Origin of the sequence: Kribbella sp. NPDC051620, from assembly GCF_044453825.1 — a bacterium.
Classification (GTDB): domain Bacteria; phylum Actinomycetota; class Actinomycetes; order Propionibacteriales; family Kribbellaceae; genus Kribbella.
Window position 1 is genome coordinate 729,827 of record NZ_JBITDB010000004.1, and the last position, 57,671, is coordinate 787,497.

The 57,671-nt window shown below is 67.7% G+C and carries 43 protein-coding genes and 1 tRNA gene (2 of these 44 running past the window's edge); 30 read left to right on the top strand and 14 right to left on the bottom strand.

Annotated elements, in window-relative coordinates; all coding sequences use genetic code 11:
- Nucleotides 1-61 carry the 5' portion of an HAAS signaling domain-containing protein gene (locus tag ACIA12_RS22605; RefSeq protein ID WP_396369010.1) on the bottom strand. It extends 1,208 nt beyond the left edge of the window, so 61 of the gene's 1,269 nt are visible here — the first part of the coding sequence; its start codon is at nucleotides 59-61; its stop codon lies off the left edge, out of view.
- The gene (locus tag ACIA12_RS22610; RefSeq protein WP_343967149.1) at nucleotides 58-387 is read right to left on the bottom strand and encodes a PadR family transcriptional regulator; all 330 of its coding nucleotides are present in this window, start codon (nucleotides 385-387) and stop codon (nucleotides 58-60) included. The genes ACIA12_RS22605 and ACIA12_RS22610 overlap by 4 nt, the downstream gene beginning before the upstream one ends.
- Before the next feature lie 181 nt (nucleotides 388-568).
- Between ACIA12_RS22610 and ACIA12_RS22615 the strand changes: the two genes are divergently transcribed.
- Nucleotides 569-1,504, top strand: a complete 936-nt coding sequence (locus tag ACIA12_RS22615) for a helix-turn-helix domain-containing protein (RefSeq protein ID WP_396369011.1) — start codon at nucleotides 569-571, stop codon at nucleotides 1,502-1,504.
- 156 nt (nucleotides 1,505-1,660) lie between these two features.
- Here the strand turns inward: ACIA12_RS22615 and ACIA12_RS22620 are convergent, their stop codons facing one another.
- Together ACIA12_RS22620 and ACIA12_RS22625 are read right to left on the bottom strand one after the other, a co-directional pair.
- Nucleotides 1,661-3,973: a glycosyl hydrolase family 95 catalytic domain-containing protein gene (locus ACIA12_RS22620; RefSeq protein WP_396369012.1), complete on the bottom strand. Its 2,313-nt coding sequence runs from the start codon at nucleotides 3,971-3,973 to the stop codon at nucleotides 1,661-1,663.
- Between the two features lie 44 nt (nucleotides 3,974-4,017).
- Nucleotides 4,018-6,030, bottom strand: coding sequence for a Xaa-Pro dipeptidyl-peptidase (locus ACIA12_RS22625; RefSeq protein WP_396369013.1), 2,013 nt, complete (start codon nucleotides 6,028-6,030; stop codon nucleotides 4,018-4,020).
- A 147-nt stretch (nucleotides 6,031-6,177) separates the two neighbouring features.
- Here ACIA12_RS22625 and ACIA12_RS22630 point away from each other — a divergent pair, with 147 nt between their 5' ends.
- Entirely contained in the window at nucleotides 6,178-7,191 is a 1,014-nt protein-coding gene (locus ACIA12_RS22630; RefSeq protein ID WP_396369014.1) for a LacI family DNA-binding transcriptional regulator, read from the top strand.
- Between the two features lie 29 nt (nucleotides 7,192-7,220).
- Complete coding sequence (locus ACIA12_RS22635) at nucleotides 7,221-8,135, top strand: 1,4-dihydroxy-2-naphthoyl-CoA synthase (protein ID WP_396369015.1); 915 nt, start codon at nucleotides 7,221-7,223, stop codon at nucleotides 8,133-8,135.
- Nucleotides 8,136-8,157: 22 nt separating this feature from the next.
- Here the strand turns inward: ACIA12_RS22635 and ACIA12_RS22640 are convergent, their stop codons facing one another.
- Nucleotides 8,158-9,138, bottom strand: a complete 981-nt coding sequence (locus ACIA12_RS22640; RefSeq protein ID WP_396369016.1) for a ricin-type beta-trefoil lectin domain protein — start codon at nucleotides 9,136-9,138, stop codon at nucleotides 8,158-8,160.
- Between the two features lie 259 nt (nucleotides 9,139-9,397).
- Between ACIA12_RS22640 and ACIA12_RS22645 the strand changes: the two genes are divergently transcribed.
- From ACIA12_RS22645 to ACIA12_RS22670, 6 genes are all read left to right on the top strand, one after another.
- Nucleotides 9,398-9,907: a sigma-70 family RNA polymerase sigma factor gene (locus ACIA12_RS22645; RefSeq protein WP_396369017.1), complete on the top strand. Its 510-nt coding sequence runs from the start codon at nucleotides 9,398-9,400 to the stop codon at nucleotides 9,905-9,907.
- Complete coding sequence (locus tag ACIA12_RS22650) at nucleotides 9,904-10,989, top strand: hypothetical protein (RefSeq protein WP_396369018.1); 1,086 nt, start codon at nucleotides 9,904-9,906, stop codon at nucleotides 10,987-10,989. Before ACIA12_RS22645 ends, ACIA12_RS22650 begins: the two co-directional genes overlap by 4 nt.
- A complete protein-coding gene (locus ACIA12_RS22655; protein ID WP_396369019.1) occupies nucleotides 10,980-15,473 on the top strand; it encodes an FtsK/SpoIIIE domain-containing protein in 4,494 nt (1,497 codons plus the stop codon). Before ACIA12_RS22650 ends, ACIA12_RS22655 begins: the two co-directional genes overlap by 10 nt.
- A 108-nt stretch (nucleotides 15,474-15,581) precedes the next feature.
- Nucleotides 15,582-16,319: a potassium channel family protein gene (locus ACIA12_RS22660; protein ID WP_396369020.1), complete on the top strand. Its 738-nt coding sequence runs from the start codon at nucleotides 15,582-15,584 to the stop codon at nucleotides 16,317-16,319.
- Nucleotides 16,320-16,422: 103 nt separating this feature from the next.
- Nucleotides 16,423-17,652 carry a helix-turn-helix domain-containing protein gene (locus ACIA12_RS22665; protein ID WP_396369021.1) on the top strand — a complete coding sequence of 410 codons (1,230 nt, stop codon included), beginning with the start codon at nucleotides 16,423-16,425 and terminating at the stop codon, nucleotides 17,650-17,652.
- Nucleotides 17,653-17,732: 80 nt separating this feature from the next.
- Nucleotides 17,733-18,362 (top strand): hypothetical protein, encoded by a 630-nt coding sequence (locus ACIA12_RS22670; protein WP_396369022.1) that lies wholly within the window; start codon nucleotides 17,733-17,735, stop codon nucleotides 18,360-18,362.
- A gap of 209 nt (nucleotides 18,363-18,571) precedes the next feature.
- Here the strand turns inward: ACIA12_RS22670 and ACIA12_RS22675 are convergent, their stop codons facing one another.
- Both ACIA12_RS22675 and ACIA12_RS22680 read right to left on the bottom strand, forming a co-directional pair.
- Entirely contained in the window at nucleotides 18,572-18,880 is a 309-nt protein-coding gene (locus tag ACIA12_RS22675; RefSeq protein WP_270134663.1) for a hypothetical protein, read from the bottom strand.
- Nucleotides 18,881-18,909: 29 nt separating this feature from the next.
- Nucleotides 18,910-19,824, bottom strand: a complete 915-nt coding sequence (locus tag ACIA12_RS22680) for a hypothetical protein (protein WP_396369023.1) — start codon at nucleotides 19,822-19,824, stop codon at nucleotides 18,910-18,912.
- A gap of 153 nt (nucleotides 19,825-19,977) precedes the next feature.
- Between ACIA12_RS22680 and ACIA12_RS22685 the strand changes: the two genes are divergently transcribed.
- From ACIA12_RS22685 to ACIA12_RS22695, 3 genes are read left to right on the top strand one after another with little or no spacing between them, the layout of a single operon-like run.
- Nucleotides 19,978-35,262 carry a hypothetical protein gene (locus ACIA12_RS22685; protein ID WP_396369024.1) on the top strand — a complete coding sequence of 5,095 codons (15,285 nt, stop codon included), beginning with the start codon at nucleotides 19,978-19,980 and terminating at the stop codon, nucleotides 35,260-35,262.
- A 25-nt stretch (nucleotides 35,263-35,287) separates the two neighbouring features.
- Nucleotides 35,288-37,825, top strand: a complete 2,538-nt coding sequence (locus tag ACIA12_RS22690; RefSeq protein WP_396369025.1) for a right-handed parallel beta-helix repeat-containing protein — start codon at nucleotides 35,288-35,290, stop codon at nucleotides 37,823-37,825.
- Between the two features lie 24 nt (nucleotides 37,826-37,849).
- A complete protein-coding gene (locus ACIA12_RS22695; protein WP_396369026.1) occupies nucleotides 37,850-38,674 on the top strand; it encodes an SGNH/GDSL hydrolase family protein in 825 nt (274 codons plus the stop codon).
- A gap of 26 nt (nucleotides 38,675-38,700) precedes the next feature.
- On the opposite strand, the gene upp is transcribed toward ACIA12_RS22695, so the two are convergent.
- The gene (gene upp / locus ACIA12_RS22700; RefSeq protein ID WP_363816110.1) at nucleotides 38,701-39,342 is read right to left on the bottom strand and encodes a uracil phosphoribosyltransferase; all 642 of its coding nucleotides are present in this window, start codon (nucleotides 39,340-39,342) and stop codon (nucleotides 38,701-38,703) included.
- Between the two features lie 132 nt (nucleotides 39,343-39,474).
- On the opposite strand from upp, the gene ACIA12_RS22705 reads away from it, so the two are divergent.
- From ACIA12_RS22705 to ACIA12_RS22725, 5 genes are all read left to right on the top strand, one after another.
- Nucleotides 39,475-39,645, top strand: coding sequence for a hypothetical protein (locus ACIA12_RS22705; RefSeq protein ID WP_396369027.1), 171 nt, complete (start codon nucleotides 39,475-39,477; stop codon nucleotides 39,643-39,645).
- Between the two features lie 70 nt (nucleotides 39,646-39,715).
- Nucleotides 39,716-40,228 (top strand): tRNA adenosine deaminase-associated protein, encoded by a 513-nt coding sequence (locus ACIA12_RS22710; RefSeq protein ID WP_396369028.1) that lies wholly within the window; start codon nucleotides 39,716-39,718, stop codon nucleotides 40,226-40,228.
- A 28-nt stretch (nucleotides 40,229-40,256) separates the two neighbouring features.
- On the top strand, nucleotides 40,257-40,691 hold the full coding sequence (tadA, locus tag ACIA12_RS22715; protein WP_396369029.1) for a tRNA adenosine(34) deaminase TadA: 435 nt from the start codon (nucleotides 40,257-40,259) through the stop codon (nucleotides 40,689-40,691).
- A 13-nt stretch (nucleotides 40,692-40,704) separates the two neighbouring features.
- Nucleotides 40,705-40,795 (top strand) — tRNA-Ser (locus tag ACIA12_RS22720).
- A 351-nt stretch (nucleotides 40,796-41,146) separates the two neighbouring features.
- Nucleotides 41,147-42,655 carry a potassium/proton antiporter gene (locus ACIA12_RS22725; protein ID WP_396369030.1) on the top strand — a complete coding sequence of 503 codons (1,509 nt, stop codon included), beginning with the start codon at nucleotides 41,147-41,149 and terminating at the stop codon, nucleotides 42,653-42,655.
- Between the two features lie 116 nt (nucleotides 42,656-42,771).
- On the opposite strand, the gene ACIA12_RS22730 is transcribed toward ACIA12_RS22725, so the two are convergent.
- On the bottom strand, nucleotides 42,772-43,332 hold the full coding sequence (locus ACIA12_RS22730) for a LytR C-terminal domain-containing protein (RefSeq protein ID WP_396369031.1): 561 nt from the start codon (nucleotides 43,330-43,332) through the stop codon (nucleotides 42,772-42,774).
- Between the two features lie 24 nt (nucleotides 43,333-43,356).
- On the bottom strand, nucleotides 43,357-43,650 hold the full coding sequence (locus ACIA12_RS22735; protein WP_020388608.1) for a type II toxin-antitoxin system VapB family antitoxin: 294 nt from the start codon (nucleotides 43,648-43,650) through the stop codon (nucleotides 43,357-43,359).
- 131 nt (nucleotides 43,651-43,781) lie between these two features.
- Here ACIA12_RS22735 and ACIA12_RS22740 point away from each other — a divergent pair, with 131 nt between their 5' ends.
- The 8 genes from ACIA12_RS22740 to ACIA12_RS22775 all read left to right on the top strand — a co-directional run bounded on the left by ACIA12_RS22740 (nucleotide 43,782) and on the right by ACIA12_RS22775 (nucleotide 51,315).
- Complete coding sequence (locus tag ACIA12_RS22740) at nucleotides 43,782-44,486, top strand: peptidoglycan-binding protein (protein WP_396369032.1); 705 nt, start codon at nucleotides 43,782-43,784, stop codon at nucleotides 44,484-44,486.
- Nucleotides 44,487-44,551: 65 nt separating this feature from the next.
- Complete coding sequence (locus tag ACIA12_RS22745; RefSeq protein WP_396369033.1) at nucleotides 44,552-46,093, top strand: helicase HerA-like domain-containing protein; 1,542 nt, start codon at nucleotides 44,552-44,554, stop codon at nucleotides 46,091-46,093.
- A 171-nt stretch (nucleotides 46,094-46,264) separates the two neighbouring features.
- The gene (locus ACIA12_RS22750; RefSeq protein ID WP_396369034.1) at nucleotides 46,265-47,608 is read left to right on the top strand and encodes a diguanylate cyclase; all 1,344 of its coding nucleotides are present in this window, start codon (nucleotides 46,265-46,267) and stop codon (nucleotides 47,606-47,608) included.
- Between the two features lie 355 nt (nucleotides 47,609-47,963).
- Entirely contained in the window at nucleotides 47,964-48,512 is a 549-nt protein-coding gene (locus tag ACIA12_RS22755; protein ID WP_396369035.1) for a SigE family RNA polymerase sigma factor, read from the top strand.
- Nucleotides 48,509-49,018: a hypothetical protein gene (locus tag ACIA12_RS22760; protein WP_396369036.1), complete on the top strand. Its 510-nt coding sequence runs from the start codon at nucleotides 48,509-48,511 to the stop codon at nucleotides 49,016-49,018. Before ACIA12_RS22755 ends, ACIA12_RS22760 begins: the two co-directional genes overlap by 4 nt.
- Nucleotides 49,019-49,102: 84 nt before the next feature.
- Nucleotides 49,103-49,558 carry a hypothetical protein gene (locus tag ACIA12_RS22765; RefSeq protein WP_396369037.1) on the top strand — a complete coding sequence of 152 codons (456 nt, stop codon included), beginning with the start codon at nucleotides 49,103-49,105 and terminating at the stop codon, nucleotides 49,556-49,558.
- Between the two features lie 222 nt (nucleotides 49,559-49,780).
- Nucleotides 49,781-50,299, top strand: a complete 519-nt coding sequence (locus ACIA12_RS22770; RefSeq protein WP_343967203.1) for a SigE family RNA polymerase sigma factor — start codon at nucleotides 49,781-49,783, stop codon at nucleotides 50,297-50,299.
- Nucleotides 50,296-51,315 carry a hypothetical protein gene (locus tag ACIA12_RS22775; RefSeq protein ID WP_396369038.1) on the top strand — a complete coding sequence of 340 codons (1,020 nt, stop codon included), beginning with the start codon at nucleotides 50,296-50,298 and terminating at the stop codon, nucleotides 51,313-51,315. The genes ACIA12_RS22770 and ACIA12_RS22775 overlap by 4 nt, the downstream gene beginning before the upstream one ends.
- A gap of 93 nt (nucleotides 51,316-51,408) precedes the next feature.
- On the opposite strand, the gene ACIA12_RS22780 is transcribed toward ACIA12_RS22775, so the two are convergent.
- Nucleotides 51,409-52,200, bottom strand: coding sequence for a helix-turn-helix domain-containing protein (locus tag ACIA12_RS22780; RefSeq protein WP_396369039.1), 792 nt, complete (start codon nucleotides 52,198-52,200; stop codon nucleotides 51,409-51,411).
- Between the two features lie 114 nt (nucleotides 52,201-52,314).
- Between ACIA12_RS22780 and ACIA12_RS22785 the strand changes: the two genes are divergently transcribed.
- Both ACIA12_RS22785 and ACIA12_RS22790 read left to right on the top strand, forming a co-directional pair.
- A complete protein-coding gene (locus ACIA12_RS22785) occupies nucleotides 52,315-52,680 on the top strand; it encodes a nuclear transport factor 2 family protein (protein ID WP_396369040.1) in 366 nt (121 codons plus the stop codon).
- 129 nt (nucleotides 52,681-52,809) lie between these two features.
- A complete protein-coding gene (locus tag ACIA12_RS22790) occupies nucleotides 52,810-54,198 on the top strand; it encodes an alpha/beta hydrolase (RefSeq protein ID WP_396369041.1) in 1,389 nt (462 codons plus the stop codon).
- On the opposite strand, the gene ACIA12_RS22795 is transcribed toward ACIA12_RS22790, so the two are convergent.
- Nucleotides 54,195-55,064 (bottom strand): aminoglycoside phosphotransferase family protein, encoded by an 870-nt coding sequence (locus ACIA12_RS22795; protein WP_396369042.1) that lies wholly within the window; start codon nucleotides 55,062-55,064, stop codon nucleotides 54,195-54,197. The two genes, ACIA12_RS22790 and ACIA12_RS22795, sit on opposite strands and share 4 nt — an antisense overlap.
- Nucleotides 55,065-55,150: 86 nt before the next feature.
- On the opposite strand from ACIA12_RS22795, the gene ACIA12_RS22800 reads away from it, so the two are divergent.
- From ACIA12_RS22800 to ACIA12_RS22810, 3 genes are all read left to right on the top strand, one after another.
- The gene (locus ACIA12_RS22800; protein WP_396369043.1) at nucleotides 55,151-55,933 is read left to right on the top strand and encodes a methyltransferase domain-containing protein; all 783 of its coding nucleotides are present in this window, start codon (nucleotides 55,151-55,153) and stop codon (nucleotides 55,931-55,933) included.
- A 346-nt stretch (nucleotides 55,934-56,279) separates the two neighbouring features.
- Nucleotides 56,280-56,414, top strand: a complete 135-nt coding sequence (locus ACIA12_RS22805; protein WP_396369044.1) for a hypothetical protein — start codon at nucleotides 56,280-56,282, stop codon at nucleotides 56,412-56,414.
- Nucleotides 56,407-57,165: a hypothetical protein gene (locus tag ACIA12_RS22810; RefSeq protein WP_396369045.1), complete on the top strand. Its 759-nt coding sequence runs from the start codon at nucleotides 56,407-56,409 to the stop codon at nucleotides 57,163-57,165. The genes ACIA12_RS22805 and ACIA12_RS22810 overlap by 8 nt, the downstream gene beginning before the upstream one ends.
- A 163-nt stretch (nucleotides 57,166-57,328) precedes the next feature.
- Here ACIA12_RS22810 and ACIA12_RS22815 read toward each other — a convergent pair whose 3' ends face one another.
- A complete protein-coding gene (locus tag ACIA12_RS22815) occupies nucleotides 57,329-57,643 on the bottom strand; it encodes a hypothetical protein (protein ID WP_396369046.1) in 315 nt (104 codons plus the stop codon).
- Nucleotides 57,640-57,671 carry the 3' end of a hypothetical protein gene (locus ACIA12_RS22820; protein ID WP_328332386.1) on the bottom strand. The gene runs 169 nt beyond the window's last position, so the window shows 32 of its 201 coding nt (coding positions 170-201); its start codon lies beyond the right edge, outside the window; the stop codon is at nucleotides 57,640-57,642. The genes ACIA12_RS22815 and ACIA12_RS22820 overlap by 4 nt, the downstream gene beginning before the upstream one ends.

Here is a 57,671-nt window from a genome sequence, read left to right on the forward strand (position 1 = left end):
TCAGCTCGGCCTTCACCTGGGCCAGGTAGGTCGCGACCGGTCCGGTCAGGGTGCTGTTCACGCAGCCGCCTCCTCGAGCAGCAACACCGACATCGTGTCGGCGAAGTGGTTCCACGTCTTGGTGGACTCGGCGAGCAGATCCAGGCCGGTCTTGTTCAGCCCGTAGTACTTGCGGTGCGGGCCCTCCTCGCTGGGCTGCACGTACGACGTCAACGCGCCGGCCGCGAACAACCGCCGCAACGTCCCGTACACCGACGCGTCCGCGACATCTTCGAGCCCGGCGGCGCGTAGCCGGCGCAGTACGTCGTAGCCGTACCCGTCCGCGTCCCGCAACACCGCCAGGACGGCCAGGTCGAGCACGCCCTTGAGCAGCTGACTCGGATCCATCGCCTCCACCACCTCCGCTTAGGTGCACCGCGAACCCGGACCCCTCAGACCGGCTTCGCGGTGCTCTGCCGACCACACTACTACACACCGCAGAGTACTCCGCAATCCTGTTTCACTGGCTGGGAGCAGTTGGGGGAAATCGATCAAGTCGGGTGGGTGGGTTTGCGGGCAGAGTGGAGCTATGAACTCAACGGATGTGTTCGCCGGCTTTGTCGCCGCGGTCGCCGACAGCCTTGATGAGGCTCGGACGACCGGGTGCGATCTGGCTCAGCGGGTGCATATGTCCCGCTCGCACTGCGACCGGGTGATCGCGGCGATCGCGGGTGAGTCGCCCTCGGCTTTCCGGCGGCGGCTGTTGCTGGAGCGGGCGGCGTACCGGCTGCTGGCGGGGGATACCGGCGTACTGGAGTTGGCGATCGAGTCGGGATACGGATCGCATGAGGCTTTCACCAGGGCGTTCGTCCGGGCGTTCGGGATGTCGCCGCGGGAGTGGCGGCGGGAGTCGTCGCGGCGGTTCTTCCTCGCTGCACCCAGTGGGGTTCATTTTCAGCCACCGGCAGGTTTGCGCCTGCCCGCACAGAAGGAGACGAGAGGGATGGATGTACTGGTACGGATGGTTGAGCACCACGTATGGCTCACCGGCGAGATGATCGAGCGCGGCGCGCGCCTGGACGCCGCAACCCTGGACAAGCCGATCGAGCTGTCCGTCGAGGGCATCGACGACGACGTGTCGATCCGGTACCTGCTGGATCGGCTGGTGTGGCAGGAGGAAATGTGGCTGGCGTCGGTCGAGGACCGGCCGTTCCAGGTGCCTGAGTGCGGCCGCGAGGTGACCACGCCGATCGCCGAGCTGCGCACCCGGCACGCCGACGCCGGCTCCCGCTTCGTCGCGCTGGTCAACCGGCTGAACGAGGAGGGCCGCTTCGACGACAGCTTCGTCGACACCACCTGCGAACCACCCCGCGTCTTCACCTACGGCGGAATGGTCGCCCACGTCCTGACCTTCGCCGCCCACCGCCGCTCCCTCCTCGTCGGCGCCTTCCACACCGCCGGCATCACCGACCTGGGCTTCGGCGACCCCATGCACTACATCGCCGACGGATCCCCAACCACCTGACCCAGTTCGACCCTCGAAGCTCGCCGCAAAGTAGTTGCCCAGGGCACCTTGTGCACCACCCAGTCGCTCCATCGCATGAAGACTGCCCACCCGGTGCACAAAGTCGCCAGGGAACGAGTTGGCGCGGAGGGGCGTGGGGCGGATGGTTGCGGCGGGCTAGGGGGTGGGGGCGGGGGTTAGTTCTACGGGGGCGGTGATCAGTAGCTCGACGAGGTCGTCGCCGTAGCGGACTCGGGTGGATTGGTTTGGGGTCAGGGGGGTGATTCGGGCCTTGGTCAGGCGGCCTTCGCGCCAGGCGAGGTCTACGGTGAAGCCGCCTCGGGCTCGGAGGCCGCGAACCTCGCCGGTGGGCCAGGCGGTGGGGAGGGCGGGGAGGAGTTCGATTTCGTCGGGGGTGGACTGGAGGAAGAGTTCGGCGAGGGCTCCGGTGGCTCCGGTGTTGCCGTCGGTGGCGTAGATGTTTTCGGTGACGCCGGCGATACCGGCTACCGAGTAGGAGAGCAGGTTGGCTTCGCTGGCGTCGGAGATCAGGGCCCGGTAGTGGGCGAGGGCCTGGTCGCCGTTGAGCAGCCGGGCGTAGTACGCCATCAGGTTGGCTTCGACCCACTCCGTCTGCTCCCAGCCGTCGGCGGACTGGCGGCGGTTGATCGTGGTTTCGCACGCCGCGGCCAACAAAGGGTGTTCGCGGGGAGAGATCTGGCGTTCGGGGTACAGAGCGATCAGGTGCGAAGTGTGGCGGTGGCTGGGGACGGCTTCGTCGAAGTCGGTGAGCCATTCCTGGAGCTGGCCGTGCTTGCCGATCTGGAACGGTGGCAGCTTCTTCCGGGCGGCCTCGAGATGGCTGCGGAAGGTCTCGTCGGTGTCGAGCAGGACGGATGCCTCGCTGCAGATCCGGAACAGCGCCTCGATCAGCACGGTGTCGCAGGTCGCCCCCATCGACAGGGAGCATTGCTCGCCGTCGGGCGTGAGGTACCAGTTCTCCGGCGAGTCGGACGGACCGCTCAGCAGCAGGCCGGTGGCGGGGTCTTCGGTCAAGTACGCAAGGAAGAACTCGGCCGCGTCACGTAGTACCGGATAGGCGCGAGTCTCCAGGAACGACAGATCTCGGTTGTACTCGAAGTGCTCCCACAGCTGCAACGAGATCCAGATCCCGCTCGTCACATGCATGCCCCAGCCAAGACCCCAGCCCGGCGCGGAGTACCCCCAGGCGTTGCTGACCGTGTGCGAAACCCACCCCGGTACGCCGTAAAGCTCCCGAGCCGTCCGTTGCCCACTGCTGCGAAGCCGCTCGATCCAGTCGAACAGGGGAAGCTGAGACTCGCCGAGCCCGGTGATCTCGGCCGCCCAATAGTTCTGCTGAGTGTTGATGTCGAGGTGGAAGTCGTTGGTCCACGGCCCACCCGAAGCCAGCCCGTCGTTCCATAACCCCTGCAGAGCAAGGGGAAGCGGCGAATCCGCACGCGACCCGGCGATGGTCAGGTACCGCCCGTACTGGAAGTACAGCGCGAGCAACTCGGGATCCTCGCCACCCTTCGCCAGCAACTCGCGCCGCTCGTCCGTCGGCAGTCCCCGGACAGCCTCCTCGGTCCGCCCGAGGTCGAGCGCGACCCGGCCGATCAACGGCGTGTAATCGTCGAGATGTGCCTGCTTGAGCGTCTCGTAGTCGGCGGTCTTCTGCACCAGACGCGAAGGCCGATCGGCGGGATCAGCGCCCAGCCAGTCGGTGCCGACAGCAACCAACACAGTGGCTGAGGTGGCGTTCCCCACGACCAGCTGGTTGTCGGAAGCAACAACAGAACCATCGGTTGTCACGCGGGCGCGAATGTCGACCAAGGCGCCGGTGGAACCGTTGCTGTGCAGGCTTTCGTGGGCTTGGCAGGTCAGTTGGAGGGTGTCGTCGGCGGCGACAGCAGTACCTTCGCTGAAGGAGATCGTGAAGTTCACCGGCGCGCTGTTGGTCAGCCGCACAACGATCACCGAGTCCGCGTGTGAGGCGAACACCTCCCGCTCGAAGACGATCCCGCCACGCTCGAACCGAGTCCGCACGATCGCATCGGTGAGATCCAGTGACCGTTCATAGGTAGTTGTTGCTCCGTCGACGGCGAACTCCACCAGGAGTTCCGGTAGCTGGACGTTGGTGCCGAATGCCGTCGGGCGGCCGAGCAGGTGCTCGCCGGCCAGGGCCTGCGCCGCGGCGTACTGACCTTCCAGCAGGAGTTGCCGGATAGTCGGCAGGTTCTCGAGTGCCGTCGGGCTCACGTCCGTCTCAACAGGTGCGCCGGACCAAGCGGTCGATTCGGAGAGCCGGATACGCTCCACCCGATCGCCGGAGAAGACCATCCCGCCCAGCCGCCCGTTCCCGATCGGCAGCGCCTCGAACCAGCGCTCCGCGGGCCGGCTGTACCAAAGCCGTCCACCATCAAAAGGCGACGTGGACGGCTGCGGCTGAACTACGGAGTACTCGAGCATGCCCCAACCCTAGGCGAATTAATTCACCCAGGTAAGTATGCAGCTCAGCGAGTGGGATCGTGCAGGTCCGGGCGCTCGCTCGGGGTGGTGATGGTGACCTTGACCGGGGCGGCCTTGGCGGCGGGCGGGTTGATCTTGCCGATGGTGATCGGCAGGTTCAGCTTGCTGCCGGCCAGGTCGATGTCGATCGTGGCGCCGGAGTCGTTCGGCGTGGTCCAGTCGTCGTCGCTCAAGGTCACCGCGAGGCCGAGGATCCTGCCCTTCGGGATCACCTCGTCCTGGGCCCGCAGCGGGACGGTGACGGTCGCCCACTTGCCGGGCGTGAGCGGGTTCGGGTTGCTCAGCGAGGCGCTGTGCGCCGCGTCGATCCAGCCCCGGCTGACGATGCCGTGGTCGCTCTGCTCGGTCAGCTTCTCGATCTCGAAGTAGCAGGAGTCGTCGTAGCTGACACTCGAGCCGTAACAGCTCGGCACCTTGGTGGTCTTGATACCCGCGTACCGCTCGGCCTCGCCGTACTCGACCAGGCGCGCGGTGACCGGCGTGGTGGCCGAGTCGGACTTGATCCGCAGCGTCACGGTCGGTGTGCCGCTGACCCGGATGGGGGCCGGCAGCGGCGCGGACAGGAACATCTGCCGGCCCGCGATCACCTCTGACGGGGTGGCGACGATGTCGTCCTCGGTCAGCGACGGCTCGTCCGTGATCGTCACCGAACCCTTGCCGAACGAACCGAGCTTGCCGGCCGCCAGCGGCACCGGCACGGTCTTGCGAGTGGCCGGCCAGGTGCTGTAGTTCTTCCACTGGTCCGGCGCGGTCTCGACGGTCGCGATCGGCTCGCGCATCACGTTGTTCTGCAGGTCCTGCAGCCAGTAGTCGAACCACTTGTGCAGCTCTTCGGTCCACGCCTGGCGACGGAAGTCGAACGGGTCGACGTGGTCTTCCAGGCCGAGCCAGATCTTGCGCTTCACGCCGTTCTTGCCGAGCGCGTCCCACCATTGCGCGAAGTGATTGGTCTGCACGTTGTAGTCGTTCAGGCCGTGCGTCATGAAGACCGAGGCCTTCACCTTCTTCGCATCCTTCACGTAGTCGCGCTCAGCCCAGAAGCTGGTGTAGTTCCCGGTCTCGTCCGCGTCCTGTTCGCCGAGGTCCGCCCGGACGGCATCGCAGGCCGGCGTCTGGTGGCCGACGTAGCCGCCCAGCCAGGGCATGTAGTCGATCGAGTACGGCACGCCGCCGGAGCGGGTGTAGTCGTACCAGGAGGAGATCGCCGAGATCGGCACGATCGTCTTCAGCCCCCGGACGCCGGTGGCGGCGACCCCGTTGGCCAGCGTCCCGTCGTACGACTTGCCGATCATCCCGACCGAGCCGGTGGTCCAGGTCGCGCTGACCGGATCGCCGTTGCCGGTGTGCGCGGTGTTGCGGCCGTTCAGCCAGTCGATCACCGCGACGACGGAATCGATCTCGTCCTTGCCGCCGACATCACCGCAACCGGTCGAGCGACTGGTGCCGACCACATCGACACCGACCACGGCATAACCGAGCGGCACGAAGTAGTTGTCGTAGTACAGCGGCATCTTCTGGATGTCGCCGTTCTCGTCGTAGGTCTTGGTCTCGCCCTCGTTGCCGCGTCCGCAGCAGGAGTAGTACGGCGAGGCGTCCATGATGACCGGGATCTTGCGGCCGGCCGCGGCCGGTTCGCGGGGCCGGACGATGTCGACCGCGATCACGTCGTCGGTGCCGTCGGAGTCGGTGTCCATCGTGGTGTCGACGTAGACCGACTCGCGGATCGCGTTGCCGTAGTCGTAGACCGGCTTGGTGCTGTGCGTGCGCGGGTCCACGTTCGGCGGTACCGACGAGGTCGCTGCTTGTTCAGTCACCGGCGGCGGGGCCACCTGGGCGCCCTGTGCCGAGTTCTGCTGCTCCGGGGTCTCGGAGGGGGCGAAGACTCCAGCCGGCCCGTCCAACGGCGGCGCGGCGGCCGCGGTACCCGTGACGGTACCCAGGCATACCAGCGCGGTGGACGAAGCCAGAAGGAGGACCCTGGCGCGGACGGTCGTCATGGCTTGGAAGGCTAGTCATTCGAGGGCCGCAAAGCCAGGTTCTGCGAACATTGCCCGGTAGATCTCCGCCACAGACGGTGATGGCGACGCCACTTCCGATAGTGTGACCGCCACCCAGGGGGAGATGTACGGAAGGTGGGTAAGGCGATGAACCTGCGAGCACCGGTGACTCTGCTCGATGTGGCGCAGCGGGCGGGTGTGTCCGTGGCGACCGCTTCCCGCGTCCTGAACGGCGGGGACCGGGTGCCACGCCCGGAGCTGCAGGAACGCGTCCGGGACGCGGCCGCGGCGCTCGGCTACACGCCGAACGCGCAGGCCCAGGCGCTGGCCAAATCGTCCACCAATCTGGTCGGCATCCTGGTCCACGACATCGAGGATCCGTACTTCGCGGCGATCGCGAACGGCGTGATGCGGGCCGCCGACGAACGAGGTCTGCTGGTGATGATGGCCAGCACGTTCCGTGACAGCGACCGTGAGATTGCTTACCTGTCTTCTCTGCGCGCCCAGCGTGCCCGGGCCGCCGTGATGATCGGTTCCCGCCGTACCGACGCCGAAGGGCTGGCCCGGACGGCGACCGAGGTCGAGACGTTCCTCAACTCGGGCGCGGGCCTGGCGCTGGTCAGCCAGTCGGGCATGCCGGCCCACACGATCGAGCCCGACAACCGGGCCGGCGCGGCCGAGCTGGCGCGGTCCCTGGTGGGTCTCGGGTTGCGCAAGTTCGGCGTACTGGCTGGTCCGGAAGGGCTGGCGACGGCGCGGGACCGGCGGGACGGGTTCATCGAAGGGCTGGCGGAGTCGGGGTTGGAGCCGGTCGCGGTACAGGCTGGTGAGTTCACTCGTGACGGTGGGCATGCGGCCGCGCTGGAAGTCCTTGCAGGCAAGGCGGATCTCGACTGTCTGTTCGCTGTCAACGATGTGATGGCGGTTGGCGCGATGTCGGCGCTGCGGGCGCAGGGCATCGACGTTCCGGGGCAGCTCGGGGTGGCCGGCTTCGACGACATCGCAACCCTGCGGGACGTCTGGCCGGGGCTGACCACCGTGCGGCTGCCGTTGGAGCAGATGGGTCGCCGGGCGCTGGAGCTCGCGGTCGAGGGCGGCGAGCCGAAGACCGAGACCTTCAAGGCCGAGGTCGTACTGCGGGAGAGCACCCGGCAGCGCTGAGCGTTGCCGGGGCTGAATATGCTCGCGGGGTGACTGATCCCGCGCAGGTCTCCGAGATCTTCGACCCGTCGGCCTGGAAGCAGGTGGACGGGTTCGAGCTGACCGACATCACGTACCACCGGGCGGTGGATGCCGGTGTGGTGCGGATCGCGTTCAACCGGCCCGAGGTACGCAACGCGTTCCGGCCGCAGACGGTCGACGAGCTCTATCGGGTGCTCGACCACGCGCGGATGTCGTCCGACGTCGGGTGTGTGCTGATCACCGGCAACGGGCCGTCGCCGAAGGATGGCGGCTGGGCGTTCTGCTCCGGTGGCGATCAGCGGATCCGGGGCAAGGACGGCTACAAGTACGCCGAGGGCACGACCGCCGACACGATCGACCCGGCCAAGGCCGGGCGGCTGCACATCCTCGAGGTGCAGCGGCTGATCCGCTTCATGTCGAAGGTCGTCATCTGCGTCGTACCTGGCTGGGCCGCGGGTGGTGGACACAGCCTGCACGTCGTCTGCGACCTGACGCTGGCCTCGGCCGAGCATGCGCGGTTCAAGCAGACGGATGCGGATGTGGCGTCGTTCGACGGAGGGTTCGGGTCGGCGTACCTGGCCCGTCAGGTCGGGCAGAAGTTCGCCCGGGAGATCTTCTTCCTCGGCGACGAGTACTCCGCGGACGATGCGTACCGGATGGGCATGGTGAACAAGGTCGTGCCGCACGCGGAGCTGGAGACGGTCGCGCTCGAGTGGGGCAAGAAGGTCTGCGCGAAATCACCGACCGCGCAGCGGATGCTCAAGTACTCGTTCAATCTGATCGACGACGGCCTGGTCGGCCAGCAGATCTTCGCCGGCGAGGCGACCCGGCTCGCCTACGGCACCGACGAAGCAGCAGAGGGCCGCGACTCCTTCCTGGAGAAGCGGCCGGCCGACTGGTCCGACTATCCGTATGCCTTCTAGAAAACCCTTGTAGACAAGGCGGTTACGGCTGCCGCCACTGCTGCTCGGGGGCTCCGGTGCAGCGGCGGAGGAACAGCCGGCCGCCGTTGTCGTCCTTGTCGGCGGTGATGCACTTGCCTTCCGCGGCGGGGTTGATCAGCTCGTTCTTCTGAGTGACCCGGAACTGCTGGGCGGCGTTGCCGTTGCAGGCGACGAGCTGGACCGGGGTGTTCTCCGCGATCGATCCCCAGGCCAGGTCCATGCACTGACCCAGCGAGCGGACCGTGCCGTCGGAATTGAACGCCCAGGTCTGGCCGGCAGCCTTGGTGCAGTCCCAGAGCTGCAGTGGGGTGCCGTCGTTGCCGGAGCCGGCCCGGCCGTCCTTGACGTCGACGCAGCGCTTCGAGCCCTCGCTCTGCAGCGTGGTCGGAGTGTCCGTGCGGGGCCGCAGCGCCTGACCCTCAACGGCCATGCCCTGTTTACCGGGCTCAGTCACCTTGACTGTCGTGGTGGCCGTAGAGGTTGTTGTGGCGGTCACAGTCGCGGGCTTCAAACCGGCCGGCGGAGGTGCCGTGACGGTCACCGGAGGCAGCGTCACGGTGGTACCCGGCTGAACCACGGTCACCTTGCCGCCCGGTGCGGTCATCGTCACCGTCGCGGTGGCGACCGAGACGCGTGGGGCGGAGGTGATGGTGGCGGTGGCGGTGGAGGTCGTGGTGGCGGTTGCCGTGGTAGTTGCCGTGGGCACCTTGGTCGGCGTACCGGCCGGAGTTCTGAGGGCGAGTGGAGCGTCGACCGCGACGACGGTGTCCGACTTGGATCCCCCACCCAGGTGGGTGATCAGCGGTACGGCGACGGCCGCGCCGGCCACGAAGGCGGCGACGAAAGCGGTCGTCGTCCAGGCCCGGCGGTCAGGCATCGGCGCCACCCGCGGCAGCAGTGGCCGACGGGCGAAGGTCTTGGCGAAGCGGGCCGAATTCTCTGCGCCGGACCGGCGGGAACCGAACAGTCGGGAAGGCCGCACGTCAACTCCATGGGTGGGGGCGGAAGCGGCCTGCCCATCGTTGTCAGGGCATGGCCACCACGAGAATCTCCCGAACCGGGGTCCGGAGTCAACGCATCCGTGAGTCACGCTCTCATTACAGTCAGAGACTGGATTGTTGCTGATTGTTCACCTAAAGTCAGCGCAACTGGTTGCATTCTCCACTAAGTTCAAGGTTTGAACTACCAGGCCGTCCGCCCCTAATCGAGGTCCTGACATCGACGAGATCAGCGCGAGCCGGATGAAAGCCATCGAGCTCTGTCTGGCCGAACGCGAGACCCTGCGCCGCTATGTCAAGGGACTGCTCGGCTGGAACACGTTTGCCGTCGAGGACGTGATCCAGGAGACGCTGCTGCGGGCCTGGATCCAGGCCGAGAGCCTCGACTGGGAGAGCCGGCCGATCCGGATGTGGCTGTTCCGGGTCGCCCGCAACCTGGTCGTCGACCTCCACCGCCGGGAGAGCCGGGCGATCCCGGTCGGGCTGTGCCAGGACGAGTTCGAGGCCGGCAGCAGTGAGCCCGACCCGGCCGAGCAGGTGACGCAGCGCACGGTACTGGTCGAGGCGCTCGGCCGGCTGTCGCCCGCGCACCGCGAAGTGGTCACCCGAGTTCATCTTTGCGGCCACCCGGGTGAAGATGTCGCCATGGCGTTGAACGTCCCGCTCGGGACAGTGAAGTCGCGTACCCACACGGCCGTCCGCACCTTGCGGGGGGATCTGTTGCGTCGCGGATGGGGCGAGGCCGCTGCATGACCGCAATGCAAGGCGGCGGTGGTGTCCGCCAGATGCTCGGATACGCCGGCCTGGTGTTGCTGGGGCTCGTCCTGCTCAACCTGCTGGTCCGCCGGCTCGGTGGCTGGAAGCGGCTGTTCCGCTGGATCAAGCGCGAGTTCAGCCGGACGGTCCACGCGTTCTACGACCCGATCGCGGCCCGGATCCGCTATCGGCTCCGGGTGCGTTTCCTGGTCCGGATCCTGCGCAACAAGGCCGGCTGGGCCGAGGCGGAGCAGGCGATGGGTTTCGCGGCGGCGATCGACTCGGCGATGACGCCGTACGCGCTGGCGCTGGCCAAGCAGCGGATCGGCGTACTGGTTGCCGGGATCGCGGCTGAGCGACCGCTGCCGGCACCGTGGGAGAAGGACGAGCTCGATCCGCGCTTGTGGTGGATCGAGCGCCGAGACCTCGCCGGATATTCGGCACCGGGCGGGTATGTCCCGCCGCAGACGCCGCTGCTGGCCTGCCTCGGGACCGACAGCAGTGGGAAGAACGCGATCATGATCGACCTGCTGGCCGGACCGCCTTCACTGTCGGTGTACGGAGTACCGCGGACGGCGCGGGCCGTCGTCCAGGCACTGGCCGCGCAACTCGATGTACGACTTCCCGCTGGTGCGGTCGAGGTCGCTGACGGGATTCATGGCCGGCATGACGGAATGCCGTTGGCAGAGGCGATCCAGCGTCGTGGTGCGTGGTTCGTGATCGGTGCCGAGCAACTCGACCGGCCGGTGCCGGCCGGCGTACGGCTGGTCAGTCTTGGCGTCGGCCGGGGGAGTTCGCGGCTGATGGAGACGACGCCTGATCGTGGACTGCGGTTGCACGGCGCCGCTTCGTGGCTGGAGATCGATCCGCTGCCGCTGTCCCGGGCGGTCGCCAAGTCGGTACTGCGGATGCCGCCACACGACTTCGAGACGCGTGGACCTCGTGGCCCGGCTGTCGGTGCTGACGATCTGGGTGACCTCGAACTGCCGGTGGGAGTCGCGGGCGTCTCGGTGCTTGCCGGTGATGCGGGACGGCCGAGCGATCTTGCGTCTGATGGGAAGGCGCCGTCGTGGAGCTGAACCTCACTACCGTTGAGCAGCAGGGCAAACGGCGTACCGACCGGGTTGTCCGGCTGCCGCGCGGACTGTCTGTCGGCGGGTTTGCCGAGGGGCTCGGGCGGCCTGGCCTGTCCCTGTTCGTCGGGACTCGCCGGCTGGACGCTGGCGCGCCGCTGGCTGGTTCGGGTGTTCGTGACGGCGGCGTGCTGGGTGTGGGTGCTCCGGCGGAGATGCCGAACCTGGTGCAGAGTTCGGCCGGCCAGGCGCCGGTCGTCGTCGAGTTGCACGCGGTGTCCGGGCCGGAGGCTGGAAGGGTCTGGCGGATCGGGCCGGGCAGCCATGAGATCGGGTCGGATCCGTTGTGCTCGATCAAGCTCAGCGGCAGCGGCGTACCTGCGCGCGGGCTGTGGGTGACGGTCGGGCCGTCGGGCGAGACGTACTGGCATCAGACCGAGCCGATGCGCGGCAAGGTGATGAGCCGCCGGATCGGACCGCCGGAGGACGACGCCGCGACCAGCGCGATCCGGGTCGAGGACGCGCTGAACCCGACGGATCAGGCGTCTCCGGCGAGCGATCCTGGTGAGGTACCGGTCGGGCAGGTCAACGAGTGGCCGCCCGAGGAGGACCTCTCGGTCGGGTCGGTCCTGCTGCGTTGCAGTGGGTCGTTGGAGCCGGTCGCGGCGATCAGGGCCGCGGACGACGGTTTCGGGCTCGACTACAACCGGCCGCCGCGGATCGCGCCGCACCTGGACGACAACAAGCTGCGGCTGCCCAATCCGCCGCCACCACCGGCGAAACGGCCGTTCCCTTGGCCGGTCGTGCTCGCGCCGGTCGTACTGGGCATGGTTATGGTCGGGCTGTTCAACTCGTACTACTTCCTGGTCTTCACGATGCTGAGCCCGTTGATGATGGGCATGAACTACTTCGGCGGCCGGAAGAGCAACCGGGCCGAGCACCTCGAGGCGATCCGCCGATACAACGCGCGGCGGGCGGCGCTGGAAGAGGAGATCCACGTTGCGGTCACCCGCGAGCGGCTGATCCGCAACGTGACGGCGCCGGACCCGGTTCGCGTTGCCCAGTTGGCGATGCGGCCGGGCAGCCGGTTGTGGGAGCGTCGGCGGACTGACCCCGACTACCTGCTGCTGCGGCTCGGGACGGCGGACCAGGCTTCGCTGAAGGAGCTCGACGATCAGGGGCGTGAGGAGAACCACCGGACGATTCGGTGGACGATTCCCGATGCGCCCGTCGCTGTGCCGCTGCGCGGGCACGGGGTGATCGGCGTTGCTGGGCACTATGCCGAATCGCGAGCTTTGGCCAGGTGGATGGTGGTGCAGGCGGCGGTGCTCCATTCGCCGCGGCAGTTGCGGATCGTAGTACTGGCTGAGCCGGATCGGATGGACGACTGGGCCTGGGTGCGGTGGTTGCCGCATCTGCGACCTGAGGGTTCGCCGGCGGCGGTACTGATCGCGAATGACGAGGCGACGACTGTTGCCCGGGTCACCGAGTTGATCTCGCAGGTGCAGGGGCGGCAGCGGCGGATTGAGGCCTCCAGCAACAAACAGGAGCCGTTGAGCGATCCCGAGGTCGTGGTGATCGCGGATGGCGCGCGGCGGCTGCGGGACGTACCGGGCTTCATTCAGGTGCTGACGGACGGGCCGGCCGTCGGGGTCTACAGCATCTGCCTGGATCGCGATGAGCGGTTGCTGCCGGAGGAGTGCGGCGCGGTGATCGCGACCGGGCTCGAGACGCTGACCGTGAAGCGGCCCGGGTTGCCGGACCAGAAGGACGTGCGCGCGGATCTGGTGACGCCGGAGTGGAGTGAGCAGATCGCTCGCGCGCTGGCGCCGGTACGCGATGTCAGTCCTGATCACGATGCCGGATTGCCGAAGATGGTGAAGCTGCTGGAGGAGCTCGATCTGGAGCCGCCGACTGCTGCGGAGCTGCTCTCTCGGTGGGAGCGACGGCCGGGCAGTACTTCGTTCGTACTGGGTGCTGACTTCGATGGGAAGTTCACCCTCGACCTGGTGGCCGACGGGCCGCATGCACTGATCGCCGGTACTACGGGATCCGGCAAGTCGGAGTTGCTGCAGACCCTCGTCGCGTCGTTGGCCGTGGTCAACCGGCCGGACGAGTTGACCTTCGTCCTCGTGGACTACAAGGGCGGTAGCGCCTTCAAGGAGTGTGCTGGACTGCCGCACACGCTGGGCATGGTGACCGACCTCGACTCGCATCTCGTCGAGCGAGTGCTGGAGTCGCTGGAGGCCGAGTTGCGTCGGCGGGAGCGGATTCTGGCCGATGCGGATGCCAAGGACCTGGTGGACTACCAGGCCAAGCGGGCGGTCGATCCGTCGCTGGGACGGTTGCCGCGGTTGGTGCTGGTGATCGACGAGTTCGCGGCGATGGTACGGGAGATTCCGGACTTCGTTCCGGGGCTGATCAGCATCGCTCAGCGGGGTCGGTCGCTGGGGATCCACTTGATCTTGGCGACGCAGCGGCCGGCCGGTGTGGTCACCGGCGACATCCGGGCGAACACCAACCTGCGGATCGCGTTGCGGGTGACGGACCAGGCGGAATCGCAGGACATCGTGGATGTCAACGAGGCCGCGTCGATCACGGCGTCGATTCCTGGGCGGGCGTTGATCCGGCGGGGGCCGCGGTTGGCTGATCTCTTCCAGACGGCTTGGGTCGGTGCTGAGCGGAACGTTGCGGATGACTTGATCGAGCAGGCGCCTGCTGAGCCGGCGAGTGTTCGGGTGCTGGATCTCGACTGGGAGTCGTTGGGGCGGGCGGTCGCTGCGGATGACGCGCCGGCCGAGGTTGATGACAGCCCGGCGACGTTGGCTGTCACCGATTTGATGGCGTTGGTTGAGGCGGTTCGGTCGGCTGTTGATCAGCTGGACGACTTCGCAGTACAGCCGAAGCCCTGGCAGCCGGCGTTGAGTGGGCAGCTGTTGCTGAGCGACCTTCCGGATACTTCTGCGCAGCCGTTGTTCGCGCCGTACGCGTTGGAGGATCTGCCCGCGTTGCAGCAGCAGCGGGTTGCCGGGGTGGACTTCGAGACCTTCGGGCATCTGTATGTGATCGGCGCTCCGCGGTCTGGGCGGACGCAGATGCTGCGGACGTTGGCCGGGTCGGCGGCCAAGACTCTTAGTGTTGCGGATCTGCACATCTATGGCATCGACGCGGCCGGTGGTGGTCTCGCGGTGGTGGAGACGCTGCCGCATTGCGGGGCGGTTGTCTCGCGGCACGACATGGAACGGATGAGCCGGGTACTCCGCCGGCTGAACCAGGAGGTGACCGAGCGGCAGGAGCTGGCCGGCAAGCACAATGCGACCGGCCTCACCGAGCTGCGGAAGTTGTTGCCCAAGGCATCACGACCGGCGCACATCCTGGTACTGATCGACGGCTGGGACGCGTTGTCCTCGATGCTGGACGATCACGACCAGGGGCAGGTGCTGCAGGACGTCATGCGGTTGCTGCGTGAGGGCGCGGGCGTCGGCGTACACGTGGTGGCAACGTCGGAGCGGTCGCTGCTGGGTGGACGGCTGTCGTCGCACAACGACCACAAACTGCTGCTGCGGCAGGCGGATCGGACCGACTACCAGGCTGCTGGGTTGCGGCTGACGAAGGTGCCGGCGAACGTACGGCCGGGTCGAGGCTGGCATGTGCTGACCGGGACGGAGACGCAGATCGCAGTACTGGCCGAGGGCGGCGGTACCGCGCAGGTCGAGGCGATTCGCGAGATCGCGGCGGAGGCACGGAAACGCGACGCGAAGGTGCCTGCGGATCGACGGCCGTTCGCCGTCGCCGAGCTGCCTTCGTCGGTGGAGTTCGCCGAGGCATACGAGCTGGTGGCGGTCGAGGACCGGCGCCCGCAATGGGGCCTCATCGGCTTGGGCGGGGACGAGGCCGGGGCTCTGGGGGTCGACCTCAGGGGAGTCGCGTCGTCTTTCGCAGTACTGGGCCCACCCGGCTCCGGCCGCAGCAACGCCCTGTCTTCCTTGGCGGTCTCACTCCTGGCCGGTGGTACGTCGGTAGTACTGATCACCCCCAGAGAAACCCCACTCCGAACCCTCGAGCGCCACCCCCAGGTCACCCTGATGCCCCACGCCGACCCCGGCGAAGACATGCTCCGAGCAACCCTCGACGCCATCACCGGCCCCAAGGTGGTGATGATCGACGACGCCGACCTGGTCATGATGGCCGCAGCCGACAAACTCCTGAAAGAAATAGTCATCTCCGGCCGGGACAACAACCTGGGCCTGGTCTTCGCCGCTTCAACGGATGGCTTCCAAACCGGCATGGGCGGCTGGCCCACCGCCGCCCGCCGAGCCCGCCGAGGCCTCCTGATCGAACCCCGCTCAATCGGCGACGGCGACCTCATCGGCGTCCGCCTCTCCCACAACATCACCCGAGCCACCCCCAAACCCGGCCGAGCCTGGACCACCGGCCCCGGCTCCACCCCCCTAGCAGTACAAATCCCCCTAACCACCTTGCGCGCCTGACCTCATCTGGCGACCTTGAACACCTTGCGGCGACCTTGAACAAGTTATTACTTGTTCAAGGCCACCAGTTGGTGTTCAAGCCCACCAGACAATGGTCTTCTTGAGCCCATGCTGAGTCTGAGCACGGAGAGGTTGCTGGTCTACGAGCGGCGATCAGCTTGGTTCCTGACGGCAGCCGCCGTTTTGTTCCTGGGGGTGTACGCGTGGCCGATCCTCGCTCTAGGTCTCTCCCCAGGACTGGTGCGGGCCTGCTCGACCGCGAACCTCGCCATCTGGATCGCGTTCGGCTTCGACTACCTGGTGCGCCTCACTCTTGCAGACAGCAAGCGGCGATTTGTCCGGAGTCATCTGCTGGATCTGGTGGTCTTGGTCCTGCCCTTACTGCGGCCGCTCAGGGCATTGCGCGTCGTGACCGCGCTCGCCCGGCTGAACCGGACTTCGGTCTCGGTCCGCGGGCGTACCACGACGTACGTCGTCGGCGCTGTCCTGCTGCTCGGGTTCGTGTCGGCTCTCGCTGTACTCGATGCAGAGCGGGAGGTCGCAGGAGCCAACATCACCACATTCGCGGACGCGATCTGGTGGGCCGCCACGACCATCACCACCGTCGGCTACGGCGATCAGTTCCCGACAACTCCCGAGGGCCGCTTCGTCGGCGTCGGCCTGATGATCGGCGGTATCGCCCTCGCCGGCACCATCACCGCCGCCCTCGCCTCGTGGTTCGTCGAACAGATCAACACCGCCGAACAAGCCGAAGCCGACACCCGAGACGACCAGTTGGCCACCTTGCTGGCGGAGGTCAAAGCTCTCCGCGCCGACTTGGCCCAGCGCCCCCAACCACCCGCTTAGTTCGGCTTGCAGTTGGCAGCCGGCCTGTTGACGCTCATAGTCGTGACAGTTGAGTCACGTGAATAGAGCCTGTATGCTTCTATTCACATGGGAGGAGACCTGCATGTTCTGGGATGAGGAAGCGGTCCGTCAAGGCGTCATACGGGAGACCGTCGAGGCTGAAGCGCAGTTTGACCCTGCTGCGTTCGGTGCACGTCTACGTACTGCGCGCATGAGGGCCAACCTTTCCCAAGTCGACATGTCCACCCTTCTCGACGTTTCACAGGCGACATACTCCCGAATGGAGAACGGGCGGATTGAACCGAGCAGGGTTACGTCGACCCTGCTCGAACGCGCCTCGTTGGCGGTGAGTCGGTCGATGACGTGGCTCCTGCTGGGATCTCCGGTCCGGGACCGTGTCCGATTGGCTGCCCGTCGGACCGACGAGCAGGACGTTCGTACCCAGGCCGACCGCGCGTTGGGTTTGTTGGAGCTCGATGCTGAGCTCGACGACATCGTCGAGTTCGCAGATCTGGGGCCTGGGGTCGTTGATGGTGCGGTCTGGCAGCAGTTCGTCGAAGCGATGCCTCATGCATCGCGAAGGCAAGGCAAGGAAAGAGCCGACCATCTTCGAAATGCGCTTGGCCTGGGGATCGAACCTCTGAATGACATCCCCGCTGTATTGGAGCAGGACCTCGAGGTCGACGCTGCGGTTCTGGACTTTCCCGATGGACTCTCGGCGGTGGTCGCATTCGACGACGAACGAGCACTGGCACTCCTTGCGGTGTCGGCGGCAGAGCCGTGGGTTCGTCAGCGATTCAGCTTCACACACGAGCTTGCGCACGTACTGTTCGCCGACGGTCATGCCTACGATCACGATCACCGGCACTCCCCGACCGAGATGCGTGCGGAGAAGTTCGCGCAGAACTTTCTGATCCCTGAGGGTGGCATTCGCGCATGGATGGCCGATAACGGCTATGGGACGGACGATCACGTCAGTCGTGATGACGCCTGCCGCCTGGCCGACCTGTACGGCGTGTCGCCAACGACGGCTTGGATTGCGTTGGCAGATATCAACGTCGCTCCGAAGGGACCAGCGCCGACCAGTGCCGGCGCTGCTGTTGTCGCCGGAATGCTCGCGCGGTACCAAGCCCGGGAGCGGAACTGTCACGTGGAGCGCGTGCCGGTACGTATGGAACGTCGTATTCTCAAGGCGTTCCGTAGCGGCTTCTTGTCAGCCGCGGCCACAGCGAACGCTCTCGGCCAAGACGCGAGCGTACTTTCCGAAGCATCAGCGATCATCGACGACGAACCCAGGACCCGGGGAGCATCCGGCGTCCCAAATCTCGCGTGAGCGCAGAAGGTCCTGTGGGTAGGTCCGCAGGCCCGGCAACAGCGGCAACTGCACAGCAGCCTCTGAACATCCTCGATGCCGTGTGCGTTCTGTACTTCTCGGCATCCGGGCAGTTGAGCCTGTTGGTTGACATTCTCACAACAGCCAACTACCGCATCCTGCTGCCGGCCGAAGTGCTCAAGGAAGTCCGCGACAGGGCCAGCCGCAACGGATGGAACATCAGCGCGCTCGATCACTACCTCCGTACAGGCGTACATATTGCCGAAATTCCGGTGATCAGTGCAGCGCAGACAGAGGCGGTCACGTTGCTCGCGCAAGTTCGGTCCCGCCATCCAAACGTCATGGCAGGAACCACCGCCGCCGGCGGCACAGAGGATCTCGGTGAGTGTGTCGCCATCACTCACAGCATTCTTGCGCGTCGCCGCGGGCTTCGCGCGATTGTGTCGATCGACGACCTCAAGGGGCAGGCGCTCGCAAGCCGTCACCAAGTCGATTACTTCACCATCGAGGACGCGTTCTCCCTTGCGATGGAGTACGGACTTCTCGATACCCTCAACGCACGCAAGGCCTACGACAAGATGCGGCCCTACGGCAGCTCACTACCTAGCTGGGAGGCGGAACTCAAACCACGCCTCAGGCAGGAGCGCACTGCTCGCAAACGCGCAGAGGACGAGGACGAAGCCGAAGCTCTTCACGAAGGTGGCGTCTAGCCTGTTCCATGCATGAAGCCGCGCCTGCAAGCTCGCCCTGGCCATCTCTAATATTCTTTGTTCTTGTTTATTCCTAATTGTATTTTTTCTTGTTTTTCCGTTGTCGTACTTTGTATTTGGTTTGGTTCTTCTTGGTCTCCTGTGGTGTTTGCTCCGGGCATGCGAAGGGCCCCAGGTGGGTGCCTGGGGCCCTTGGGTGGTGCTGGGGGTTACTTCGACTGGTTGAGGCTGGCGCTGATGCCTTGGTCGAATTGTTCGGCGTTTTCTTTGATGGACTTGAACATGTCGGAGAAGTCCTGGATGCCCTTGACTGCTGCCTTCAGGCTGGTGTCGAAGTTGTTGTAGGTGTTGCGGATGACCTCGCTGGACTGCTTGAAGACCATGCCGTCGTCGACCAGGGTGTTCACCCGGGTGCGGAGGTTCTCGATCATCGGGGAGATCTGGTCGTGGGCGTTCGTCATCAGGTTGCAGACCTCGACGATCTTGCCGTAGTCGAGGTTGATGCCGTCGTAGGCCATGGCGGGTGCTCGCTTTCTGGGTGGGTTGGTTAGACGTACGGGCCGGTGGGGTAGTAGTCGTCTTCCGGCGGCTTGTTGTCCTCGATGCTTTCGGGGGTCTCCACCCAGGGCTGGCTGGTACCGCGCCAGTCATCCGGCGTCCGGGTGTAGACGTGTTTCGTACCGTCGGAGTTCGTCACCGTCTGGGTGCCGCTGCCGTCCTTGTTGAGGTCGGTCGTGGTGGTGTCGACCTTGCCGTCGGTGTCGGTGCTGCTGGACGAGCTGTGCGAGCCGTTCGGCTTGCCGTCGCCGTCGACGTGGATCTGGGTGTCGTTGTGCACCGTGCTGCCGTCGGGGTAGGTGGAGTCGGTGACGATGTGGTTGCGGTTGTCGCCGTACGTCGTGGTCGACGTGTACGTCTTGCCGTCGTAGGTGACGGTGGTCTCCTCCTTGATGACGTTGCCCTTGTCATCGAGGGTGAGGTGGGTGTGGATATTGCCCCGGTCGGTGACGATGGTCTGGTCCAGCGGGGCCGGGCCGGGGTCGGTGGCGCTGCAGAAGTCGGGCTGGTTGTCGCCGGTGCACTCGCTCAGGTGGGACTGTTTGTGGTCCCACTGGTCCTTGTTGCGTTGCCAGTTCGACAGCGCCAGGCTGCTGTTGGTGGCGTTCATGCCCTGGGCGATCTCGGCGTCGAACTGCAGGAACGCCTCGCCGACCGAGCCGAACGAGTCGCCCAGCTTGGTCAGGCCGTCCTTGGCCTTGCCCATCGTGTACGACGCGTTGGAGTGCAGCGTGTAAACGGCGTACGAGATGTCGCTGCTGCCCAGGATCGAGTCGTCGGTGCCGTCGCCCAGGTTCTGGAAGACCTCGTTGTCCATCGACGGGATCAACTCGTCGGCCAGCTGATGCAGATCGCGCTTGGCGTCGTTCAGCAGGTTGTAGTTCATCTTCAGTTTGTCCGGCACCGGGCACCTCCGCTGTCCAAACGGTTCCACCCAGTCCACGTCGCGGCTCCCGATCAGGTTCAGAAATAGTTTTCCGGCCCGGATCTGAACCGCGCGGCGCTCCCGGGCGTGGACTTTCCGGAGGGACCACTGTCGGCGTGAGGGAGGGTTCGGATGCCGCGGCCAGGCGACTGGGATGCGATCGGTCTGTCGGGCGACCCGACGCCGGGCGATCCCGAGAAGATCAAGGCGCTGGCCGACGGGTTCCAGAAGATGGGCGGCAAGGCCCGGGAGATCATCACCGCGATCGAGGCCGTGATGAACAAGAACGACGACTCGGTGTTCGTCGGGCAGACCGCCGACGCGCTGCGTGGCAAGGTCGACGGCCGGCTGCGCGGGCACGTCGAGAGTGTCGCCTCCGCGTTCGAGTCGTCCGCCACCGCGCTGCGCGAGTGGAGCGCCGTCGTCGTCGAGCAGCAGGCGAAGGCGGATGCGGCGCTCAACGCCGGGCGGGGGCTCGCCGAGGACGACCCCGAGCGGGAGACCCACAAGACCACGGCCCAGTCCGCCGGTACGTACCAGTCCGAGCAGGCCTCGAGCTACGCCGGCCGGATCAACGGCGTCTCCGACATCAAGATGCCGATCTCGGACTGCGAGGTGTTCTGGGAGGCCTTCAAGTGGCTGGCGATCATCCTGATCATCCCGGCGCTGATCTTCGGCGGCCCGATCGCGCTGATCGCGCTGGGCGTGAACCTGGCCCTGTTCATCAAGACCATCGTCGACGTCGCCAAGGGTGACGCCAGCTTCCTGGACCTGTTCCTGGCCGGCCTCGGCCTGATCGCGCCGACCACCAAGGCGCTGCCGATCTTCAGCATCGTGAAGGCGATCGGCAAGGGCATCGGGGCCGGCGTCAAGGGCATCGTCCAGACCTTCAAGAACGTCTTCAGCAAGGACTTCCTGTTCAACGGCCTGCTGGCCGGGCTGAAGAGCATGCCGATGCTGGCCAACATCGCGATCAAGGAGACCGGCCTCTTCGTCGTCAAGAACATCCGGAACTTCCCGCTCAACGCGGCCAACTTCGGCAACAACTTCGGCAAGATCGCGCTGAACGGGATCAAGAACCTCGGCACCGGTTTCGCGAACCTGCCGGGCACGCTGTTCCGCGGGCTGGCGAACGTCGGCAAGGGCTTCGCCAACGGCCTCGGGAACACCTTCAAGTTCGTCGAGGCGCACTTCGGCAACCTGCAGTGGACCCGGATCTTCCTGCCGGTGGCCGCGGACGAGATCCGCGCCTTCCGGCTGGCCGGGATGACGGATTTCGGCGCCTTCACCCAGGCCCTGAAGGTCGGCGTGATCGGCCGCGGCATCCAGGGCAAGAACGTGTTCGGGATGCCGATGACGAGCGCGATCGGCAAGTCGATCGCCGGGATCCCGATCGAGACCACCGGCGGCGCGCTCGGCGGCAAGACCAACTTCCTGCACACGATGATGAACCCGCCCGAGATGATCCCGCTCAACATCAAGGGCATCGGCGAGGTCTCCGGCGCGGGGTTCAACGCGGGCCACGTGAGCATCGCCATCGACGACATCCCGACCGGCAACTTCGCCCCGGTCAGGGGCGGCGACCTGGGCGTCAGCGTGCACACGCCGACCGTCACCACGCCCGGTGGCCTGCACATCCCGAGCAACGCCGGTACCAACGTCCCGGTCGTCCCCGGCGGATCGATCATCCCGTCGGCCCACGTCGGTACGCCGCAGATGCCCGCCAACGTCGTCGCCAACCTGACCCAGCCCGCGGTCGGTACGCCGGTGCTGCCGATCCACATCGCCAACGGCGCGACCCCGCCGGCGGTCCACGTGCAGAACCCGCATCTCGGCGCGAACGGCGTCGTCGCCAACATCCCGTCGCCACACGTCGGTACGCCGGAATTCGGCAACTCGCTGCACATGAACAGCGTCCAGTCGCCCGGTCTCAACAACATCGGCTCACTGCACGTCCCGACCCCGAACGCGAACTCGGCCGGCCTGAGCGACCTGACCGGCTCAGCGATCCGCAACAACGCCCCGGCCGTCTCACCGCACTTCGGTACGTCGATCGGCGAAGGCGCGGCCCATGGCTTCCAGACCAACCACTTCAAGCTCAGCATCGACGAGGTCCTCAACGCGCCGAGCCCCGCGAACTTCAACGGCCTGCACGCCCTCAACCCGCCCGCCGTCGACCGGATCAACGCGGCCCTCGACCTGGTCCACAACCCCGGCGCGACGACGCAAGGCGTCACCCCACCCTCGATCCACACCGCCAAACCGGCCGGTACCGACGTCAACGTCAACGTCCACCTGAACGGCGGCGCCGACTTCAAGCCCCCGGCGCCCGCGACGATCAAGGTCGACAACCCCGGCAACGTCGGCGTACCGGGCCATGGCGTCAACGCGCACGCCGGGCTGCCCGAGACCCAACTCGTCCCCTTGCATCCCCAGCCCGCCCCCGCTGTGCACACCAACCCGGCCATCAACAACCCCGCCATCAACATGCACAACCCCGGCGTCCACGGCCCCGGCGTGCACGACCCCGGGTACTCGCTGGCCAAGGGCGCGGACATCGGCAACTCGGGCCACGGCACGAACACGATCGCCAGCCGCTCCGAGATCCAGCTGCCCGGCCTCACCGATCGCCCCGGCGCCTACGTCAAGGTCGAGCGGACCGAAGGCGGGATGAGCAGCTACAACCTGTACGGCGGCGGGCCCGACGGCCGGATGGACGTGCTTGCCGGGGGCAACCTTCGGTTCACCGACACGGCGACAGGCCAGACCACCCGGTTCGACAGCGGCGGCATCGTGATCGACCAGGGCCTGCGGCTGACCAAGACCGACGGCGTACTGCGGCCGACGGACCACATCGTCGTGACCAAGGGGGCTGAGTTCCGGGCCACGACGCTGACCGGCGAGATCACGCCTGGCGTCAAGATCAGCAAGCTCGACAACGGTGGCATCCAGCTGATCGACGAGAAGGGCGTGACGTTCCACTACAACGCCCAGGGCAAGCTGGAGAACCAGCCGCTCAGCGCCGCCTGGGACCAGGACTTGGCCGCCAAAGCCGGCGTGTTCCGCCAGCCGGGCGACACCGACGCGATGGTCAACGCCAAGATGGCCGACTTCGGTCAGGTACAGCGGGCTCAGTCGCACTTCGACAACGCGCTCGACAACGTGGCCGTGCACGGCGAGCGGCTGGACGGGCCTTCTACCGGACCGGCGGTCGGTGACCAGGTCCACATCGACCTGCGGGCAGCCGAGAACGACCTGGCCAACGCGAAGGCGACCTTCGAGGGCAAGCACGGCCTCAGCGTCGACAACCTGCAGCAGCAACTCGACAAGCTGACCATCGACTCGCTCAAGGACCGGCCGCGGTTGCTCGGCGGTGGCGGTCGCAGCTTCGACCTGCCGAACGGCAACGGGATGAAGTTCGAGCTGAACGGAGGTCAGGTCAGCTTCAGCGGACCGAAGGCCGACGCGTTCAGCAGCACGCTGAACGGCCGGACGCTGACCATCACCGAGACAGGTGGGGCCGGTACGGCGCACACCTGGACGTACTCGCTCGGCTTCGGCGGCCGGGCGAACCAGATCGGCGAGTCGTTCCCGCTGAACGGCGGCCTGTTCGACGGTCAACCGATCAGCCTGCAGGGCGCGATGGGCCAGTTCGACAAGGCGCTGGTGACGGATCTGCGCGGCAATCACCTGCCGGTCAAGTTCACCGACGACGGGCTGATCGTGCCGTCGCCGCAGGGTCCGCTGATGTACGACAAGGCTGGCAGCTTCCACGGCGTCGGCCCGTCGACAGGGCACGACCTGCCGAAGCCGGCCGCGCCGGGCCACCTGGCCGGTGACGATCTGGTCCGCTGGAACGCGCAGGCCGACATCTCCCGTACGCACCTCACGGCAGCGGCCGGGAACAATGAACTCAACCTGTTCATGAAGGGTGTGGCAGGCGGCTCGTTCACCTCGAAGAAGGGCTTCGACGGGTACATCAACCCGTCCGCGTTACGCGACGGCAGCCTGCTCAGCAACACGCACAAGTTCGAGAACTTCGTCAAGGAGCTGGCCTTCAAGGGCCCCGAGGACAACCTCACCGTCTACCGCGGAGTGTCGATGGACCCGGCCAGCGCGCAGGCCGGCAAGTTCACCGAGCGGTTGCCGATCTCCACCTCGAACACGATGAAGTTCCAGGACGAGTGGGCCAAGAACGGCGTCAACACCAACCGGGTCGTCTTCGAGATCGACGTACCGGCCGGGCACAGCAAGATGTCGATGGCCTACCCGGACGGCTACCAGGCCGTGAAGGGGGACGCGCCGGAGATCAACGCCAGCCAGTTCGAGGTGACGCTGTCGCCGACGACGCTGGTCCGGACCGGGCCGAACCGGACGCTGGACAACGGGATGACGGTCATCCCGGTCAAGGCCGAGCAGATCCCGCCGTCGATGTACGAGTCGGTGATCACCGCCAAATGGCCGGGACTGTCCTCGGAGACCGCCTTCGGCGACTTCGTGAAGTCCTTCGAGCTGACCGCGCTGAAGCAGTTCCCGGACCTGGAGAACGTCACCTCGAAGGCGGTCACCAGCACCGACGGGCTGACCCACACCGTGACGGTCAGCAAGCCGGGCTTCGAGGGCGACGACCTGACCATCACCGTGATGCGCGACCCGAAGGCCGACTCGGTCCGGGTCACCATCGCCTCGGACGGTGCGAACAAGTTCGACCAGAGCTGGAGCAAGACCGACTTCAGCAACATCGCCACCGACCTGCGCGGTGGTGTCCTGCACAACAACGAGCACTTCATGAATCTGCCGCAGCCGGCGCGCTGGGCGGAGGAGGCCGCGCCGCCGGTCCACATCGACGTCAAGGGCAAGGGCAAGGCGGTCGACCAAGGCAGCCTGGGCGACGACCTGGCCTCGCTCAACCGGAACTGGGACAACGACATCGCCTCGCTCAACAAGGCGTGGGCGGATGACATCGAGGCGTTCAACAAGGCGTGGGCCGACGACCTGGCAGCCAAGACCAACGTCTTCCGCAAGGTCGGTGACACCGACGCGGTCGTCGACGCCAGGATGGCCGACTTCAGCCGGGTCGAGCACGCCCAGGGCAACGTCAAGGCGGCCCTCGACGACCTCGCCCAGCACGGTGGCCGGCTCGACGGCGCGTCCACCCGGCCGGACATCGGCGACCAGGCGCACCTCCAGCTGAGGGCGGCCGAGACCGATCTGGCCAACGCGAAGGCTGCCTTCGAGGGCAAGCACGGGATGAAGGTCGACGCGATCCAGCAGCAGTTGGACAACCTGCTGCTCGACTCGCTGAAGGACCGGCCGCGGCTGCCCGGCGCCGGGATGCGCCGGCCGATGCCGATCTCCGGTACCGACGGCATGTTCAAGATCGAGGGCAACTCGGTCAACTTCCTCGGCGACAGCGCCGGCGACTTCCGCGGCGTCCTGGACGGCAAGGCGCTGACGGTCACCAAGGTCGATGCCGAAGGCAACGTCCTGCGGACGCTGAAGTACGAGCTCAACGATCTCGGCTGGCCGATGATGAAGACCGACCAGCTCGTCCTGCACGGCGGTGGCGAGATCTTCGACGGCCGGGCGCTCACCGCGGAGTGGAGTGGTGGTTCGTTCGGCCGCGGGGCGGTCGACCATCTCGGCGACCACGTTCCGGTCAAGTACAGCACCGGCGAGGGCGAGTACATGGTGCCGTCCATGTCCGGTACGCAGGTGTACGACCGTACCGGGACCTTCCTCCGGGTCGAGCCGGGCGCGAAGGGCAAGCTGGCCGACCCGATCCCGCCGATCCACCTCGAGGGCGACGACCTCGCGCGGTGGACGGCGCAGGCCGACATTTCTCGCACGCACCTGAGCGCTGCCGACAAGTGGGACGACGTCGGCGACATGATGCAGATGGCCTACGAGGGCAGGTTCACCTCGCAGAAGGGCTTCGGTGGGTACGTCGATCCGTACGTGCTGGAGACCGGCATCACCAAGCTGACGAAGGATGTGCACGCCTTCAACGACGTGGCCGAAGGGCTGCTGTTCGACGGCCCGATCGCGCCCACCACGGTCTATCGCGGCATCGCGATGGACTCGGCCAGTGCCCAGGGCAACAAGTTCGTCGAGCGGCTGCCGGTGTCGACGTCGACCAACTGGGAGTTCCAGAAGACGTGGGCCAAGGGCGCCGATCCCAGCAAGCGGGTCGTGTTCCAGATCGACGTACCGCCCGCGCACGGCAAGTTGGCGCTGTCCTACCCGGAGGGTTACCAACAGGGCCTGAAAGATGCTCGCGCCTTCAATCCGGACCAGCTGGAGGTGACGCTGTCGCCGACCGTGTTCGAGCGGACCGGTGACTCCTTCGTGAGGGACGGGCTGACCGTCATCCCGGTCCGGGCCAGGCAGATCCCGCCCGGCCAGCTGGACAGCCTGATCAGCGAGCGCTGGCCGGGGATCTCCTCGGCGGACGCGTTCGACGACTTCGGCCGGGCGTTCGACCAGGCCCACCTGCAGAAGTTCGGCAACATGTCCGACGTCACGGCGACGTCGAAGCTGAGCACCGACGGCATGGTCCGCGACATCACCGTCAGCAAGCCGGGTCTGCCGGGCCACGACATGACCATCAAGATCACCCGGAACGAGTACGCCGACTCGGTCCACGTCACCGTCACCGCCGACGGCAAGACCACGCTGAACCGCAACTGGAGCCAGACCGAGTTCAGCAGCATCGCCACCGACCTGCGGGCCGGGACGCTGCACGAGAACGACGTGTTCATCGGCATGTCGAAGCCGGCCGAGTGGAACAAACCTACTTCGTTCAGCCCGCAGTGGGACGCCGACCTGGCCGCGAAGGCGAACGTCTTCCGCAAACCCGGCGACACCGACGCGATGGTCGACGCCAAGATGGAGGACTTCTCCCGGTTCCAGCAGACCGAGACGAACCTCAAGCACGCGATCGACAACGTCGATCTGCACGGCGCCCGGCCCGACGGCCCGTCGACCAGCGGGGTTTCTGTCGGCGACGAGGTCCGGATGGATCTCGACGGTGCCCGGGCCGACCTGGACACGGCGAAGCTCGGTTTCAAGCGCAAGTACGACATGGATCCCGACCAGCTGAAGGCGGAGCTCGGCGACGCGGTGAAGCGGCCACGGCTGCCTGGTGCCGGCCGGTCGTTCGAGGTACCGGGCGGCGGCGTCTCGTACCAGGTGGAGGGCGGCGCGGTTCAGTTCACCGGCACCCGCGCGGGCGAGTTCACCGGGTCAGTGAACGGCCGCGAGATCACCGTCACCCAACTGGGCGCCGGCGGCGAGACGCTGTCGACCTGGACGTTCCGGCAGGGCTTCGGCCGGCCGAACCTGACCGGCCAGACCATTCACCTGGCCGACGGTCCACTGGCCGGTGAGGTCGCCAACCTCAAGGGCCTGATGGGCCAGTTGGACGGCACCCTCAACGATGGCGGCGTCTGGCCGATGAAGGTGGTCGGCGACGAGCTGTTCGTGGCCACCCCGGGCGGCCCGCTGCGCTACGGCCGCGACGGTTCCTTCCACGGCCCTGCACCGACCAGTACGTCGCACCTGCCCGCACCCGCGCTGCCGGCCAACATCCACGGCGACCCGGTCCGCTGGACCAACCAGGTCGACCTGTCGCGCACACACCTCACCGCGGCCGCCGAGAACAAGGCCGTCGAGAACCTGATGAAGGACGTCATGGGCGGCTCCTTCACCTCCAAGCGCGGCTTCGAGGGGTACGTGAACCCGCTCGCGCTGGAGGACGGCACGCTGGTCGGCAAGGTGCAGACCTTCGCGGACGTCACCCGCGACCTGCTGCTCAAGGGCGGCGACCGGGACATCACCCTGTACCGCGGGGTCTCGATGGACCCGGCCAGCGCGAAGGCGAACGAGTTCGTCGACCGGCTGCCCAGCTCGACCTCCAACAACATCAAGTTCCAGGAGGAGTGGGCGAAGAACGGCGTCGCGAGCAACCGGTTCGTCTTCGAAATCGACGTACCGGCCGGGCACGGCAAGTTGTCGATGTCCTACCCGCCCGGCTACCAGGCGGGCCTGGACGAGGCGCGGGCCTGGAACCAGAGCCAGTGGGAGGTCACGCTGGCCCCGACGACGCTGGTCCGGACCGGCCCGAACCGGGTCGAGAACGGGATGACGATCATCCCGGTCAAGGCCGAGGCGATCGCGCCGTCGGCGTACTCCGACCTGATCAACGCCAAGTGGCCCGGGATGAAGTCGGCGGATGCCTTCACCGACTTCGCGAAGTCCTTCGAGCGGGACAACCTGCGCAAGTTCACCGGCCTGGAGGACATCACCACCACGACGGTCAAGAGCGGCGACCGGCTCACCATCACCGGGACCAAGCCGGGCTTCGAGGGCGAGCTGAAGATCACCGTACTCCGGAACGCCGAGGCCGACTCGGTCCGCGTGACGGTCACGGCCGACGGGATGACCACGTTCGACCAGACCTGGAGCAAGACCGACTTCAAGCACATCGCCACCGACCTGCGCGGCAACGTCCTGCACAACAGCGACCTCTTCGCCGGCCGGATGGAGCCGGCGTCGTGGAAGAACGCTGCCGCGACCCCGACGACGGAGAAGACACCGGTCTGGGACGCCGACCGGATGGCCCGGATGGACGTACTGCGCAAGGCAGGCGACACCGACGCGAAGCTGACGACCCGGCTGGACGACTTCACCAAGGTGCAGCGGGCGCAGGACGACTACCTCGCGGCTGCGAACAAGTACGAGGACCTGGTCGAGAACCCTGCGGGGACGTCCGGCGGAAAGTCGCTCGAGGACCAGGCTTGGACCGACTACCGAGCGGCCCAGCACGACCTGAACACGGTGCGGGACGCCTTCGAGGCCAAGCACGGGATGCAGTTCGACTCCGTGCAGCAGCAGTTGGACGACCTGCTGAAGGGCTCGCTCGGCGACCGGCCGCGGGTCGTGGCGGCCGGACGGGACACCGGCCAGCCGTCGGGCAGCGGCGTACGGATGAATCCGATGGCCGGTGGGCCGACCAAGCTGCACGACCTGCCGTCGCAGGTGCAGATCAGGGTGCAGGGCGGGCAGGCGCAGCTCGTCGGCGGGCTGGACCAGTCGATCCACCTGAACCAGCTGGGCAACGAGCTGACGCTGACCAAGTACGGCGCCGACGGCGTCACCACGATGCACACGTGGGAGTACCGGGTCATGCGCAACGGTTCGCTGACGCTGACCGGCGAGTCGGTCCAGCTGACCCACGGCGCCCTCGGCGGCCGGATGCTGACGATGGGCGAGGACGGCTTCACCGGCAACATCTATGCCGGGACGTTCGACGACGGGCTCGGCGGGAACTGGCCGGTCAAGGCGAACGGCGACACGATCACGATCGCCTCGCCGCAGGGCGCGCTGAGCTTCGACCGGTCGACCGGAGCGTTCCGGCAGCTGGATCAGGGACTCACGGCGAACGCGCCCGCACCGGTGGTACCGGCACACCTGACCGATCCGAATGCGGCCGCGCGGTGGACCGGCTCGGTCGACCTGTCCCGGACGCACCTGGCGGCCGCGGCCACCGATGCCAACGTGCTGAAGCTGATGGAGGACGTGCGCGACAGCGCCTTCACCTCGCATCGCGGGTACGGCGGCTATGTCGATCTCGCCCAGACGAACGCGGACACCCTGGTCGAGAAGGTCGACGACTTCGTCCGTACCACCACCGAGCTGGCCTTCCACGGACCGAACGCCCGGGTCACCCTGTACCGCGGCATATCGCTCGATCCAGTGGCGGCGCAGGCGAACAACTTCGTCGAGCGGCTGCCGTCGTCGACGTCGAACGGGATGGAGTTCCAGCACACCTGGGCGCAGAACGGCACCAAGGCCAACCGGGTCGTGTTCGAGATCGACGTACCGGGTGAGCACGCCAAGCTGGCCTCGGCATACCCGCCGCATTTCCAGCCCGGCGCGGCCGACGCGCCGCCGGTGAACCCGACCCAGTTCGAGGTCACGCTGGCCCCGACGAACCTGGTCCGTACCGGCCCGAACCGGGTCGAGGACGGGCTGACGATCATTCCGGTCCGGGCCGAGCAGTTGCCGCAGGGCGTGTACGACGACCTGATCCACCAAGAGTGGCCGGGCTTCCCGTCGCAGCAGGCATTCGACGACTTCGCCCGCGCGTTCTCGGTTGACGGGCTGCGCAAGTTCCAGGGCATGACGGACGTGTCGGCGACCTCGACGATCAGCCACGACGGCCTGATCAACACGATCAAGGTGACCAAGCCGGGCATGACCGACGACCTGACCATCACGATCACCCACAACACCGGCCGGGACACGGTCACGGTGGAGGGCAGGTTCAACGGGGTCCGGTTCTTCAACAACTCTTGGAGTGGTTCGGAGTACTTGCGCTTCGCCACCGATCTGAAGGCCGGCGTGCTGCACAACAGCGACGTCTTCGCCGGCAAGATCGACCCGCTCTCATGGCGGCAGGCGGCGACGCAGGTGAGCCAGACGTGGAGCAGCGACCTGGCTGCCCGGGCGAACCTGTTCCGCCAGCTCGGCGATTCCGACGCGCTGGTGCTGACCCGGATGGATGACTTCCAGGCGGTACAGAAGTCGTACGACGACTTCGCTGCCGCGGCGAGGTACGGCGACGAGAACGGCCTCAACTCGGCGAGCACGTCCAACGGGCTGTCGATCGGCGATCGGGCGCAGTTCGACCTGCATGCCGCGCAGGAGAGGTTCGTACTGGCCAAGCAGACGTTCGAAGCCCAGCACCCCGGGCTGTCGGCCGACGGGCTGCTGCAAGGGCTCGACGACCTGCGGATCGCGTCGGTCAACGAGCGCCCGCGCGGCGTCGGCGCCGGTGGCTACTGGTCGAAGCCCGAGGCGAACACGACCGGCTACCACGTGGTCGAGGGCAACCGGACGATCCACTACGACAGCGGCGGCACGCTCACCGAGGTGCACTTCAGCCTGAACGGGACCACCGACCGGTTCGTCGCGCGTGATGCCGACGGGCTGCATGTACTCGGCGACGGCGCGGAGAACTTCGCCGTTCGCGGGCTCGATGACGGCGGCTTCCGGATCTACGACGCCGACGGCGGCATGCAGCGGTACGCCGGCGACGGCACGCACCTCGGCGACGGGGTCTCCGTCCTCAACGCGCAGGGTCTCCGGGGCGATCGGTTCGTCGAGGTCGACGGAGTCACCGGCGCACGGTTGGTCGATCTGCAGGGCGCACCTGTCCCGGGTACGACGGTCGATCTGTTGCCTGATGGCGGTTTCCGGGTCAACGGAGCGCAGGGGAACAGCGCGCGGTACGGCGTGGACGGGGTACTCGTCGCGGACGGCCTGCGGCTCACCGATCCGCAGGGCCTGCACGGCGCGCTGTTCACCGAGCCGAACGGGACCGGCGGCCTCCGCGTCGTCGACGTCAACGGCGCCACGGTCCCGCACACGCAGGTCACCCGGCTGGGCAACGGCCAACTGATGGTCGTCGACAACAATCTCGGGGACATCCGGTACTTCGGCAACGGCGGACTGCTCGAGGGCACCGGCGTACGGGTGGCACACGCCGACTTCCCGGGACAAGTCTTCCTGTACCGCGGTACAGACGGCACGCTGTCCTTCATCGACGACCTCGGTGCCCGGTTGCCGCATCAGGTGGATGTCTTGCAGGGTGGCGGTTTCCGGCTCACCGATCCGGCCAACGGCATCGCGCGGACCTTCGACGACGCGGGGCTCGCGATCGACCGGCGGATCCCGCTGCACCAGCCGGGTGTTCAGCCTGGCCAGCAGCTGATCGTCGTCCACGACGTGCACGGAAACGTGAGCATCCGGACCGGCGCCGACGCGCCCGGCCCGGGCACGGTCGAGCTCACCGGCAACGGCGGCTATCGCGCGATCGACGGCGGCAACTACCACGTGTACGACGCCGATGGCGCGCACCAAGCGCACGGGGTCGCCGTCACGCTGCACGGCGAGGACGGGTTCCTCGAGATCGGTACGGCCGGAGCGCAGCGGGTCGACGCGCAGTACGCGCCGATCGCCGGTCGCCAGGTCAACTTCGACGCCGCCCGTGGCGAGATCACCGTCAGCCGGGTCGGCGGCGAGGACGTTTTCAACCTTCAGGGTGTGCCGCTGCGGCAGGTGACCGACCTCGACGGGTTGGGCGCGAGCCAACTCGGCGGCCGGGTCACCGGGGACCGCAACGGCGTCGTCACCTTCGTCGACAACACCGGTACGCCGATGCCGAACCGGTACCACGCGACGGTCGATGCCCAGGGCAACGTCCGGGTCGAGATCCAGCTCAACGGGAGTCCGCGCAACGGCGAGTACCATGTCTACAACCGGGCCGGAAACCTCACCGAACAAGGCTTCCCGGTGCTCAACAACGGCGAGGCCACCCCGTTCCGGTACGTCGTCGATCGGGCGAACAGCACCTGGACCCGGACCGGCGGGACCAGGGCGGACGGCGTCTTCCAGCACGGCAAGGTCGAGGTGACCGGGGTCGGCAACGGTCAGATCAAGCTGATCAGCTCGTCGGCCAAGGAGGTCCAGGTCTTCGAGCGCCGGTGGTTGCCGGGCGGCGAGATCATGGACAGCTTCCGCAAGACCGACACGCTCGGCTTCGGTACCTTCAACCGGCGGACCACCTGGGCGACGTACGACAACGCCGGCGGGGTCAGCAACTGGGGCAAAAGGCAGTTCGACACCAGCGGCAACTCGTGGCTCGACGTCGACCACAACGGCCGGTCGGTACACCACTACCAGCAGGGCCTGCAGAAGTACGCCAACCCGATCGCCGACCAGATGGGGCCGATGGGCAAGGCGGAGAAGGAGATCACGGGTCATGTGATCGCCACCCGCGGCGCCGACGGGAACTGGACCTGGCACCGCTTCGACGCCGACGGCGGGCTGATCGGGTCGGGGCAGCGCACCTGGGAGTCGCTCGGGGACGGGTTCATCGACCGGGTCAGGCTCCCTGGGCAGACCACCGACGACATCGCTCAGCAGAAGTGGGGAACCTGGAACAGCGCCGACCACGCCAACCAGTACAAGGAATTCAAGCTCGAGACCGGCGCTAACGGGCTGGAGCGGCCGGGTAGCTGGGAGATCCAGGGCAAGGTCGGCAAGCCGGTCGGCAGCGGGACGAAGCTGCCCAACGACAACATTCTGAGCGCGCATCGGGTCGGGGAGCAGCGGCCGCCGGTCTGGTTCCGCGACTACATCCAGCGCAACCCGGTGCCCGAAGGCAACGTGTCGCATGTCGCGAACGACGCGCGGTACCAGATCTACCGCTGGGAGACGACCGGCGCGAACAACCCGGGCCACGGCGTCCGGTACGTCGCCGGCGACGAGTCCTTCGTCGACGTCGGGCTGGACGGCCGGTTCGTCCGGTTCGAGGGCAAGCTGCACGACGGTACGAAGCTGAAGGTGGGCGACCAGGTCGAGGGGTTGACCGACGCGCACCCGAACCCCAACGGTGGGGCGGTCACGGCCTGGGAGAACGAAGGCACCAAGGGCTGGCGGATCTTCGACGCCACCGACAACAGTTGGCAGGACTTCAAGCCGTCGATGGGCCCGCACCAGGCAGGTCAGGGGCCGGACTGGATCCTGGTCCGGCAAAGCCATCCCGGTGGCGAGGTCCGTGAGTTCCCCGAGGCCGGCAACGCCCACATCTGGGTGCAGCGCGACGCGCACGGCAACCTGGTCGGCTCGTCGCACCAGATTCCGCCGTACGGGCACAACCCGCCGATCCGCTACATCGAGGCGACCGGTCCGGCCGACGGGTCGCGCTGGACCTGGCGCGAGCTGGACGTGAACGGCACGGCCACCGGGGTCGGTGGCGAACGCTTCCACTTCAAGGGCTCGCGCGATCAGTCCATCAGCTGGGACAATTCGTTCCGCGACTTCGATGCCCGCGGCAACCTTGTTCGTGACCGGCACATGCTGGACGAGGGCCGGTACGTCGAGTCGTGGAAGTCGGGCAACAACAACTGGCACAGCGCCGAGTTCGACAAGCTCGGCCAGCGCGTCGACCCGGCGATGACCTTCGACCGGCGCTGGAGCAACGGCACCGGGAACTGGTCCGGCCAGTGGAACGCGCGGTCGACGCACTTCCGCGACGTCACGCCCAACGGCGCCGCGCACCCGCACGAGGTGCGGTTCGAGACTCCGCAGCACATCGGTGACGGCCGGCCGGTCCGGGTCCGCGAGTACCACGTGGACGCCAACGGCAAGAACGATCTGGCGCAGTGGAAGGAGTTCGACATCGACAAGATCGTCCGGGAACGGGCGCTGTCGGGGACGAACTACCTGGAGACCGACAAGCTGCACGGCCAGTGGAAGCTCTGGGACACCAACGGCCGGGTGGTCGGCGAGCGGTCCGACACCGGGCTGGTCTTCGAACTGCGCGACAACCGGCTGATCCTGACCGGCAACGAGTTCGACTTCCGCGGCGCGATGACCGAGTTCCGCGGCTGGAACGCGCGGATCGGCGACGCCCAGCGGCAGCCGTGGCACCTGCAGTCGGACTGGACGTTCGACCCGAAGGCGCTGCAGGCCGGCGGCAACCCGCTGCGGATGGAGTCGAACTACGTCTCGTACGGCCGGCTGCTGACCCAGAAGATGCTGCTCACGGCGAGCATGGAGTTCGTCCTCGACTACGCCGCCAGCGTGATCATCCTGGCGATCATCGCCGAGGCGCAGAACAAGCCGTTCACCGGCCAGGACGCGCTCAAGGCCCTGATGAACGCGGCGGTCGGCACGACCCTGAAGACGGTCGCCGGCACGGCGCTGACCGAGACCCGGCTCGGTGGTGGCCTGCGGAACCTCAAGCAGACGATGGGCAACCTGGACAGCGGCAAGCTGGCCACCAACCGGCCGAACAACAACAGCGCCACCTGGGGCGTCGAGTGGGCCGGCAACACGACCGCGGCCAAGTGGCGCGGCGGCACCTTTGACTACGGCTTCGGCATGATGATGCTGCCGCTGACCGCGTTCGTGAACGGCACGATGAACGCGGCGATCTTCGGGGTCAAGGGTCCGGACGGCAAGACGATTCACCTGACCGGCTGGCAGGCGATGGCCGAGGGCGGGATGTCGGTCGCGACCGGCTACGCGATCGCCAACAGCATCGGCATGCTGCGCACGATCGGGATGGGGTTCAGCGCCGGGCGGTTCTTCCAGAAGGGCGGCGTCGCCGACCTGGCGACCGGCTTCGGGCTGAAGTTCTTCGAGAAGGGGATGGCGTCGCTGCTCGCCCCGGCGCTGCGGGCGTCGATGAATCCGGAATGGTCCCGGCCGAACCCGCAACCTCAGCCGCTGATCTTGCCGCCCAGTGTTAACGTGCCACAGCCGCAGGTGACCAGCGGTGGGGTGATCCTGCCCCCGGGTGTGCAGGCGCCGCCGCCGCCCGTCAGCCAGACCGGAACGCCGTGACCGGGAACGAACCGATGGAGAGCCAGTGACGACGAGGTATGTCGCCCCGAAGGGCGGCCGCGGTACGTTCCGCCGGATCTCCGACGCGGTCAAGGCCGCCAGCCCCGGTGACGCCGTCGTGGTCTCGCCGGGCAGCTACACCGAGCAGGTGGTCCTGGACCGCTCGGTGGTGATCGTCGCCGAGCAGGGCCAGGGCAGTGTCGATGTGGTCGGCGTCGCCGGCAGCGGCGTACCGGCGATCGTCGTCGAGGGGCTCGAGTGCGTGCTGCGAGGCCTGTACGTCCGGGCCGCCGACGACAGCGAGACGCCGACGATCGGGGTCGCCGGTGGAGCCGGCCTGCTGATCGAGGACTGCGTCGTCACCGGTAGCCGGATCCATGCCAGAGGCAACGAAGCCGGTCAGGGCTCGGACCTCAGCGGGTACGGCGTGACCTCGGTGCTGGTCCGCCGCTCCAAGCTCGGCAGTGGCCGGCTGGCCGCGATGCATCTGTCCGGCCGGGTCCGCGCGCAGGTCGAGGACTCCACGATCGAGAAGATCGACGGGATCGGCATCGTCTTGTCGGGCGGCGCCTACCTGGAGGCCAACCGGCTCCGGATGAGTGACACGGTCGGCTACGGCTTCCGGTTGCGCGGCGACAGCCGGGTGAAGCTCACCGACTCGGTACTCCGCCAGACCGGCATGGCCGGCCTGCTGCTCGAGGACGCCTCGACGGCACAGCTGACGGAGCTGTCGATCGACAAGGCCGGGTCGGCCGCGATCCATGCGGCCGGGTCTTCACGCGTCGAGCTGGTGGACTGCCGGTTGCGGGACACGCAGGCCAGTGGGTTCGTGATCCAGGATCAGGCGTCCGTGACGGCCAGGGGTTGTGCCGTGTCCGATTCGGGGGCCAACGGGCTGCTGATCTCGGATGGGGCCCAGGCGACGATGACGGACTGCCGGGTCGACAGGTCGAAGTACAGCGCCTTTCATCTGACCGGCGCGGCTTCGGTGAAGCTCGTCGACAGTTTGATCCGCGGGGGCGCGGAGCATGGCGTCCACGCGACCGGTACGTCGAAGGTCGAGCTGGACGCGTGTGGGATCACGGACATCGGGCTGACCGCGTTGTCGGTCGTGGACGAGGCAACGGTGAAGGCCGAGGACTGCCGGATCACCGGTGGCACGATCGGTGTGCATCTGGAGTCGACGGCCGCGACCAGCCTGGAGACGTGTTCGGTGGCCGGGACGACCGGGACCGGGATCGAGTTGTCGGGATCTGGGTATGTCGAGCTCAGCGCAGTACGGGTGAGCCGGACGAAGGCGGCCGGGATCGTGATCGGGACCGGCGCTAGTGCGGAGATCACCGGCAGCACGATCGAGAAGTGTGATGGGTCGGGGCTGGTCGTCTGGTCGGGCGTGACGCCGACGGTGACCGGGTTGCGGGTCGTCGGGGTGGCCAAGAACGGGATCTACATCGCCGAGAAGGCTGCCGGGTCGTACACCGACTGCGACATTGTCGGGGCGAAGTACCCGGCTCTGCATCTGAGCAACGCATCCACGCCGGTACTACGGCACGTCCGGATCCGTGATTGCGACGGAGCGGTCGGCCAGGACGACGGCGCGAAGCCGGTGTTCGAGGACTGCACGGTGGACGGCGTACCGATGACTCCGGCTCCTGCGGCGGCGTCGGCTGGTACAGGTAGTACTCCGCCGGTGCCGGTCGGGCCGGTGGGGACGCTCGACGAGAGCATGCCGCCCGAGGACGAGAAGCTCGAGGACGTACTGGCCGAGCTCGAGCAGCAGATCGGGCTGGGTCGGGTCAAGCGTGACGTCCAGTCGATGGTGAACCTCATGCAGGCGGTCCGGATGCGGCAGGAGGCTGGGCTGCCGGCGCCGCCGCTGAGCCGGCACCTGGTGTTCGCCGGGAACCCGGGAACGGGCAAGACGACGGTCGCGCGGCTCTACGGGCGGGTGCTGAAGGCGCTCGGGCTGCTGCGCAAGGGGCATCTGGTCGAGGTGGACCGGACCGCGCTGGTCGGTGAGTACGTCGGTCATACCGGTCCGAAGACGCAGGCTGCGGTCAACCAGGCGCTCGGCGGGGTGCTGTTCATCGACGAGGCGTATTCGCTGGCGCCGATCGGGATCGGCAACGACTTCGGGGCCGAGGCGATCGCGACGCTGGTGAAGATGATGGAGGACCATCGCGAGGACTTGGTGGTGATCGTGGCCGGCTACGTCAACGACATGGGCCGCTTCATCGGGTCGAACCCGGGGCTGTCGTCGCGGTTCACCCGAACGCTGCTGTTCGACGACTACACGCCGGCGGAGCTGGTGGACATCTTCGAGTACCACGCGCGGGAGCACCAGTACGAGCTGTCCGGAGATGCCCGGCGGGCGCTGTCGGAGATGTTCCAGGTACTGCCGCGAGGCGAAGGCTTCGGCAACGGGCGGTCGGCGCGGCAGATCTTCCAGCAGATGACCGAACGCCAGGCCTATCGCCTGGCCACCCTGACCGCCCCGACACCGGCCCAGCTGGTCTGCCTGGAGGCAGCCGATCTCCCGATCGACTACACGGCGAACTCCTGAGACAGTGCTTGGGGGAGGTTGCTCATGTCCGCAGCACGGAGGTCGGCGGCTCTGGTCGCCCTTGTCACGGCAGTAGTCCTGCTGCTCACCAGCAGTCCGGCATCGGCTGCGGAGAGTGAGCGACATGGCGGTGAGCGCTTCTATCTTTCGCTGGGCGACTCGCTGGCCTTCGGCTTCCAGCGGTTCAAGGTGGGGCAGCCGGCTGAGGCATTCAACACCGGGTACGCCGATCTGCTGGCCGCCACGCTCCAGCACGGGCAGCGGCGGCCGACCCTGGTGAACTACGGCTGCCCGGGCGAATCGACGACCACCTTCGCTGCCGGACAGTGCCCGTGGGCGGGGGCAGGCCTCCCGCTGCATGATGCGTTCAGCGGGACACAGCAGGCGGCCGCGCTGCGCTTCCTCCGCGATCATCGGGGCAAGGTCGATCTGGTCACGCTGTCGCTGTGGGGGAACGACGCCAACGAGTTCATTGCCTCCTGCAACGGGAGCGTGCAGTGCATTCTCGATGGCGCGCCGGCGGCGATCGCGCGGATCGCGGCGAACCTGTCGGGCATACTCCGGCAGCTGCACCAGGCCGCGCCGGACGCCCGGGTGGTGGTACTCGGCGCTTTCGACGGCAACGTCGGCGCGTTTCCGCTCACTCATCCGATCATCCGGCAGCTGAACGTGGCGATGGCCGGCGCCGCGGCCGAACACCGAGCCCGGTTCGCGGACCCGATGCCGATCTTCAACCCCGAAGGCGACACCGGCGCGGCGCTCTGCACCCTGACCCTGCTCTGCCGCGACGGCGACCTGCACCCGTCGGACGCCGGCTACCAAGCCCTGGCCAGCTTGCTGGGCTTGTAGCCTCTCCCCCAACTTCTTTTCTTTTCTTACTGCGCGACGCCGTACAAGCGGTCGCCCGCGTCGCCCAAGCCGGGGACGATGTAGCCCTTGTCGTTCAGGTGGGAGTCCATGCCGGCGATGACGAGCGTGCAGGGGATGTCGAGGTCGGCGAGTTCGCGCTCGATCCGCTCGACGCCCTCGGGAGCGGCCAGGATGCAGATCGCGGTGATGTGGTCGGCGCCGCGGTCCACCAGGAACTGGATCGCCGCGGCCAGGGTGCCGCCGGTGGCCAGCATCGGGTCGAGCACGTAGCACTGGCGCCCGTGCAGGTCTTCCGGCAGCCGTTCGGCGTACGTCGAAGCCGCGAGGGTCTCCTCGTTGCGGATCATCCCGAGGAAGCCGACCTCGGCCGTCGGAAGCAGCCGGGTCATCCCCTCCAGCATGCCGAGCCCGGCGCGCAGGATGGGCACCACCAGCGGCTTCGGCGAGGTCAGCTTGATGCCCTCCGCCTCGGCGACCGGAGTGGTGACGCTGATCGGCCCGGTCCGGACATCCCGGGTCGCTTCGTACGCGAGCAGCGTGACGAGCTCCTCGGTCAGCCGGCGGAAGGTCGGCGAATCCGTCCGCTCGTCCCGCAGGGTGGTGAGCTTGTGAGCGACCAGCGGATGGTCCACGACGAGGATCTGCATGCGGCGAACGCTACCGTCGGCGATTCGCCACTGGAAACTCTGTGCCCTTTTAGGATTGGAAGGCAGTCGTTTTAGGTCAGTTGGCCCCCGCCCCGGGGCGCCTGCTCCGATTCGGCCAGGGATGGTGCCGCCGTGCCCGAGACCACCGGCAAGTCACCCGAACAGCTCGACCGCCTCCGCCGCCGCGCCGCCTTCCTCCGCGAACTGGACGAAGCCCGCGCCCTCCGTGCCCGGGTGGCCCCGCGCCGCGCCCGGGTCAAGCAGATCCGGGCCGCCATGCGCCGGGCCACATATCACCACTGACGGTGCGAACAACAGCAGAAAAAACAGAAAAAAGCCGCAAAGTACGGTGCGAGTCTGCGACCATGCAAAGGTGTCTGATCCCACGGCTGGGCCGATGACCACCACCGAGACCACCACCGACCTCGACTTCGCGGTCGCTGCCTACACCGAGGACGGCGAGTGGCTGGTAGCCCCACTGGCGCTGCGGGGTGAACCGGACCTGTCCGCGCTCGTCTCCGCGCTGCGCCGCTATCCCGGCGATCAGGGCGTGCTCGGGATGATCTCCGTCGACGAGGACTTCTTCATCCTGCTCCGGGTGGTCGGCGGCCGGGCCCGGCTGCTGATCTCCGACGTCACCGCCGCCACCGAGTGGCCGCTGGCCAAGCAGGTCGTCGACGAACTGGACATCCCGCTGGCCGATGACGACGACGAGCAGGTCCCGGCCGGCGATCTCGGCATCGTCTCCGACCTCGGGATGACCGCGATGGATCTGGGTGCGCTGATCGACGACGTCGACCTCTATCCGGAGGAGATGCTCGAGGAGATCGCCGAGGTGCTCGGCTTCGGCGACCGGTTCCACGAGGCGATCGAAGCCATTGGTTAACCCCGCGCACCGCGCCTACGCCCGGCTGATGGGGCTGGCGCTGGAGGAGGCCGAGAAGGCGCACGGCAGTGCCGACGTACCGATCGGCGCCATCGTCGTGGACGCCGACGCCCAGGTGATCGGCCGCGGCCACAACGAGCGCGAGCTGACCGGCGACCCCACTGCACATGCCGAGGTGCTCGCGATCCGCGAGGCGGCTCAGCACGTCGGCGAGTGGCGGCTCACCGGCTGCACACTCGTCGTCACCCTGGAGCCCTGCACGATGTGCGCCGGGGCGATCGTGCTGTCGCGGCTGGAGCGGCTGGTGTTCGCGGCATACGACGAAAAGGCGGGCGCCGTGGGCTCCCTCTGGGACGTCGTCCGGGACCGCAGACTGAACCACCGCCCCGAAGTAATCGGCGGCGTGATGGCCGACGAAGCGGGCGCGCGGCTACGCGATTTCTTCACAGGCCATAGGTCTTGATAGCCTCTTCGGCGGTGGCGTGTCCGAGCGGCCGAAGGAGCGCGCCTCGAAAGCGCGTGAAGGGTACCCCCCTTCCGAGGGTTCAAATCCCTCCGCCACCGCCAACCACCCCCGGGTGGTAGTTACGCCGAGGACCCTGATGCTGTGTGATGCGTCAGGGTCCTCGTTTTTGTTTCCTCTGCCGATCAACTGCCGTCGAACCTCACCCGGGGATGCACACCACCTTCCGGGTAGCCACCTGCCGAGAGGTGGCGCGAAGGGTGCGGTGCGAATGTCTCGGCAGAGGACGAACGGCGGCTGCAGGACCACCGCGACGGAGGAGCGGGTTCGCGCGACGGAGGAGCGGTTCTTGTGAAGGGTGGGCGGAGGTCGCGTGGGGTTTTGCTTTTGATTGGTTGCCGGAGGCATGGCTCCACTAAGCTGCAGTCCCCGACCCGGAGAAGTAGAGGGCCGCTGTGGACGTCACCGATCTCGACCGGATTCTGCTGGCCGGCGCTGCTGTGCTGCTGGTGGCGATCATCGCCGTCCGGTTGTCCGGGCGGCTGGGGCTGCCGTCGCTGCTGATTTATCTGGCGATGGGGTTGGTGCTGGGGGAGTCGGGCGCGGGGATCCAGTTCGAGGACGCTCAGCTCGCGCATGCGCTCGGGTTCGCCGCGCTGGTGATCATCCTGATCGAGGGCGGTCTGACCACCCGCTGGAACGAAGTACGTCCGGTGATGCCGATGGGCGTCGTACTGGCGACCCTCGGCGTCGCCATCAGCGTGGGCGTGGTCGCCTGTGTCGCCCACTTCGTACTGGGCCTCGACTGGCAGATCTCAGTGCTCCTGGGAGCCGTCACCTCCCCCACGGACGCCGCTGCCGTCTTCTCGGTACTGCGCCGCGTCAACGTCCGTCCGCGGCTGCGGGGGATGCTGGAGGCGGAGTCAGGGCTCAACGACGCTCCTACGGTCCTCCTGGTGACTCTGGTGAGCACCGACGGCCTCAAGGAGCACGGCCTGCCGTACTTCGCCGGGCTGGTCGTCTATGAGCTCCTGGTCGGCGCCCTGTTCGGCTTCGTCATCGGCTGGACGGCCGTCGGCCTGATCCGCCGGGTCGCGCTCGGCTCGGCCGGTTTGTACCCGCTCGCGATCGTCTCGCTCTGCTTCGTCTCGTACGCCGGGGGGACGGTGCTCCTGCACGTGTCCGGGTTCGCTGCCGTCTACGTGACCAGCCTGATCCTCGGGCGGGCGGAGTTGCCGCACCGGATCGCGACTCGGTCGTTCGTCGATGGATTCGCCTGGTTGGCGCAGATCGGGTTGTTCGTGATGCTCGGCCTGCTCGCGTCGCCGGGGCGGATCCAGCTGAACGACGTACTGCTCGCGCTGGTGATCGGGATCGCGGTCACCGTGGTCGGGCGGTTCGCTGCGGTGACGCTGTCGGTGTCGTGGTTCAAGATCCCGTGGCGGGAGCAGACATTCGTCGCGTGGGCGGGGTTGCGTGGGGCGGTACCGATCGTGCTGGCGACCATCCCGCTCGCGGAGAAGGTGCCGCAGGCGGATCGGGTGTTCGACGTGGTGTTCGTACTCGTCCTGCTCTTCACGTTGCTGCAGGGGCCGTCGCTGCCGTGGCTGGCGAAGCGGTTGAAGGTGCTCGACGACAACGCGGCGCATGAGGTCGACATCGACGTGGCGCCGCTGGAATCGCTCGGCGCGGACATGCTGCAGGTGCTGATCCCGAGCGAGTCGCGGCTGGCCGGCGTCGAGATCGGCGAGCTCCGGTTGCCGCCCGGGGTCTCGGTGTCGCTGGTGATCCGCGAGCACAAGGCCTTCGTCCCCGAGCGCCGGACGGTACTACGCGCAGGCGACGCAGTACTCGTCGTAGCCCCGTCGGCCTTGCGGGACCCCACGATCCGCCGGCTCCGCGCGGTCAGCCGGGCCGGTCGTCTAGCCGGCTGGTTCGGCGAACGCGGCCGCGAACAGCTCTGAAACCCGCACTGCCCAGCGCTGTCGCGCTGGGCAGTGCGGGTGAAATGCGTGGGGCGCGGCACCACCCGGGCTTCGGGTCAGCTGGGAGTTTGCCCTGAGGGACCGACTGGCTCGGGTCAGTTGGGGTTTTGGCCGGAGGGGACTGGCTGGCTGGGGCGGATGCTGGGGAGGCAGAGGGTGGTGTTCTTGGGGAGGGCGATCGAGGGGATGCCCTGGTCGCGCAGGCCGGGGTAGCCCTGGCCGAGGACGAGGTCGACGGTGTGGTCGGGGCGCTTGTCGGCGGTGGCCTTGAGCTTGCCCTTCACCTGGCCGGCGACGAGCTGCATCTCGGGACCGTTGGCCTCAGTGCCGCGCAGTGCGACGCCGGTGATCTTGTCGCCGTTCGGCTCGTTCGCGACCTTGGCGACGTGGAAGCCGCGCTTGCGCAGGATGCCCGCGACGGCTGCCGCAGTACCGGCCTTGGCGCCGCCGTTGTAGACGTTCACCGAGACCTGCTTGGGCGTGAGCCGGTCGTTCGCCATCAAGGTGTCGACGCAGTTCGGCTCGGCGCTCGTCTCGGTCAGCGAGTTCCAGCCCCACCACGCGCCGCCGACCAGGACGCCGAGCAGCACCACCATGGTGATGGGCGTCCGCCAGTGGATCGAGTGCGGGCGCGGTTGTGGGTGGAAGGCGCTCATCTGACAGTCCCCCGACTCATCGACTCAGTCCACGACCAGGACCCGGGCGTGCAGGACCAGACGCTGCTGCAGCGCCGCGCGCAGGGCGCGGTGCAGACCGTCCTCGAGGTACATCTCGCCCTTGAACTCGACCACGTGGGCGAACAGGTCACCGTAGAAGGTCGAGTCCTCGTCGAGCAGCGCGTTCAGGTCCAAGGTGCCTTTGGTCGTCACGAGCTGGTCCAGCCGCACCTGCCTCGGTGGCAGCACGGACCAGTCCTTCGGCTTGTACCCGTGGTCCGGGTAAGGCCGTTCCTCGCCGACGCGCTTGAAGATCACCCACCGGAGTCTAGCCGGGGACGAGGGTCGATGAGAGGTCAGGAATGTCACCGGAAAAAGACGCGCCGAGCACTCAACCTGGAGGCGGTCCCGGGCGTCTCATGGGGTTAAGGACTAGTTGGGGGAGAAAAATGAGGACTTTGACCCGAATAGGCGTCGGGATGGCCGCCCTCGCGGTCGTCGTCGCCGGTACGACGATCCCGGCCGACGCGCTCACCGTGACCCAGACCAAGGCGGCCCAGACCCGTCTGACCAAGCTCGGCTGCACACCGGGACCCGTCGACGGCAAGGCCGGGGCGATGACGAGTGCGGCCACGGTGCGATTCCAGTCCGCCAACGCGCTGAGCCAGACCGGCGCGCTGAACAGTACGACGTACGCGCGGTTGCTGGCCGCCACGGCCAAGCGCTGCGACGTGCGCGCGGTCCCCCGGCGTACCGGAACCGGCCGCCGGATCGTGATCAGCCAGGGCCAGAACTGGGTCTGGCTGGTCGATGCCAGGGGCAAGGTGGTGCGCCAGGGCGGCATCATCGACAACCCGACGTACCTGAAGCCGGGGACGTACACGAGCGGCGCCAAGTGCGGCCGGGCGGCCCGGATCAGGAAGAACACCGACGGCGGCCGGCTCTACCTGAACAACTTCGTCCGGTTCGCGCCGTGCGGGATCGGCTTCCACCAGATCCCGACGTACAAGAGCAGCGGCGCCCAGATCCACGCCGACTGGCTGCTCGGCACCAACTCCAAGGCCTCGCACGGCTGCATCCGGGTCTCCGCCTCGATGTCGGCCACGATCTGGTCCTTCGCCGCGACTCCCGTCCGGGTCGTCGTCATCCGCTGAGAACACCACTAGCATCTCGAACGCACGGGGATAAGACCCTTCGTTCGTTCGAGAGGCACGCTGAGATGGCCGAGACAGCCGACGTGGTGGAGACCGTCAAGCAGGGGTACGCGTTCGGGGGGCCGGCGATCGAGCTGGGCGCGCTGCTCGTGGACGGTACGCCGAACCCGGAGGCGGCGGTCCGGATCCCGCTCTCGATGGTCAATCGGCACGGCCTGGTCGCCGGCGCCACTGGTACGGGCAAGACCAAGACCCTGCAGCTGATGGCCGAACAACTGTCAGCTGCCGGGGTCGCGGTCTTCGCGGCCGACATCAAGGGCGATCTGTCCGGCATCTCGCAGCCGGGTCAGTCCAGCGACAAGCTGCTCGACCGGACCAAGACGATCGGCCAGGAGTGGACCGCGACCGGTTTCCCGACCGAGTTCTACGCGCTCGGCGGGCAGGGCACCGGGATCCCGATCCGCGCGACGATCACGTCGTTCGGGCCGGTGCTGCTGTCGAAGGTGCTCGGGCTGAACGAAGTACAGGAGTCCTCGCTCGGGCTGATCTTCCACTACGCCGACTCGCAGGGCCTGACGTTGCTGGACCTGAAGGACCTGCGGTCGGTGATCACGCACCTGACCAGCGACGAGGGCAAGGGCGACCTGAAGGATCTCGGTGGGTTGTCCGCGGCGACGGCCGGGGTGATCCTGCGGTCGCTGATCGGATTCGCCGATCAGGGTGCGGACGCGTTCTTTGGCGAGCCCGAGTTCGACACCGCCGACCTGATGCAGCAGCGCGACGGCAAGGGGGTCGTGTCGCTGCTCGAGCTGCCGAACCTGCAGGACCGGCCGGCGCTGTTCTCGACCTTCCTGATGTGGCTGCTGGCCGACCTGTTCCACGACCTGCCCGAGGTGGGCGACGTGGACAAGCCGAAGCTGGTGTTCTTCTTCGACGAGGCGCACCTGCTGTTCGCGGACGCGTCGAAGGCGTTCCTGAGCTCGATCGCGCAGACCGTGCGGCTGATCCGGTCGAAGGGGGTCGGCGTCTTCTTCGTCACCCAGACGCCGAAGGACGTGCCGGACGACGTACTGGCGCAGCTCGGGTCGCGGGTCCAGCACCAGTTGCGGGCGCACACCCCGAACGACGCGAAGGCGCTGAAGGCGACGGTGTCGACCTTCCCGAACTCGTCGTACGACCTGGGCGAGGTGCTGACCCAGCTCGGCATCGGCGAGGCGATCGTGACGGTGATGAACGAGAAGGGCGCGCCGACGCCGGTCGCCTGGACCCGGTTGCGGGCGCCGCAGTCGCTGATGGCGCCGGCTTCCGCAGAGCAGTTGACGGCGGCGGTACAGGCGTCGGCGGGCAACGCGAAGTACACCGAGGTCATCGACCGCGAATCGGCCTACGAGAAGCTCGCCGCCCGAGTCCAGGCCGGCGCGCAGCAAGCCGAGGAAGAGGCCAAGAAGGCCCCCGAGCCGAAGGCGGCTCCCGCTCCGCGCGCCCAGAAGCACGAGAAGTCCATGGTCGAGCAGGTGGTCGGCTCCTCGGCCTTCAAACAGTTCGCCCGTACCGCCGGCCGCGAGATCGTCCGAGGCCTCTTCGGCGCCGCCCGCCGCAAACGCTGACAGCCGGGGCACTGTTCGACGGTGATGCAATAGTCACCGTGCGTACGGCGATCATTGATCCTTGATCAAACGACTGAATCCTCAACGACCGATTTTCGTTTCCAACTGGTTATCCACAGCACGCCGTAGCGGATTGGGACCAAACCCTCACGCGACGTACCGTGAGAGGCAATGGTCGCGCAGAGTAGGCGAGCGGTACGTTGCTGGGCGCTGTGGACGCTGTCGGTCCCAGCGCTCGGGATGGTCGTGCTCGTGGATCTGGCGGCGATCGCGTACGGCGTCGAGGCGTTCTCCGACCTCCGGTCCTGGCGCGGCCTCGAGGTCGTCTTCGCGCTAACCGTCTCGGCGTTGATCTCGGTCGAGGGCGCGCGCCGGGTCGAGAGCCGGCGCCGGCGCGGTGGCGCGCTGCACAAGGATCTCGCTCCTGCCTGGATGATCGCGGCCGCGCTCATCCTGCAGCCGGCCCTGGCGATCATCGTCGTACTGCTGCTGCGGAGCTGGTGGCGGATCCGGGCCGGCAAGTGCATCCCCTATCGCTGGGTCTTCTCGACCGGTGTCTGCGTGCTCGCCGTCGGTGTCGCGCACGCTGTCTATCAATCCGCGCTTGACCTCACCGGCGGCGGCGATCTCGGCCTGGTGGTCTCGATGGCGGCCGGCGCGCTCGGTTATCTCGCGGCGGACACCTTGCTCTGCGGCCTGGCGATCTCGCTGATCGTTCCGGGCAGCAGCAGGCAGGACGCGATCGGCGACAAGGACGACCTCTGCGTCGACGCCACGGCCGGGACACTCGGCGCCCTGCTCGCGGCGGCGACGCTGGTCAGCCCGTGGTTCGCGTTCGTCGCGATCCCGATCACGCTGACCGCCCAGCGCGCATTGCTGCTCGGCCAGTTGGAGACCGAGGCGCAGACCGACCCGAAGACGAGCCTCGGCCGGGTCGACTGGTGGCGACGCCGGACCGAGGAGATGCTCCGGACCTCCCGCACCCAGCGCGAGCCGATGGCGGTCCTGCTGATCGACATCGACCACTTCAAGCAGGTGAACGACCGGCACGGCCATCTGGTCGGCGACGAAGCACTGCGCGCGGTCGCGACGATCCTGCGCTCGGCGATTCGTACCAAGGACGTGATCGGCCGGTTCGGCGGCGAGGAGTTCGTCATCGCCCTCCCCGACACCGATCTGGACGACGCCATCGTGACCGCCGACCGCCTTCGCTCGGCAGTCGCCGGGTCGCCGCTGGCGGCAATGTGCGCCGGCGTGCTGGACGACCCCGACCTCGACCCGGACACCTTCCGGCTGACCGTCTCCATCGGAGTCGCTGTCTATCCCGCCGACGGCAGCACGGTCGACGACCTGCTGCTGAGAGCAGACCGAGCCATGTACGCCGCCAAGGCCGCCGGCCGCGACCGAGTCCGCCTGGCCGCAGACCTCCACCTGACCTCACGCCGCCCCCAGCCCGAGCCGGCCACCACAACATCCCTCCCCCGCCCAACCCCAGCAGACCTCCAACACCGCTGACCCCGCCCCACCCCAGCACCGCTGACGCCACCGCGTCCGGCGGACCCCAGCACCGCTGAACGCTGACGCTGCCCTCGCCGGCAGACCTCCAGCACTGCTGGCTGCGCCGCCCCGGCGGACCTTCAGCGCCGCTGACCCCGCCGCCCAACCCCCCCGCACCGCCGATCCGGCGGACCTCCAGCGCCGCTGACGCCGCTCCGCCCAACCTCCAGCACCGCTGACGCCGCCGGCCCGGCGGAAGCTTCTGCGGTTGTGGATTCGGTGGGTTCCTCGCGAAGTTGGGGTGGTGCAGAACCTTTTGGTGGTGGGGGGCGTCCTTTGGGTGGGACGTGATGGCTGAGAGGCAGGAGAGTGGATGCAGCGGGCGGTGAGTCGCGACGAGGACTTCACGGCCTTTGTACTCGCCAGGTCGGCGCGGTTGGTGCACTTCGCGCGGATGCTGTGCGGGGATGCCGGGCTGGCGGAGGATCTGGTCCAGACGGCGCTGGAGAAGGCCTACCTGCGCTGGGACCGGATCGAGCTCGGCGACCCCTTCGCCTATGTCCGGCAGGCCGTCGTCAACCAGCATCTGTCCTGGGTTCGCCGTCGGCTGTGGAGGGAGCGGCCGAGTGGGAGCCCGACCGAGCTGGACGAGCAGGCCGGATATGCGTTGCCGCTGCAGTACGCCGATGACCCGAGCGCCGGGGTCGGGCACCGGATCGCGATCGCCGAGGCGCTGGCGACGCTGACGAGAAGGGAACGGGCCGTGGTGGTGCTGCGATTCGTCGAGGACCTGACCGAGGCGCAGACGGCGGCCACTCTCGGGATCGCGGTTGGAACGGTGAAGAGCGCGAACGCCCGAGCCCTCCAGAAGTTGCGGGCTGCCCCCGAGTTGAGCGGCAGCTATGCGGGGGAGCAGTCATGAACGACGACGACCTGCGGGAGGCACTGCGTCCGCCGGGTGGCATCGAGCCGCTCGACCCGGTCAAGGTGATCGCCGGGGCTCACCGCCGACGCCGGCGCGGCATTGTGGCCGGCGGGGCGTCCGCGGGCGGAGTACTGGTTGTGGTCGCGGTGAGTGTGGTCGTCGGGATGCGGCCGAGTGGCAGCCCGGTGATCGAGCAGCCGGTCACACCTTCGATCAGTACATCGAGTACTCCGCGGCCGAGCACTGCTACCCCGAGTACTCCGAACCCCAGTACGCCGACGCCCGGTCAGCCATCCCAGGCGCCGACCAACCGACCAGTGCCACCCCTGCCGCCGAACAAGACACCGCCACCCTTCACACCTTCCGGCCCGACGCCGGCGCCACCCGAAACGCCGTCGGCCGGCACCCCGAGGCCTCCGGCAGGCAAACCGACGCCGCCGGCAGCGCCTCCGACCGATACGCCGAGCAGCACGGTACCGCCGCAGACGCCGGGCACTCCCTGATCGCTCGCCGATCCGGCAGAACCTTTCTGGTGGCCGGTCGCGTCCTTGAGCCCGACAGTGAGAAAACCTTGCGGAGGGCAACAAATGACGAAGACCCTGGTCAAGCAACTCGTGGCAGGCGGGGTGGCGGTGGTGGCGCTCGCGGGTGGCGCGCTGGCTGCCTCGGCCGCCGCGGACGGTGGTCCGGGCAAGACGCCCACGCCGAGCGCCCAAACACCAAGCAGCGCGCCGACGCCGCCGACCGAGCCCCCGGGCCAGACGCCGAGCAACGCGCCCACGCCGCCGACCGAGCCCCCCGGTCAGACGCCGAGCAACGCTCCGACGCCGCCGACCCAGACCCCGGGGCAGACGCCGAGCAACGCTCCGACGCCGCCGCAGCCGCCGACGCAAACGCCGAGGCAGACTCCGAGCAATGCGCCCACCCCGCGGCCTCCGGCGCAGACGCCCAGCACCTGGCCTACTCCGCAGCCGCCGGCGCAGACGCCGAGCCAGGCACCGACTCCTCCGCAGACCCCGAGCGCGGGCATACCCGGGAAGTGATTTGCCCCGAAGAACCGGAGGCACACGCACTCCGGTTCTTCGGAACGCACTGGCGTCGATCTCGGGTTCCAGTACGAACCGTCCACGGGCTGGGCAGCCGGTTTGACCGGTCCGGTGGGGCCGTGAAAAAGATTCTTCAGATTTGTTGGTGACGAACAGAACCGAAGTGGTGACCCAGCGGGTTCTTACGGGTGTGACAGAGGCTGAAGCTGAGGAGAATCGATGACCCGGACCGCGGACGCCGACTTCGAGCATTTCGTACGGGCGCAGTCGACCCGGTTGCTCCGGTTCGCGGAGATGTTGTGCGGCGATCGGCACACGGCCGAGGATCTCGTGCAGCAAGCGTTGATGCGGTCCTATCCGAAGTGGCACCGGCTCGACGGTGACCCGCTTCGCTACGTACGCCGGGTGCTGGTGAACCGCTTCTTGTCGGCGTCTCGTCGGCATTGGTCCAACGAGGTCCCGAGTGACCCGGTCGACAACGACTGGGACCAGCGCGAGGTCGCCGACTTCTCCGCGGAGGTGCAGACCAGAGAGGCCGTACTCGCGGCCCTGGCCGGTCTGACCGTCCGTGAGCGGGCAGTGGTCGCGCTGCGCTACTCGCAGGACCTCTCCGAGGCCGAGACCGCCGAGTTGCTCGGTATGGCTGCAGGGACCGTCAAAAGCACCGCGTCCCGGGCACTGGCCAAGCTGCGTCTGGCACCCGACCTGATCGACACCACTGTTGGAGGAAACGTATGACCGACGAGCAGCGGGTGCGCAGCGCGCTCGAGTACGACCTGGAGCCCTGGCAGCCCGACCCGGCCGACCTGATGCGTCGCGGCCGTCGGCTCGCCTGGCTCCGCCGAGGACTGGCCGCGGCGGGCGTGACTGCCCTCGCCGGCACTGTCGCCACAGTGTCCGCCGCGGTCGGGGGACCTGCCGAGGTGAAGAACCTGCTGGCGGGTGGCGGTAAGCCGCCGGTGCCGGTCACGGTCCCCACTCCGTCGGTCGACCCGACCTGCCTGCCGAAGGTACCGGGCAAGGTGGAGGTCTCGGCCAGCATCACGGTCCAGGTGCCGCCGGTGAAGAAGCCGCACGTGCCGGTACCGACCACGACGTACACACTCCCGGGGAAGCCGGGCAAGCCGACGCTACCGCCGGTACCGACCACCAAGCCGACTCTGCCGGGCAAGCCCAGCCTGCCGCACGTCCCGACGCCTTCCCTCCCAGGGAAGCCGGGCAAGCCGACGCTACCGCCGGTACCAACCACCAAGCCGACCCTCCCGGGCAAGCCGTCCCTGCCGCAGGCGCCGACGACCAAGCTGACTCTGCCGGGCAACCCCACCCTGCCGAAGGTCCCGACGACCAAGCCGTCACTGCCGGGCAAGCCGACGCTGCCGCCGGTGCCGACGACCAAGCCGACCCTGCCGGGCAAGCCGACGCTGCCGCCGGTTCCGACCCCGACCCACCCGCCGGTACCGCCGTGCGTCCAGGTCCCGGTCCCGACTGCCAAGCCGTCCCTCCCCGGCAAGCCGGAGCTCCCGCCGGTACCGACCACCGCCCCTTCCCTGCCAGGGAAGCCCGGCAAGCCGTCGCTGCCGTCCTTGCCGCCAGTACCGACGACTAAGCCGTCGCTGCCGGGCAAGCCGCAGCTCCCGCCGGTACCGACCACCAAGCCGACCCTGCCCAAGCCGTCGTGGCCCACCGCCACCCCGAGCTGGCCCGGCAAGCCCCACAACCCGTTGCCGACCGGTACACCCTCCTTCAACCGGTAGGCCTTCCCCCCGAAAAGGCCGATGGAGCCACCAGCGAGACGAGAGAATCGACCTCTACTCGCCGGTGGCTCCATCTGCCGTTTCCCGGCAGTATCAGTTCTCCCGGAGGTACTCGGCGGTCTTCTCGTCGGCGGGGAAGAAGGACTCGATCATAAGCTCTGAGACCGTCACGTCGAGTGGGGTGCCGAAGGTGGCGATGGTGGTGAGGAGCGAGAGCTGGTGAGCACCGTGGCGCAGCTTCATCGGTACTACCACCTCGGCGGCCGCGGCGAGGTCCGTCCGCTCGCCACCTGAGTACTGGCGCAGTTCGTCGTACAGGTCCTGGAGATCGGGGTCGGCGGTGCTGGTGACCTGGCGGTGGAGGCTGGTCAGGACGCTGGTGCGGACCTCGGGAAGGTTACCGATCCGCGGCGCGAGGCCGTCGGGGTGCAAGGTGAGGCGGAGCGCGTTGATCGGCGGCTTGAGCAGTTCGGCCGCGACTCCGTCGGTGAACAACGCGATGCCGGCGTTGGCCTCGACGATGTTCCACCAGCGGTCGACGACCAGGGCCGGATACGGCTCGTGCGCCTTGAGCAGTCGCCGCAGCGCTTCCCGGATCGCCAGCATCGCCGGCGAATGCAGCGACGCCTCGGTGTAGATCGGCGCGTAGCCGCCGGCCAGCAGCAACTGGTTCCGGTCCCGCAGCGGTACTTCGAGATGCTCGGCCAACCGCAACACCATCTCCCGGCTCGGCTTCGACCGCCCTGTCTCGACGAAGCTCACATGCCGGGTGGACACCTCGACCTGGTTGGCCAGGTCGAGCTGGCTGAGCCGTCGGCGCTCCCGCCAGCCGCGCAGCAGCTCACCCACCGGGCGCTGGAACGTCTCGTCGATCGTCGCGGTCATGGCTCGACGGTAACCGCTGAGGTGGTCACCCCCATTACCTCCGACGTCATCGACGCCGGCCCGATCCGGCGGCAAGGTTCTGGTCATCGCAACGACCGAACCGAGGAGAAACCCATGAACGCCAGCACCATCGCCGGCCAGTACTTCGCAATGTGGAACGAGGCCGACGCCGACGCCAGGGCCGCCATCATCGAGCAGACCTGGTCCCCCGACGGCACCTTCACCGACCCGAGCTTCGAGGTCGCCGGCCACGAGGGCCTGACCAAGATGGTCGAGACTGCCCACCAGATGTTCCCCGGCTACGCCTTCTCCCTCACCAGCCAGATCGAGGAACACCACAACCACCTCCGCTGGTCCTGGCACCTGGCCGCCGCTGGGCAGCAGCCCGTCGCCGGCGGTACCGACGTCATCACCCTCACGGAGGACGGCAAGATCAGCGAGGTGATCGGCTTCCTCGACTTCGCGCCGGCCGGGCACTAGATCTCAGGGGTGGGCAGGGGTCTCGCCGGATGCCTTGCCGCCCACCCCGGAGTCTAGGTTCGGAGTATGAAAAAACGTTGGTACACAGGGGTTCCGGCGCTGGTGGTTGCCGTTGGCACCATTGGGACGGTGTTGCTGCCCGATGGTGCAATGGCGGCGACTGCCACGCCGGCCGGGATCAACTGGAGTGAGTGCAAGCCGGGTGGCGTGGAGCAGTGCGGCAAGTTGAGGGTGCCGCTGGATTGGGCGAAGCCGACCGGCCGGACGATCGAGATCGCGGTGGCGCGGGTGCCGGCGAAGGATCAGCAGCACAAGCTCGGATCGTTGATGTTCAACCCGGGCGGGCCTGGCGGGCCCGGTGCGCAGGCCCTGGCGCAGGGGGCGGCTGACGAGTTCTTCGCGGAGTACCGGGACCGGTACGACCTGGTCAGCTTCGACCCGCGAGGGTCGGGCGGCGGCAGCCTCGACTGTGGGCCGGTACTGCGTCCCGGAGTACCGGTGTTTCCGAAGAGCAAGGCCGAGTACGACGCGATGGTCGCGTCCAGCCGGGCGACCGGTGAGCAATGCCTGCGGCAGCACGGTGAGTTGATGCGCAATCTCGACACCCGCACCGCCGCCCGCGACATGGACGCCTTCCGCGCCGCGCTCGGCGACGGCAAACTCAACTACCTCGGCGTCTCGTACGGCTCCTACCTCGGTACTACCTACGCGCAACTCTTCCCCCGACGCGTCGGCCGGATGGTGCTCGACGGAATCCTCGATCACGCGCAGGGCCCGACCGCGCTGATGACGGCCGAGGCGAAGGCGATGGAGAAATCCTTCGACAAGTTCGTGGCGTGGTGTGCTGAGGACAGCAAGTGCGCACTGCACGGACAGGACGCCGGCACGGTCTGGGACAAGGTGGTCGCCAAGGCCGACAAGATGCCATTGCAGGTGGCTGGGTACGGACCGGTCACCGGAGACGTGATGCGGATGAGCCTGCCGAGTTTCCTGCCGCGCGTGGATCGGGCCGGCGATGTCTGGGGCGGCTTCGCCCAGGCGATCGCGCTGGCGGCGAAGGGCGACGGCTCGCTATTCGCGGAGCTCACCTACGTCGGCGATCCCGGCACGGAGTACGTCGCGGTGTCCTGCATGGACTTCCCCGGCCAGCTGACCGGGTACGCCGATGCGAAGGCCCGGATCGCGAAGGCCAAGATGCTCGCACCGCGCGTCGGGGCGGCCGTCGAGGACTGGGCGATCACCGCTGCCTGCTCCGGCTGGCCGATCAAGCCGAGCAACCCGTGGCAGCCGACGCCGGTGAAGGGCATCCCGCCGATCCTGATCACCTCCACCACGGTCGATGGATCGACGCCGCTGTCGCAGGCCAAGGGGCTGGCTCGCCAGATCGAGGGCAGCCATCTGCTCATCGCCAAGGCCTACGGTCATACGACGTTCTTCAACGCGAGCTGTGCACAGGCCGCGATCGCGACGTACCTGATCGACGGCAAGCTGCCACCCAAGCGGTCCACCTGCAGCTAGGCGATGGCCTGGAGGATTCGGCGGCAGCGCTCGGGGTCGGTCGTGAGGCCGAAGCCGAGTCCCCAGAGCCAGTAGTCGACGGTGCGGAAGACGACCCAGTCGCGCGCCCGCTCGGGGTCGAGTTCGGCCTCGCGCACGATGGTGGCGAAGTGGGTGCGGATCTCGGTGTCGTCGGCCATTTCGTCGACGCGGGTCAGCAGCATCCGGGTCAGGTCGCACTCGGGGTCGCCGCGGTAGAGGAGGGGGTCGACCACGATCCACGGTTCGCGGGAGCCTCGTAGTACCTGGTCGGCGTGGAAGTCGCCGTTCGCCGCGAGGTCGCTCGTGGTGTGGGACAGCTGTTTGGAGACTCGGAGTGCCTCGGTGAGCTGAGCCTGGTCGAAGGGCTTGCCGAGGCGCTCCCAGTCCGCCTGCAACCGGGGCGCGCGGCCGCTCACGTTTTCGGCCGTCGACACGGCATCGGCCGGAGCGGGCACGGCGAGCCGGCGCATCAAGCGGCCGAGGACGGCCATCGCCTCGCCGACGGGCTGGTCGAGCAGGGAGTCGCCGAGCCGCTCCAGCAGCATGGCGCCGCGCGGGAGGTCGACGTCGTACAGCCGTACCGTCCCGCGGCCGTCCCAACAGCGGAGCGCCCGGGCGTGCTCGGCGAGGTCGGGGCCGGGCGGGGACATCCGGAGTACCAGCTGCTCGCCGTCGCGGGTGACCCTGACGGCGATCGCGTTCGACCCGTGGGAGACGGGTCCGTCGATCGCCAGCCCCCAGATTTCACACTGCCGATCGACCGCCGCGGGTAGGTCCGTGAGCCACTCGCCGCCCTCCGTCCACCACCGGGGCATCGCGAGAAAAGTCTCGGGCAGCTCGATCATTTGGCCAACCGTAGTGAGTTCGTGTGGATCTGGTCTCCCCGTTTACCGGTTCGGCACTCCATGATGTGGAGCATGGGCGGAAAGGTATGAGTAACCTCCAGTTCGATCCGGAGGTGTCGCGGCAGATCGAGTCGGTCTACACGACACCGGACGTGATCGAGCAGCGACGAGTGGTCCGGACCGCGCTTGCGCTCCGGCCGGGTGACCGGGTGCTGGATGTCGGCGTCGGGCCGGGACTGCTGGCGGCCGAGATGGCGGCGGAGGTCGGCCCGGACGGGCGGGTCTGCGGGATCGACATCAGCGACAGCATGCTCGCGATCGCGGGCACCCGGGCCAAGGTGTCGGACGGGCCGACGCTGGAGCTCGAGCTGGCCGCCGCGGGGCGGATCCCGCACGGCGCCGAGAGCTTCGACGTCGTCGTGTCGACCCAGGTCTTCGAGTACCTGGACGACGTACCGGGCGCTCTGAACGAGATCCGCCGGGTACTACGTCCTGCCGGGCGGGTGGTCCTGCTCGACACCGACTGGGGCTCGATCGTCTGGCGCTCCTCCGACGACGCGCGGATGGGCCGGATCCTCACCGCCTTCGAGGAGCATCTGGAGGACCCACACCTGCCACGCACCCTCGGCGACTCGCTGACCAAGGCTGGCTTCACCGTCACCCACCAGCAAGTCGTCCCGATGCTGAACACCGGCTACGACGCCCGCACCTACAGCGCCGGCCTGATCGACATCGTCGAAGCCTTCGTCCCCGGCCGCGCCAAGGTCACCGAGCCGGAAGCGACCGCCTGGGCCGATGACCTCCGCTCCCTCGGCGAGAGCTACTTCTTCAGCCTCAACCGCTACCTCTTCGTCGCCTCAGCGCTCTAGGCGGGTAACAGTGCTCTAGGCGGGTAACAGCGCTCTAGACCGGTAACGGCCAGGGGCGGGCGCATCGTGGGATACGCCCGCCGCCGTCGGTCGTTCTCCCGCCCCTCAGTGGGAGAACTCGCGGCTCGGTGAGCGCCACCCATGCCCGAATGGGGCCGACTGAACCGCGGGACCATCTACTCGTACCCCACTCGTCACGGCTCACACACCGCTGGTCGGAAAACTTGACGTTTCTCGTACACCCGGTGCCCGGACGGCCATGGACGGATGACACCGGGCCGCCCTAACCTGAAAGGCGATTCCGGGGCCGGGGGAGGCCGTGGGCGTCAGGGGGAGGGACAAAGCGATGACGGACGTCTTCGACGAGATCCACGAGGACGAGTTGACCGAGGCCGAGCTGGACGAACTGGAGGCGCTCGGCGCCGCCGAGGACGCCGAGCTGATCCTGGCCCGGGTCGACGTCGGGCAAATAGATGCCTGAGGCAAGGATCGTCTGGCGGAAGACGCTGCTGAACAAGCGGACGGTGGCGATGCTGATTGCCGCCGAGAAGATCTACCACTCGAAGTTCAAGTATCTGCAGGGTTCGTACAACAAGGGCGGCGTGGAAGCATCGGCCGGCACCCACGACGGTGGCGGCGCGGTCGACATCGGCGTGGCGAGCCAGAGTGCGGCCCAGCGCCGGGCGATCGTACTCGCGCTGCGGCAGGTCGGGTTCGCCGCCTGGCTCCGGACGCCGGCCCAGGGCCGCTGGCCGTACCACGTGCACGCCATCGCGATCGGGGACAAGGATCTGTCCCGTGGCGCGGCGGCTCAGGTGCTCGAGTACAAGCGCAAGCGCAACGGCCTGGCCAATCGGGGCAAGGACGACGGGCCGCCCGGCTACTACTCGATGACCTGGGAGATCTACCTCAAGGCCCATCCGGCGCCGCCGCCACCCGCAGTACCGGATTCGTCGATCTCGCTCGGGGCGATGGCGTACGCGCGAACCCACGACGCGATGACCGGCGCGTGGGGTGCTGATCGGGCGCGGGTGGTCGCGTGGGCCGCGCACCCGAAGGTCGCGGCGATCAGCCGGCACGAGACGGTACCGCCGGCCGGAGTGCCGTGGCATCTGCACTTCCAGCAGATCTTGCGGATGGTCCAGCTGAAGTTCAAGCTGCCGCAGACCGGGATCTTCGTGGACGGCGTGGACGATCAGATGAAGCGGTACGGGTACACGATCACCGCTTGAGTGTTTCTGTTTGGCTGATGCAACGACAAAGCCCCACCGGTAGCAGCCGGTGGGGCCTTGATTTGTCCACTACCGCCCGAGTCTTCCGGTGCAGCTGTGGAGGTGGAGAGCGGAACCGGCGCCGATGCAGGGGTCAAGACGCCAGCTCCGCTTGCTTGTGGGGTTATCTCGCGTCGACCGCCCAGACGTGCGCCTGGTGGAACTCGAGGTCCTTCTGCATTCCGACCGGCGCACCATCGGCTCCGAGGTGCTGCAGGGTCGGTACCACGACCGCTCGTACGTCCGTCCGCTTCACTTCGTCCAGCAGCGCGTGGAACGCGGCGGACTCGGCGGCATCGCGCTCGGTGTACACCGTGCCGAGGGTGAATCCCTCGGCGCTGGCGAAGGCCGCGAGCGAGTGCGTGGCCGCGGCCAGCTCCTCGGCGCAACTGAGCGCGTCGGCCCGGACATAGCCGAGCAGCGTCGGACGGGTGGTCATCGCGAGCGCTCCGGAGCGCCGACCGCGT

Excerpts from the sequence above, each read along its gene's own strand:
- ACIA12_RS22610 (WP_343967149.1), bottom strand. The coding sequence starts at position 387 with ATGGATCCGAGTCAGCTGCTCAAGGGCGTGCTCGACCTGGCCGTCCTG.
- ACIA12_RS22615 (WP_396369011.1), top strand. The coding sequence starts at position 569 with ATGAACTCAACGGATGTGTTCGCCGGCTTTGTCGCCGCGGTCGCCGAC.
- ACIA12_RS22620 (WP_396369012.1), bottom strand. The coding sequence starts at position 3,973 with ATGCTCGAGTACTCCGTAGTTCAGCCGCAGCCGTCCACGTCGCCTTTT.
- ACIA12_RS22625 (WP_396369013.1), bottom strand. The coding sequence starts at position 6,030 with ATGACGACCGTCCGCGCCAGGGTCCTCCTTCTGGCTTCGTCCACCGCG.
- ACIA12_RS22630 (WP_396369014.1), top strand. The coding sequence starts at position 6,178 with ATGAACCTGCGAGCACCGGTGACTCTGCTCGATGTGGCGCAGCGGGCG.
- ACIA12_RS22645 (WP_396369017.1), top strand. The coding sequence starts at position 9,398 with ATGAAAGCCATCGAGCTCTGTCTGGCCGAACGCGAGACCCTGCGCCGC.
- ACIA12_RS22650 (WP_396369018.1), top strand. The coding sequence starts at position 9,904 with ATGACCGCAATGCAAGGCGGCGGTGGTGTCCGCCAGATGCTCGGATAC.
- ACIA12_RS22660 (WP_396369020.1), top strand. The coding sequence starts at position 15,582 with ATGCTGAGTCTGAGCACGGAGAGGTTGCTGGTCTACGAGCGGCGATCA.
- ACIA12_RS22665 (WP_396369021.1), top strand. The coding sequence starts at position 16,423 with ATGTTCTGGGATGAGGAAGCGGTCCGTCAAGGCGTCATACGGGAGACC.
- ACIA12_RS22675 (WP_270134663.1), bottom strand. The coding sequence starts at position 18,880 with ATGGCCTACGACGGCATCAACCTCGACTACGGCAAGATCGTCGAGGTC.
- ACIA12_RS22685 (WP_396369024.1), top strand. The coding sequence starts at position 19,978 with ATGCCGCGGCCAGGCGACTGGGATGCGATCGGTCTGTCGGGCGACCCG.
- ACIA12_RS22695 (WP_396369026.1), top strand. The coding sequence starts at position 37,850 with ATGTCCGCAGCACGGAGGTCGGCGGCTCTGGTCGCCCTTGTCACGGCA.
- upp (WP_363816110.1), bottom strand. The coding sequence starts at position 39,342 with ATGCAGATCCTCGTCGTGGACCATCCGCTGGTCGCTCACAAGCTCACC.
- tadA (WP_396369029.1), top strand. The coding sequence starts at position 40,257 with ATGGGGCTGGCGCTGGAGGAGGCCGAGAAGGCGCACGGCAGTGCCGAC.
- ACIA12_RS22730 (WP_396369031.1), bottom strand. The coding sequence starts at position 43,332 with ATGAGCGCCTTCCACCCACAACCGCGCCCGCACTCGATCCACTGGCGG.
- ACIA12_RS22740 (WP_396369032.1), top strand. The coding sequence starts at position 43,782 with ATGAGGACTTTGACCCGAATAGGCGTCGGGATGGCCGCCCTCGCGGTC.
- ACIA12_RS22745 (WP_396369033.1), top strand. The coding sequence starts at position 44,552 with ATGGCCGAGACAGCCGACGTGGTGGAGACCGTCAAGCAGGGGTACGCG.
- ACIA12_RS22750 (WP_396369034.1), top strand. The coding sequence starts at position 46,265 with ATGGTCGCGCAGAGTAGGCGAGCGGTACGTTGCTGGGCGCTGTGGACG.
- ACIA12_RS22755 (WP_396369035.1), top strand. The coding sequence starts at position 47,964 with ATGCAGCGGGCGGTGAGTCGCGACGAGGACTTCACGGCCTTTGTACTC.
- ACIA12_RS22760 (WP_396369036.1), top strand. The coding sequence starts at position 48,509 with ATGAACGACGACGACCTGCGGGAGGCACTGCGTCCGCCGGGTGGCATC.
- ACIA12_RS22765 (WP_396369037.1), top strand. The coding sequence starts at position 49,103 with ATGACGAAGACCCTGGTCAAGCAACTCGTGGCAGGCGGGGTGGCGGTG.
- ACIA12_RS22770 (WP_343967203.1), top strand. The coding sequence starts at position 49,781 with ATGACCCGGACCGCGGACGCCGACTTCGAGCATTTCGTACGGGCGCAG.
- ACIA12_RS22775 (WP_396369038.1), top strand. The coding sequence starts at position 50,296 with ATGACCGACGAGCAGCGGGTGCGCAGCGCGCTCGAGTACGACCTGGAG.
- ACIA12_RS22780 (WP_396369039.1), bottom strand. The coding sequence starts at position 52,200 with ATGACCGCGACGATCGACGAGACGTTCCAGCGCCCGGTGGGTGAGCTG.
- ACIA12_RS22785 (WP_396369040.1), top strand. The coding sequence starts at position 52,315 with ATGAACGCCAGCACCATCGCCGGCCAGTACTTCGCAATGTGGAACGAG.
- ACIA12_RS22795 (WP_396369042.1), bottom strand. The coding sequence starts at position 55,064 with ATGATCGAGCTGCCCGAGACTTTTCTCGCGATGCCCCGGTGGTGGACG.
- ACIA12_RS22800 (WP_396369043.1), top strand. The coding sequence starts at position 55,151 with ATGAGTAACCTCCAGTTCGATCCGGAGGTGTCGCGGCAGATCGAGTCG.
- ACIA12_RS22805 (WP_396369044.1), top strand. The coding sequence starts at position 56,280 with ATGACGGACGTCTTCGACGAGATCCACGAGGACGAGTTGACCGAGGCC.
- ACIA12_RS22810 (WP_396369045.1), top strand. The coding sequence starts at position 56,407 with ATGCCTGAGGCAAGGATCGTCTGGCGGAAGACGCTGCTGAACAAGCGG.
- ACIA12_RS22815 (WP_396369046.1), bottom strand. The coding sequence starts at position 57,643 with ATGACCACCCGTCCGACGCTGCTCGGCTATGTCCGGGCCGACGCGCTC.